This is a genomic window from Nocardia sp. NPDC023852, assembly GCF_040639505.1.
Lineage (GTDB): Bacteria > Actinomycetota > Actinomycetes > Mycobacteriales > Mycobacteriaceae > Nocardia.
In genome coordinates this window covers 56,812-112,722 of record NZ_JBFAAB010000008.1, presented here as the reverse complement: position 1 = coordinate 112,722, position 55,911 = coordinate 56,812, and the positions used below count along the sequence as shown (strand labels likewise).

General features: G+C 67.7%; 50 protein-coding genes, 1 tRNA gene and 3 pseudogenes (2 of these 54 cut by a window edge). 26 read left to right on the top strand and 28 right to left on the bottom strand.

Annotation, left to right across the window (positions count from 1 at the left end; genetic code table 11):
• From AB0H00_RS14925 to AB0H00_RS14915, 3 genes and pseudogenes are all read right to left on the bottom strand, one after another.
• Positions 1 to 602 carry the 5' portion of a DNA-formamidopyrimidine glycosylase family protein gene (locus AB0H00_RS14925; protein WP_357265938.1) on the bottom strand. The gene continues 211 nt to the left of window position 1, outside the view, so the window shows 602 of its 813 coding nt (coding positions 1-602); the start codon lies at positions 600 to 602; its stop codon lies off the left edge, out of view.
• 54 nt (positions 603 to 656) lie between these two features.
• Positions 657 to 1,586: pseudogene (locus AB0H00_RS14920) on the bottom strand (ATP-dependent helicase); the annotation flags it as partial.
• 387 nt (positions 1,587 to 1,973) lie between these two features.
• Positions 1,974 to 5,726 (bottom strand): annotated as a pseudogene (locus tag AB0H00_RS14915) (ATP-dependent helicase); the annotation flags it as partial.
• Between the two features lie 137 nt (positions 5,727 to 5,863).
• Here AB0H00_RS14915 and AB0H00_RS14910 point away from each other — a divergent pair.
• Positions 5,864 to 6,409: a histidine phosphatase family protein gene (locus AB0H00_RS14910; RefSeq protein ID WP_357265936.1), complete on the top strand. Its 546-nt coding sequence runs from the start codon at positions 5,864 to 5,866 to the stop codon at positions 6,407 to 6,409.
• Positions 6,410 to 6,568: 159 nt separating this feature from the next.
• Here the strand turns inward: AB0H00_RS14910 and AB0H00_RS14905 are convergent, their stop codons facing one another.
• Positions 6,569 to 7,756 (bottom strand): lipase family protein, encoded by a 1,188-nt coding sequence (locus tag AB0H00_RS14905; RefSeq protein ID WP_357265934.1) that lies wholly within the window; start codon positions 7,754 to 7,756, stop codon positions 6,569 to 6,571.
• A gap of 267 nt (positions 7,757 to 8,023) precedes the next feature.
• A complete protein-coding gene (locus AB0H00_RS14900; protein ID WP_357265932.1) occupies positions 8,024 to 8,512 on the bottom strand; it encodes a hypothetical protein in 489 nt (162 codons plus the stop codon).
• A 395-nt stretch (positions 8,513 to 8,907) separates the two neighbouring features.
• Here AB0H00_RS14900 and AB0H00_RS14895 point away from each other — a divergent pair, with 395 nt between their 5' ends.
• Positions 8,908 to 12,381 (top strand): indolepyruvate ferredoxin oxidoreductase family protein, encoded by a 3,474-nt coding sequence (locus AB0H00_RS14895; RefSeq protein ID WP_357265930.1) that lies wholly within the window; start codon positions 8,908 to 8,910, stop codon positions 12,379 to 12,381.
• Positions 12,382 to 12,567: 186 nt separating this feature from the next.
• Here AB0H00_RS14895 and AB0H00_RS14890 read toward each other — a convergent pair whose 3' ends face one another.
• The 5 genes from AB0H00_RS14890 to AB0H00_RS14870 form a co-directional block, all read right to left on the bottom strand.
• Positions 12,568 to 12,834: a Txe/YoeB family addiction module toxin gene (locus AB0H00_RS14890; RefSeq protein ID WP_357265928.1), complete on the bottom strand. Its 267-nt coding sequence runs from the start codon at positions 12,832 to 12,834 to the stop codon at positions 12,568 to 12,570.
• On the bottom strand, positions 12,831 to 13,112 hold the full coding sequence (locus tag AB0H00_RS14885) for a type II toxin-antitoxin system prevent-host-death family antitoxin (protein ID WP_357265926.1): 282 nt from the start codon (positions 13,110 to 13,112) through the stop codon (positions 12,831 to 12,833). Before AB0H00_RS14885 ends, AB0H00_RS14890 begins: the two co-directional genes overlap by 4 nt.
• 187 nt (positions 13,113 to 13,299) lie before the next feature.
• Positions 13,300 to 13,899 (bottom strand): Uma2 family endonuclease, encoded by a 600-nt coding sequence (locus tag AB0H00_RS14880; protein ID WP_357265924.1) that lies wholly within the window; start codon positions 13,897 to 13,899, stop codon positions 13,300 to 13,302.
• A 131-nt stretch (positions 13,900 to 14,030) separates the two neighbouring features.
• Positions 14,031 to 14,104, bottom strand: a tRNA-Met gene (locus tag AB0H00_RS14875).
• A 75-nt stretch (positions 14,105 to 14,179) separates the two neighbouring features.
• Positions 14,180 to 15,709 (bottom strand): aldehyde dehydrogenase family protein, encoded by a 1,530-nt coding sequence (locus AB0H00_RS14870; protein WP_357265922.1) that lies wholly within the window; start codon positions 15,707 to 15,709, stop codon positions 14,180 to 14,182.
• A 112-nt stretch (positions 15,710 to 15,821) separates the two neighbouring features.
• Here AB0H00_RS14870 and AB0H00_RS14865 point away from each other — a divergent pair, with 112 nt between their 5' ends.
• The 3 genes from AB0H00_RS14865 to AB0H00_RS14855 all read left to right on the top strand — a co-directional run bounded on the left by AB0H00_RS14865 (position 15,822) and on the right by AB0H00_RS14855 (position 19,011).
• On the top strand, positions 15,822 to 16,274 hold the full coding sequence (locus AB0H00_RS14865; RefSeq protein WP_357265920.1) for an Lrp/AsnC family transcriptional regulator: 453 nt from the start codon (positions 15,822 to 15,824) through the stop codon (positions 16,272 to 16,274).
• 65 nt (positions 16,275 to 16,339) lie between these two features.
• Entirely contained in the window at positions 16,340 to 17,683 is a 1,344-nt protein-coding gene (gene lat / locus AB0H00_RS14860; protein ID WP_357265918.1) for an L-lysine 6-transaminase, read from the top strand.
• A 77-nt stretch (positions 17,684 to 17,760) separates the two neighbouring features.
• Complete coding sequence (locus AB0H00_RS14855; protein ID WP_357265916.1) at positions 17,761 to 19,011, top strand: hypothetical protein; 1,251 nt, start codon at positions 17,761 to 17,763, stop codon at positions 19,009 to 19,011.
• Positions 19,012 to 19,144: 133 nt separating this feature from the next.
• Here the strand turns inward: AB0H00_RS14855 and AB0H00_RS14850 are convergent, their stop codons facing one another.
• Both AB0H00_RS14850 and AB0H00_RS14845 read right to left on the bottom strand, forming a co-directional pair.
• Complete coding sequence (locus AB0H00_RS14850; protein WP_357265914.1) at positions 19,145 to 19,489, bottom strand: hypothetical protein; 345 nt, start codon at positions 19,487 to 19,489, stop codon at positions 19,145 to 19,147.
• Positions 19,489 to 19,875: a DUF1707 domain-containing protein gene (locus tag AB0H00_RS14845; protein ID WP_357265912.1), complete on the bottom strand. Its 387-nt coding sequence runs from the start codon at positions 19,873 to 19,875 to the stop codon at positions 19,489 to 19,491. The genes AB0H00_RS14850 and AB0H00_RS14845 overlap by 1 nt, the downstream gene beginning before the upstream one ends.
• A 31-nt stretch (positions 19,876 to 19,906) precedes the next feature.
• On the opposite strand from AB0H00_RS14845, the gene AB0H00_RS14840 reads away from it, so the two are divergent.
• Both AB0H00_RS14840 and AB0H00_RS14835 read left to right on the top strand, forming a co-directional pair.
• Entirely contained in the window at positions 19,907 to 21,310 is a 1,404-nt protein-coding gene (locus tag AB0H00_RS14840) for a protein kinase (protein ID WP_357265910.1), read from the top strand.
• 176 nt (positions 21,311 to 21,486) lie between these two features.
• Positions 21,487 to 23,553, top strand: coding sequence for a protein kinase (locus tag AB0H00_RS14835; protein ID WP_357265908.1), 2,067 nt, complete (start codon positions 21,487 to 21,489; stop codon positions 23,551 to 23,553).
• 92 nt (positions 23,554 to 23,645) lie between these two features.
• On the opposite strand, the gene AB0H00_RS14830 is transcribed toward AB0H00_RS14835, so the two are convergent.
• Positions 23,646 to 25,451, bottom strand: coding sequence for an acetyl/propionyl/methylcrotonyl-CoA carboxylase subunit alpha (locus AB0H00_RS14830; RefSeq protein ID WP_357265906.1), 1,806 nt, complete (start codon positions 25,449 to 25,451; stop codon positions 23,646 to 23,648).
• Between the two features lie 198 nt (positions 25,452 to 25,649).
• The gene (locus AB0H00_RS14825; RefSeq protein ID WP_357266123.1) at positions 25,650 to 26,558 is read right to left on the bottom strand and encodes a sulfurtransferase; all 909 of its coding nucleotides are present in this window, start codon (positions 26,556 to 26,558) and stop codon (positions 25,650 to 25,652) included.
• A gap of 165 nt (positions 26,559 to 26,723) precedes the next feature.
• On the opposite strand from AB0H00_RS14825, the gene AB0H00_RS14820 reads away from it, so the two are divergent.
• Positions 26,724 to 27,509: a transcriptional regulator gene (locus AB0H00_RS14820; RefSeq protein WP_357265904.1), complete on the top strand. Its 786-nt coding sequence runs from the start codon at positions 26,724 to 26,726 to the stop codon at positions 27,507 to 27,509.
• On the opposite strand, the gene AB0H00_RS14815 is transcribed toward AB0H00_RS14820, so the two are convergent.
• The 3 genes from AB0H00_RS14815 to AB0H00_RS14805 all read right to left on the bottom strand — a co-directional run bounded on the left by AB0H00_RS14815 (position 27,438) and on the right by AB0H00_RS14805 (position 30,189).
• Entirely contained in the window at positions 27,438 to 28,070 is a 633-nt protein-coding gene (locus AB0H00_RS14815) for a nucleoside triphosphate pyrophosphatase (protein WP_357265902.1), read from the bottom strand. The genes AB0H00_RS14820 and AB0H00_RS14815 overlap by 72 nt on opposite strands.
• Positions 28,067 to 28,405 (bottom strand): acyl-CoA carboxylase subunit epsilon, encoded by a 339-nt coding sequence (locus AB0H00_RS14810; protein ID WP_357265900.1) that lies wholly within the window; start codon positions 28,403 to 28,405, stop codon positions 28,067 to 28,069. The genes AB0H00_RS14815 and AB0H00_RS14810 overlap by 4 nt, the downstream gene beginning before the upstream one ends.
• Positions 28,406 to 28,548: 143 nt before the next feature.
• Entirely contained in the window at positions 28,549 to 30,189 is a 1,641-nt protein-coding gene (locus tag AB0H00_RS14805; protein WP_357265898.1) for an acyl-CoA carboxylase subunit beta, read from the bottom strand.
• A 204-nt stretch (positions 30,190 to 30,393) separates the two neighbouring features.
• On the opposite strand from AB0H00_RS14805, the gene AB0H00_RS14800 reads away from it, so the two are divergent.
• The 5 genes from AB0H00_RS14800 to AB0H00_RS14780 all read left to right on the top strand — a co-directional run bounded on the left by AB0H00_RS14800 (position 30,394) and on the right by AB0H00_RS14780 (position 34,147).
• Positions 30,394 to 30,588: a hypothetical protein gene (locus tag AB0H00_RS14800; RefSeq protein WP_357265896.1), complete on the top strand. Its 195-nt coding sequence runs from the start codon at positions 30,394 to 30,396 to the stop codon at positions 30,586 to 30,588.
• A 22-nt stretch (positions 30,589 to 30,610) separates the two neighbouring features.
• A complete protein-coding gene (locus tag AB0H00_RS14795) occupies positions 30,611 to 31,411 on the top strand; it encodes a biotin--[acetyl-CoA-carboxylase] ligase (RefSeq protein WP_357265894.1) in 801 nt (266 codons plus the stop codon).
• Positions 31,412 to 31,604: 193 nt separating this feature from the next.
• Entirely contained in the window at positions 31,605 to 32,144 is a 540-nt protein-coding gene (locus tag AB0H00_RS14790; protein WP_357265892.1) for a PH domain-containing protein, read from the top strand.
• A gap of 16 nt (positions 32,145 to 32,160) precedes the next feature.
• Entirely contained in the window at positions 32,161 to 32,838 is a 678-nt protein-coding gene (locus AB0H00_RS14785) for a response regulator transcription factor (protein ID WP_357265890.1), read from the top strand.
• Between the two features lies 1 nt (position 32,839).
• Entirely contained in the window at positions 32,840 to 34,147 is a 1,308-nt protein-coding gene (locus AB0H00_RS14780; protein WP_357265889.1) for a HAMP domain-containing sensor histidine kinase, read from the top strand.
• Positions 34,148 to 34,208: 61 nt separating this feature from the next.
• Here the strand turns inward: AB0H00_RS14780 and AB0H00_RS14775 are convergent.
• A pseudogene (locus tag AB0H00_RS14775) lies at positions 34,209 to 34,688 on the bottom strand (GtrA family protein); the annotation flags it as partial.
• Positions 34,689 to 34,727: 39 nt separating this feature from the next.
• Here AB0H00_RS14775 and AB0H00_RS14770 point away from each other — a divergent pair.
• The 4 genes from AB0H00_RS14770 to AB0H00_RS14755 all read left to right on the top strand — a co-directional run bounded on the left by AB0H00_RS14770 (position 34,728) and on the right by AB0H00_RS14755 (position 38,464).
• A complete protein-coding gene (locus tag AB0H00_RS14770; protein ID WP_357265887.1) occupies positions 34,728 to 35,948 on the top strand; it encodes a 5-(carboxyamino)imidazole ribonucleotide synthase in 1,221 nt (406 codons plus the stop codon).
• The gene (purE, locus tag AB0H00_RS14765) at positions 35,941 to 36,456 is read left to right on the top strand and encodes a 5-(carboxyamino)imidazole ribonucleotide mutase (protein ID WP_357265885.1); all 516 of its coding nucleotides are present in this window, start codon (positions 35,941 to 35,943) and stop codon (positions 36,454 to 36,456) included. The genes AB0H00_RS14770 and purE overlap by 8 nt, the downstream gene beginning before the upstream one ends.
• A gap of 4 nt (positions 36,457 to 36,460) precedes the next feature.
• Complete coding sequence (locus AB0H00_RS14760) at positions 36,461 to 37,144, top strand: TetR family transcriptional regulator (protein ID WP_357265883.1); 684 nt, start codon at positions 36,461 to 36,463, stop codon at positions 37,142 to 37,144.
• Positions 37,145 to 37,303: 159 nt separating this feature from the next.
• Complete coding sequence (locus AB0H00_RS14755; RefSeq protein WP_357265881.1) at positions 37,304 to 38,464, top strand: acyl-CoA dehydrogenase; 1,161 nt, start codon at positions 37,304 to 37,306, stop codon at positions 38,462 to 38,464.
• Positions 38,465 to 38,506: 42 nt separating this feature from the next.
• On the opposite strand, the gene AB0H00_RS14750 is transcribed toward AB0H00_RS14755, so the two are convergent.
• The 5 genes from AB0H00_RS14750 to AB0H00_RS14730 all read right to left on the bottom strand — a co-directional run bounded on the left by AB0H00_RS14750 (position 38,507) and on the right by AB0H00_RS14730 (position 42,232).
• Positions 38,507 to 38,791: a GNAT family N-acetyltransferase gene (locus AB0H00_RS14750; RefSeq protein WP_357265879.1), complete on the bottom strand. Its 285-nt coding sequence runs from the start codon at positions 38,789 to 38,791 to the stop codon at positions 38,507 to 38,509.
• A gap of 46 nt (positions 38,792 to 38,837) precedes the next feature.
• Entirely contained in the window at positions 38,838 to 40,196 is a 1,359-nt protein-coding gene (locus tag AB0H00_RS14745) for an FAD-linked oxidase C-terminal domain-containing protein (protein ID WP_357265877.1), read from the bottom strand.
• An 82-nt stretch (positions 40,197 to 40,278) separates the two neighbouring features.
• Positions 40,279 to 40,932, bottom strand: a complete 654-nt coding sequence (locus tag AB0H00_RS14740) for a Type 1 glutamine amidotransferase-like domain-containing protein (RefSeq protein ID WP_357265875.1) — start codon at positions 40,930 to 40,932, stop codon at positions 40,279 to 40,281.
• Positions 40,933 to 40,937: 5 nt separating this feature from the next.
• Positions 40,938 to 41,774 (bottom strand): maleylpyruvate isomerase family mycothiol-dependent enzyme, encoded by an 837-nt coding sequence (locus tag AB0H00_RS14735; protein WP_357265873.1) that lies wholly within the window; start codon positions 41,772 to 41,774, stop codon positions 40,938 to 40,940.
• A complete protein-coding gene (locus tag AB0H00_RS14730) occupies positions 41,771 to 42,232 on the bottom strand; it encodes an HIT family protein (RefSeq protein WP_357265871.1) in 462 nt (153 codons plus the stop codon). The genes AB0H00_RS14735 and AB0H00_RS14730 overlap by 4 nt, the downstream gene beginning before the upstream one ends.
• Before the next feature lie 404 nt (positions 42,233 to 42,636).
• Here AB0H00_RS14730 and AB0H00_RS14725 point away from each other — a divergent pair, with 404 nt between their 5' ends.
• The 5 genes from AB0H00_RS14725 (at position 42,637) to AB0H00_RS14705 (ending at position 47,242) form a co-directional block, all read left to right on the top strand.
• Complete coding sequence (locus tag AB0H00_RS14725; protein WP_357265869.1) at positions 42,637 to 43,782, top strand: Re/Si-specific NAD(P)(+) transhydrogenase subunit alpha; 1,146 nt, start codon at positions 42,637 to 42,639, stop codon at positions 43,780 to 43,782.
• The gene (locus AB0H00_RS14720) at positions 43,782 to 44,099 is read left to right on the top strand and encodes an NAD(P) transhydrogenase subunit alpha (protein ID WP_357265867.1); all 318 of its coding nucleotides are present in this window, start codon (positions 43,782 to 43,784) and stop codon (positions 44,097 to 44,099) included. Before AB0H00_RS14725 ends, AB0H00_RS14720 begins: the two co-directional genes overlap by 1 nt.
• A complete protein-coding gene (locus AB0H00_RS14715; protein ID WP_357266121.1) occupies positions 44,099 to 45,529 on the top strand; it encodes an NAD(P)(+) transhydrogenase (Re/Si-specific) subunit beta in 1,431 nt (476 codons plus the stop codon). Before AB0H00_RS14720 ends, AB0H00_RS14715 begins: the two co-directional genes overlap by 1 nt.
• Positions 45,530 to 45,998: 469 nt before the next feature.
• Positions 45,999 to 46,760 (top strand): hypothetical protein, encoded by a 762-nt coding sequence (locus AB0H00_RS14710; RefSeq protein WP_357265865.1) that lies wholly within the window; start codon positions 45,999 to 46,001, stop codon positions 46,758 to 46,760.
• Between the two features lie 32 nt (positions 46,761 to 46,792).
• Positions 46,793 to 47,242, top strand: a complete 450-nt coding sequence (locus AB0H00_RS14705) for a nitroreductase family deazaflavin-dependent oxidoreductase (RefSeq protein ID WP_357265863.1) — start codon at positions 46,793 to 46,795, stop codon at positions 47,240 to 47,242.
• Between the two features lie 4 nt (positions 47,243 to 47,246).
• Here the strand turns inward: AB0H00_RS14705 and AB0H00_RS14700 are convergent, their stop codons facing one another.
• Positions 47,247 to 48,617 carry an MFS transporter gene (locus AB0H00_RS14700; protein WP_357265861.1) on the bottom strand — a complete coding sequence of 457 codons (1,371 nt, stop codon included), beginning with the start codon at positions 48,615 to 48,617 and terminating at the stop codon, positions 47,247 to 47,249.
• Positions 48,618 to 49,055: 438 nt separating this feature from the next.
• Between AB0H00_RS14700 and AB0H00_RS14695 the strand changes: the two genes are divergently transcribed.
• Positions 49,056 to 50,021: an AraC family transcriptional regulator gene (locus AB0H00_RS14695; RefSeq protein ID WP_357265859.1), complete on the top strand. Its 966-nt coding sequence runs from the start codon at positions 49,056 to 49,058 to the stop codon at positions 50,019 to 50,021.
• A gap of 57 nt (positions 50,022 to 50,078) precedes the next feature.
• Positions 50,079 to 50,501 (top strand): thioesterase family protein, encoded by a 423-nt coding sequence (locus AB0H00_RS14690; RefSeq protein ID WP_357265857.1) that lies wholly within the window; start codon positions 50,079 to 50,081, stop codon positions 50,499 to 50,501.
• A gap of 35 nt (positions 50,502 to 50,536) precedes the next feature.
• On the opposite strand, the gene AB0H00_RS14685 is transcribed toward AB0H00_RS14690, so the two are convergent.
• Genes AB0H00_RS14685 through pdhA form a run of 3 tightly spaced genes read right to left on the bottom strand, consistent with a single transcriptional unit; the run spans position 50,537 to position 54,051 of the window.
• Positions 50,537 to 51,934, bottom strand: a complete 1,398-nt coding sequence (locus tag AB0H00_RS14685) for a dihydrolipoamide acetyltransferase family protein (RefSeq protein WP_357265855.1) — start codon at positions 51,932 to 51,934, stop codon at positions 50,537 to 50,539.
• Positions 51,935 to 51,964: 30 nt separating this feature from the next.
• Positions 51,965 to 52,942, bottom strand: a complete 978-nt coding sequence (locus tag AB0H00_RS14680) for an alpha-ketoacid dehydrogenase subunit beta (protein WP_357265853.1) — start codon at positions 52,940 to 52,942, stop codon at positions 51,965 to 51,967.
• Positions 52,939 to 54,051 carry a pyruvate dehydrogenase (acetyl-transferring) E1 component subunit alpha gene (pdhA, locus tag AB0H00_RS14675; RefSeq protein ID WP_357265850.1) on the bottom strand — a complete coding sequence of 371 codons (1,113 nt, stop codon included), beginning with the start codon at positions 54,049 to 54,051 and terminating at the stop codon, positions 52,939 to 52,941. Before pdhA ends, AB0H00_RS14680 begins: the two co-directional genes overlap by 4 nt.
• Before the next feature lie 148 nt (positions 54,052 to 54,199).
• Between pdhA and AB0H00_RS14670 the strand changes: the two genes are divergently transcribed.
• Entirely contained in the window at positions 54,200 to 54,691 is a 492-nt protein-coding gene (locus tag AB0H00_RS14670; protein WP_357265848.1) for an Lrp/AsnC family transcriptional regulator, read from the top strand.
• 122 nt (positions 54,692 to 54,813) lie between these two features.
• A complete protein-coding gene (locus AB0H00_RS14665) occupies positions 54,814 to 55,620 on the top strand; it encodes an SDR family oxidoreductase (protein WP_357265847.1) in 807 nt (268 codons plus the stop codon).
• A 14-nt stretch (positions 55,621 to 55,634) separates the two neighbouring features.
• On the opposite strand, the gene AB0H00_RS14660 is transcribed toward AB0H00_RS14665, so the two are convergent.
• Positions 55,635 to 55,911: the end of a benzoate/H(+) symporter BenE family transporter gene (locus AB0H00_RS14660; protein WP_357265845.1), read on the bottom strand. 935 nt of this gene lie beyond the right edge of the window; only the last 277 of its 1,212 coding nucleotides appear in the window; its start codon lies off the right edge, out of view; its stop codon occupies positions 55,635 to 55,637.

Sequence of the window (55,911 nt, the reverse complement as noted above, 5' to 3'; positions counted from 1 at the left end):
GCCTCGGTCAGCACCCGGTGCGCCTCGTTGGCCAGCGCGAACAGGTCAGGGATGTCGCCGACCCTGGTGGCCGGGTGGATTCGGCGCAGAAAGCACACTTCGCTGCGGAAGATATTGCCGATGCCGGCAAGATTGCGCTGGTCGAGCAGCGCTACGCCGATAGCTTGATTCGGATACCGCTTCAGCCGCCGGACGGCTTCGGCCGCGTCCCAATTCGACCCGAGCAGGTCCGGCCCGAGGTGGTCGACGATCCGGTGCTCCTCGCTCACCCGCACCACCTCGACAGTGCCCAGCGAGAACCCGACGGCCTCCACCTCGTCGGTGCCCAGCACGACCCGCGCGGCAACTCGGGGGCCGGTCCACCGCTGCCCGCAGTGGAAGACGCGCCAGCTGCCCTCCATCTTGAGGTGGCTATGGATGCTCCAGGTCGGCGTTCGGATGAATAGATGCTTCCCATAGCTGCCGACGCTCTCGACCACCTGTCCGCGCAGGTCGACCGTCGCGAACCGCGGCACGCGGAAATCGCTGCGGGTCAGTTCTTTGCCGGCCAGCGCGGCACGGAGACGTCCGGCGGTCAGGTAGACCGTGTCGCCCTCAGGCATACGGCGGCTCCGGCTCCGCGGCGTCGGCTCCGCGGCTCACCCAAGTGTGCGGGTTCACGGGCGGCTCCGCAGGCGCAGCCCGCGTGGGGTGGCGGAGAAGCCCGCCTCGGTGAGGAAACCGGCGAAGGTGTTTCCGTGCACGGAGTCGCCGTTGACGCGGTCGATCACCAGCGAGTCCACCCGGCGGCGATGCACCAGGTCGGCCAGCGCCTGCGCGGCACGGCGGCGAGCCTCCGGGGCCTCGGTGAAGGTCAGCAGGGTCTTGCCGCCCCGTTCCAGGTACAGGACCAGTTCACCGTCGACGAGCACGACGAGGGCCCCGGCTTTGCGTCCCGGCCGATGTCCGCCCTCGACGTCGCCCTTCGGCCAGGCCAGCGCGGCGCCGTACGGGTTCGCGGGATCCGACGCCGCCAGTGCCAGCGCCGTGCCGGTCGGCTGCCTGGACTCGGGACGAGTGCGTTCGGTGTCGAAGGAGCGCAGCCGGTCGACCACGTCAGTGGTGGAGAACTGGGCGCCGCCCAGCGAGTCGACGAAATAGCCTCGGCGGCAGCGCCCACGATCTTCGAACTCGGTGAGCACCCGATACATCAGCGCGAACCCGCCGGGCACACCCTCGTTCTGCACCGAGCCTCTGGTCAGCACCCCGTATCGCTCCAGCAGCAGGTCCGCGGTCGCGTGCGCGCGCACGGTGTTGTCCGATATCCGCTCCGGCAGCAGCGACCACCGCCCGGCGACCGCGGGCGGGCCGGATCGGGTCGGCATGCTCGGTCGGGGCAGGTAGGCCCGGCCGCGCGGCGCGCGGCGCGGTGTCCGGTGCGCGGTGGTGGTCCGCGTCGTGCCGGACAGCAGCGCACGCACAGGCGCAAACGTGTCGCCGGAAACTATGCCCGCCCAGACCAATTCCCATAGCGCAGCGGCTACCGCACTGTCGTCGAGCAGGCCGGTCGCATCGGAGAGCTGCCGGAAGAAGAACGCGCCGCCGGCCTGCGGTACCGGAACGAGTTGGGGGGCGCCGGAGGCGGAAGCGTCCGACCACACTGCCGCGGAGTGTTCGGAGGGTGATCGTCGTCCGGCGGCGCCCCGATTCGCGCTCGTGGAGCCGGGCCCGCTCCCGTCGGGTGCCTGCGCATGGTTCGCCGAGTCACGAGCATTCTGCGGCGTTCGGCGCGCCGAGCGTTGGTCGGTCGAATCCGTGGGCATCCCGAAGTCTTCCCCGGTTTCGCCGCGCGAATGCGGTTCATCGAGCGACACCGGTGCTCGGCCGAGCGGGTCCTCGGCGGGAGGAAGCGGAGTCCTCGGCACCAGGGACGCGCCAAGCGCGGTGAGCAGTCGCAGTTGAATCTCGGAGAGGTCGATGTCGTCCGGTGGCGTCAAGGTGAACGGGGCTTGATCGGCCAGGTGCAGGGCGATCCAGCCGTCCTTGGCGGTGATGGCGCCGTGGCCGGACCAGATCACCTCGCCGGTCGCCATGAGTTCGTCGAGCATGGCGGGGGAGTAGTCGCGCACCCGCGCGGGCAGGACGAGCGATTCCCAGGCTGACGCCGGAATCGGGACGCCCGCGAGCTGTTCCACGACGGTCGCCACGCCGTCGACGCCGCGCAGCTCGCCCGTGTCGATGTGCTGCCATGAGGCAAGGAAGCAGCCGAGCGCGGCGGTCGAGACCGGCTCGACATCGTGCCGTGCCGCGGCGAGTGACCGGCGGCGCAGGCGGCGCAGCACCTGTGCGTCGCACCATTCCGAGCCGGTGGCGGCGGGCGTGAATTCGCCCTCCACCAGCCTCTTTTCGGCGGCGAGCCGACGCAGCGCGGTGGCGGCGACGGCGGTTCCGAGACCGAACCGCGCCGCGACCGCTTCGACGCCGAACGGGCCGTGTGTGCGGGCGTAGCGGCCGACAAGGTCACCGAGCGGGTCGGCCACCGGTTCGATGAAAGCCGACGGCGTGCCGATCGGCAACGGCACTCCCAGCGCGTCGCGCAGCCGCGCCGCATCCTCCACCGCCACCCACCAGCTCCGGCCCGCGAACGAAACCTCCAGTGCTCGACGCGAAGACGCGAGCCCGGCGAACCAGGGGGCAGGGTCCTCATCGCAGCGCTCGGCGGCCTCGGCGGTGGTGAGCGGACCGAGCAGCCGCAGCAGATCCGCCAAGCCCTCGGCGTCTCTGGCGCGGCGTTCCGGTGTCAGCCGCTGCAATTCCCGTTCGGTCTGCTCGATGACCGTGGCGTCCAGCAGCTCGCGCAGCTTGACCCGGCCGAGTAGTTCGGCGAGCAGCCCGGAGTCGAGTGAGAGGGCGGCGGCGCGGCGCTCGGCCAGCGGGCTGTCCCCGTCGTACATGAACTGCCCGATGTAGTCGAACAGTAGGGCGTTCGCGAACGGTGACGGCGTCGCTGTCGCCACCTCGACCAGCCGCAACTGGCGTCGCGCCACCCGTCCGAGCAGGTCGCGCAGCGACGGCAGGTCGTAGACGTCACGCAGGCATTCGCGCACCGTCTCCAGCAGGATCGGGAACTCGGGAAACTTGCGTGCGACGTCGAGCAGTTGGGCCGAGCGCTGACGCTGCTGCCACAGTGGTGCGCGCTTGCCCGGGTCGCGGCGGGGCAGCAGCAGTGCGCGCGCCGCGCACTCGCGGAATCGGGAGGCGAACAATGCCGAGCCGCCGACCTGCTCGGTGACGATGTCATCGATCTCGTCGGGCTCGAAGACGAACAGCTCGGCGCCGGGCGGATCGTCCGTGGTGTCGGGCAGCCGCAGGACAATGCCGTCATCGGAGGCGTTCGGCGTGGCGTCCACGCCGAACCGCTCGCGCAGCCGCGCCCCGATGGCCAGCGCCCACGGCGCGTGCACCGGCAGGCCGTACGGCGAATGCAGGACCAGCCGCCAGTCGCCGAGCTCGTCGCGGAACCGCTCGACCACCAGGGTGCGATCGGTGGGCAGCTGTCCGGTCGCGGTGCGCTGTTCGTCCAGCAACGTGATCAGGTTCGCCGTCGCGTTGTCGTCGAGTCCGGCCGAGCCCATGAGTTGTGTGATGCCGTCGTGCGCCCGTCCCGTGACGGGATCGGCGGACTTTCGCCGCGATGGCCGCTGAGCGGACGTGTCGGCCGGGCGGCCGGGTTCTGCGTGCTCAGCTTGCGCGTAAGAAGTCACCGAACCAACGGCTACCGAGCCCGGCGCGACCGAACCGGGTGCAGGCACATCCGACGCCGCCGCGTCAGGGGACCTCGACTCCTCTGGCGCGGCAATGCCCTTGCGTCGCATCGGTTTTCGCGTATCCCCCGCGGGGATCGACTCGGAGGCGCGCTGCTGTCCGACCATGCGTACGAACTCGCCGAGCGCCGCACCGAGTTCCGCGGGCCGCCCGAGCCCGTCGCCGTGCCAGAACGGCAACCGGCCCGGCTGTCCGAACGCGGGTGTCACAAGCACCCGGTCGAATGTGATCTCTTCGATCCGCCAACTTGTCGCGCCGAGCGCGAACACGTCGCCGACCCGCGACTCGTAGACCATCTCCTCGTCGAGTTCGCCAACCCGTGACGCCTTCTCACCGACCATGTACACCGCGAACATGCCGCGGTCCGGAATCGCTCCTCCCGAGGTCACCGCCAGGCGTTGCGCGCCGGGCCGCCCCGTCAGCGTTCCCGCGTCGCGGTCCCAGACCAGCCGGGGCCTCAGCTCGGCGAACTCGTCCGAGGGATACCGGCCCGACAGCAGATCCAGCACCGACTCGTAGGCCGAACGCGGCAGTGACGCATAACTTCCCGTGCCGCGAACGACCTCGAACCACGCGTCGACGTCGATCGGGTCGAGAGCGCACGCGGCGACCGTCTGCTGGGCGAGGATGTCCAGCGGGTGCGCGGGAATCTGGATCGCCTCGATCCGCCCCGCGGCCATCCGCTGGGCGGCCACCGCGCAATGGATGACGTCGGTGCGATGCTTCGGGAAGATCACCCCTCGCGAGATCTCGCCGACCTGGTGTCCGGCCCGTCCGATCCGCTGCAACCCACTCGCCACCGAAGGCGGCGCCTCCACCTGCACCACGAGATCGACCGCGCCCATGTCGATGCCGAGCTCCAGGCTGCTGGTCGCGACGACGCAGCGCAGCCGTCCGCTCTTCAAATCGTCTTCGATCAGCGCGCGCTGCTCCTTGCTCACCGAACCGTGGTGGGCCCGCGTCAGCAGTGCTCCAGCGCCGTGGGTCACCTCGGTGGACGGCCCGAGCTGGGCGGGCGGCTTGTGACCGGCGCGCGCCGTATCGGGCATGGTCTCCACCGGCTGCTCGTCGAGCCTCGCCGCATAGGCCTCGTTCAGCCTGGCCGTGAGACGCTCGGCCAGCCTGCGGGAGTTCGCGAACACGATCGAGGACCGATGTTCCAGAACGAGGTCCACGATCGCTTCGTCCACATGCGGCCAAATCGATCCCGGCTGGTCGGAGTCGCCCGGCTCGGTCATGTCCGGCACCGGCACGCGCACCGACAGGTCGAACGTCTTCGGTGCGGGCGGCGCGACCAGCGTGATCGGCGCGTTGCCGACCAGGAACCGACCGACCTCCTCCGGGGGGCGGACGGTGGCGGACAGGCCGATCCGCTGCGCGGGCCGCTCGGTCAGCAGGTCGAGCCGGGCCAGCGACAACGCCAGATGTGCGCCGCGCTTGGAACCGGCGATCGCGTGCACCTCGTCCACGATCACCGTGCTCACATCCCGCAGCGTCTCTCGTGCCGCCGAGGTGAGCATCAGGAACAGCGATTCCGGCGTCGTGATCAGGATATCCGGCGGGGTGCGCTGCAGAGACCGGCGCTCCGCGGCGCTGGTGTCGCCCGAGCGGACTCCAACGGTGATCCGCGGTGAATCGAGTCCGAGCCGCATGGCGGTCTGCGTGACGCCGACCAGCGGCGCACGCAGATTGCGCTCCACGTCCACCGCGAGCGCCTTCAAGGGGGAGACGTAGAGCACCGAGGTCCCGGTCTTCTCGGCGGGCCGTTCCCGCGTCGCCAGCCGATCGATCGCCCAAAGGAACGCCGAGAGCGTCTTCCCTGACCCCGTCGGCGCGATGACCAGCGTGTGGTCGCCCGCCGCGATGGCATCCCACGCCCCGAGCTGAGCGGATGTCGGCCCAGGGAACGCGCCGTCGAACCACTCCTTGGTCGCACGGGAGAACTGGGCCATGGCATCAGTGTGCACCCAGACACCGACAAGCACGTCCGCACCGTTCCACGAGCGAAGCGGGAGCAATCGAGGTACGGCCGTCGGCGTCGCGCCGTACGCTTCGATCCGTGCAAAAGGTGCTCAGAGTCGACCTGGTCAGCCATGGTATGACCGAGGCGATGCGAAAGGCACGTTTTCCGGTCGACGAATCGCTGACCGAGGCAGGCCGCCGGGCTATCGCCGAGTGTGGACCGCTCGCGGCCGCGCGGGTGCTCACGGGCCCCGAGCGCAGGACCGTGGAAACCGCTGCCCTGCTGGGGTTGCCCGGCGACGAGGACACCCGGCTGCGCGATCTGGACGCGGGCGCGTGGCGCGGCGGGGAACTGATGTCGGTGCCACAGGACGAGCTGTACGCCTGGCTCACCGACCCCGCGTTCCGCGGGCACGGTGGCGAGTCCGTGGTGGATGTGATCGAGCGAACCAGGAACTGGATGGCGGAGGTCGCCGCGGCGGGGAAGTCCACCATCGCGGTCACCCATCCAGCCGTCATTCGGGCGGCGCTGTTGGTGACCCTGGACGCCCCGCCGAAATCGTTCTGGCGAATCGACATCCCGCCGGGCAGCGTCACCCGTCTGCACTATCGCGGCGAATGGACGCTGCACTTCACGGCTTGACGCGCTGGTTCCCGCCGATCACGATTGCCGGCCGTCGGTTCGTCGACGCCGTCGCGGGCTCGACCGCCTCGGGCAGACGTCGGCAGGCCCACCGCCGCGTCCACCTGCGAACCCAAGCGGCCTCGGAGTATGTCTCCGGGGCCGCTTGGTCCGGTGTGGCTAGCAGCTGACCGGTGCGGGTTCGCCGCGGAACCTGGCGTCGATGTAGTTCCATGCCTCGGCGAATCCGGCGATGGCCGTGGTCATGTGCTCGGCGATCTCGTAGGGGCGGAACTGTACCCGAGCCCCTGCCCTGCAATACCGGTTGGCGACCTCGGCGACGGGGCCGAAGGCGGTGAGCTGGTCGAAGCGGCCCTGCCAGATGAAAGTCGGAACGGTCGGCACGCCCTCGAAGTAGCGCAGGCTGTTCTCCCGCAGCACAGAGAGCGCTTCCGGGACGTCCATCAGATTCTTGGACGCCGCCATCTGTTCCGCGCTGTGGAAGGCGCCCTCGTGGAGCAGGAACCGGCGGCAGGCATCGTGCGTGAGATCCCGGAACCACAGCCCGGTTTCGTTGAGCTGATCAGAGATCGGCAACCGGTCCGGGTATTCGCGTTCCAGCCCCATGGCCGCGGCGAAGGCCAGGCCGAACCCGGGGTGCGGGTTGAAGCCGAGCGCGTGTGCCATCTCCCCGAGGTCGGCGGGGATGCCGCCCGCGACGGCGGCGGTGAGGTGCAGGTCCGGCGCGTAGGTGGGTTGCATCGCGGCCGCCCACGCGGTGGCCAAACCGCCGCCCGAGTAGCCGGCGAGGGCGACCGGCGAGTCGGCCAGGCCGAGCTCGGCGACCTTGCGCACGGCCCTGACGCTGTCGAGGGTCATCATTCCGCCCAGCCGCGCCGCGCCGTAGGCGGAGGTGGGGCCGAAATAGTCCGGGACCGAGACCGCCCAGCCGCGTCTGATGGGCAGCATCATGCCGGCCGCGTCGTCCAATTCGCCGTTGAACAGCGAGCGCGACGGGCTGCACCGGGTGCCGAGGGAATTGATCAACGCCTGGTAGGAGACCAGCGGCGGGTTCTGCACCCCGGGGGGCAGCAGGACGGTTGTGACTCCCATGACGGGATTGCCTTGCGAGTTGGTGGAGCGGAACGCCACCTGCCAGCTGTCGGTCCCCGCGAAAGGACCGCTGTCGATCCTGCGGGCGCGCACCACGTCACCCGGCTGAAGTGCGCCAAGGTTCGGCGGCGCGGCGTAGAAGGGATCGGGATCCGGGGTGGGATACAGTGGCTGTGCTGTCGCGGGTGGGCCGAGCAGGCCGACCGAGAAGATGCTCAACAGTAGGATCGCGATCCGGAACACGACTCTGGTCACGGTTTTTCCTTCGAAGGTCAGCCGCCACCGATACACCGACCGACGGGGCTCATTCCCTAGGTCGGCATCTCGGATGGATCGGCACGGCATGGGAAGTCGCAGCGAACCACCTTGTTCACTGCGTGGATCGAAAGAAGGCAACGGCAGCCGGAGCGAACGCAAAATGTTTGCTGAAGATTAGCACGCTCTTCGGCTTTGGGGTAGGCGATAGCCGAAGAGGGGACCCCGTCCGTTGCGGCAGATACCGCAGAGCTGGATATTGGCTGCTCAGGCGAGGCTCAATACCGCCCGGTTGCCCAGTGGGTGCCGCAGGCCGACCACGACCACGCCGTACTCACGCTTTTGCTCCGAATTAGCGCCCTGGCACGGCGGCATGCCACGGTGCAGGCCACGGATGAGCTTCACGCTCACCAGCTCGGCCGATTCCTCGACCTGCGCTGTGAAGCCGATGCTCGGGCAGCCGACCGGTCCCGGGATGTGGATCGCGAGCCTGTCCGTGCCGTCTTCGATGTCATACGCCGAGAAGGCCATCACCGAACTGGTCTCGAGATCCGCCGAATGCGGGACGACGACCATCGCTCCGCCCGCGAAGTGCCGGGGGCCGGGGTCGGCCGGCATCCCCGTCGGCGCACCCGCGGTTGCGTCTGCCGAGGGCGTGACGCCCGAGTCTGCCGGAGGGGCCTGCTGCCCACCGCACGCGGTCAACCCCGCGACCGCGGTCATCGCGACGATTCCGGACGCGACCCTCCTCCGCATACCCATTCCTCCACCTTCACATAGCTCCCCCTCGACATTGCGGAGGCAGTGTTCTTCGGCCGTGGCGAAGAGGGAACGGTCGATATCGCTGCGCTCGGAAGCGGGAGTAGGGCCTCTGTGGTCGCGTTCGCGTGCGGGTATCGCGGCGGGATCGGTCGTGGCTCGCCTGCTTGCCCGGGCGACATCCTCGCCGCCGCGATAGCGTCCGTGTACGCCGGTACATCGACCTCACACCCTGCATAGGTGATGCTCAACTTGATCTCTGGAAATTGGGCAGAATGCTTAATTTTTGGACAGACTATTGTGCGTTCAGTTCTTTCAGGGCCAGGATGGCGGCAACAAGTGCTCAATGGTGCGAGGTGCCCGATCGGTGCCGAGCGGACGGGTGGATTTGGATGACCGAGCTCGCTGACCGCGATCTGATCGCAGCCCCCTATGACCTTGCCGACCGTTACCGCGTCGGCGCGGGGACCGTTGTCCTCACCGGCGTCCAGGCGATCGCCCGGCAGTTGGTCGAGCAGCACGTGCGTGACCTGCGTGCCGGTCGCCGGGTAGGCACGTTCGTGTCGGGGTATCAGGGCAGTCCGCTCGGCGGCGTCGACAAGATGCTGGCCGGGATGCCCGATGTCCTCGCCGAGCACGATATCTCTTTCGTCCCAGGGTTGAACGAGGAACTGGCCGCCACCTCGGTGTGGGGCAGTCAGGCGGACCTGCCCGCCGGCGACGCCACCCACGACGGCGTCGTCGGGGTCTGGTACGGCAAGGGTCCCGGGCTCGACCGTGCGACCGACGCCCTGCGGCATGCCAATATGTACGGCGCGAACGCCCGTGGCGGCGTTCTGCTTCTGGTCGGTGACGATCCGGCGTCGAAATCCTCCACCGTGCCGGCGGCGAGCGAGCGTTCGCTGGCGGCCATGAACATCCCGGTGCTGTTCCCGCGCAACGCCCGCGAGATCATCACCATGGGCCTGCACGGTGTCGCGCTGTCGCGCGCCTCGGGATGCCTCGTGGCGCTGAAAATCGTCGCCGACGTCGCGGACGGCGCGTGGACCGTCGAGGGTTCGGTCGGCGACATCGACATCGTCATGCCCGAGCTCGACTGGGACGGTGCCCCATTCACCTATCGCCAGCGTCCGATGGCCGCGCCGACCGACAGCGTGCTCGCCGAAGCCGACCTCTACGGTCCGCGTTGGGAGCTGGTGCAGGCCTACAGCACGCGCAACGGCCTGGACGTGATCGAGGTGAACCCGGTCCGCGCCACGGTCGGGATCGCCGCGACCGGAACGACCTTCGATGCCGTCCGCCAGGCGCTGATCGACCTGGGCGTGGACGATGACGCGCTGCACCGCGCAGGAGTGCGGCTACTGCGCATCGGCATGCCGTACCCCATCGCACCCGAGCGGGTCCTGGAGTTCGCCGACGGGCTCGCGCGACTGATCGTCGTCGAGGACAAGACCGCTTTCGTCGAAACCCAGATCCGGGACATCCTGTACGGCACTCCGGGCGCGCCCGAGATCGTCGGCAAACGCGACGCCGAGCGTCGTCCGCTGTTCGCGACCGACGGCGAACTCACCACCGGACGCATCACTCCGCCGCTTCGCCGCGCACTCGACGGCTATATCGACATGAAACGAACTCTGCCACAACCGATTTCGCTGTCTGTCCTGCCTGTCAAGCGCGCTGCCTACTTCTGCAGTGGTTGCCCGCACAACCGCTCCACCGCGGTGCCGGCCGGCTCGTTGGCAGGCGGCGGGATCGGCTGTCACACCATGGTGACCATGTCGGGCCGCGCCGACAGCAAGGTCACCGGGTTGACTCAGATGGGTGGCGAGGGCGCGCAGTGGATCGGTCAGGCCCCGTTCACCGACGTGCCGCACCTGTTCCAGAACATCGGCGACGGAACGTATTTCCACTCCGGCCAGCTCGCAGTGCAGGCGTGCGTCGCCGCCGGCGTGAATATCACCTTCAAGCTTCTGCACAACGACGTCGTCGCGATGACCGGTGCGCAGCACGCCGAAGGCGCGCTCACGGTGCCGATGCTCACGCACAAGCTCTCCACCGAGGGTGTCCGGCAGGTCATCATCTGCGCCGACGAACCCAAGCGTTACCGGAAGCGCGATCTCGCGGCCGGAACCCTACTGTGGCACCGGGATCGCCTCGACGAGGCCCAGCGCACCCTTCGTGAAATCCCCGGTGTCACGGTGCTCATCTACGACCAGCACTGCGCCGCCGACGCGCGGCGGCAGCGCAAGCGTGGTGCACTCCCGGTGCGCCGCACCCGGGTGATCATCAATGAGGCGGTGTGTGAGGGCTGCGGCGACTGCGGGGTCAAGAGCAACTGCCTCTCGGTCCAGCCGGTGGACACCGAATTCGGCAGGAAGACCAGGATCGACCAGACTTCTTGTAACACCGACTACAGCTGCCTGGACGGCGACTGTCCATCGTTCGTCACGGTCGAGCTGCCGGATCCGGCGAAGGCGAAGCGGCGCATCAGGATTCGGCACGCCCAGCCGCCGCGACTGCCCGAACTCCCCTTCGTCACGCCGACGTCGACGTCGAACGTTCTTCTCGCGGGGATCGGCGGCACCGGCATCGTCACCGTGAACCAGGTGCTGGCAACCGCGGCGGTGCGTGCCGGTTACGAGGTGGCGAGCCTGGACCAGATCGGAATGAGCCAGAAAGCCGGCCCGGTCGTCTCGCACTTGCGGTTCGCGCTCGGCGAACTGGAACCGGCCAACCGGCTGACGCCCGCCTCGGCAGACTGCATCGTGGCCTTCGACCTGCTCGCCGCCACCGACAACAAGAATCTCGCCTACGGCTCGAAGGCGGTCACCAGCTCCGTCGCGTCGACCAGCAAGACGCCGACCGGCGACATGGTCTATGACAAGTCGGTCGCCTACCCGGACGAGAGTCTGCTGTTGTCCCGGCTGGAACAGGTGTCGCGCTCGGTGTGGTCGTTCGATGCGCTGGCCGCGGCCGACGTGCTGTTCGGCAACACCGCCGCTGCCAACTTCCTCCTGGTGGGCGCCGCCTACCAGATCGGCGGCCTGCGGCTGCCCGCCCCGGCGATCGAGGAGGCCATCGCGATCAACGGTGTCGCGGTCGAGGCGAATATCGCTGCCTTCCGTTGGGGACGAGTGGCGGTGGCCCGGCCCGACGAGTTCGCCGCGGCCACCAGCCGGCACCGGCGGTCGAAGTCCGAGATCGCCATTCCGGCGGACCTTTTCGAGGGGCTCACCGCGGCGGGGGAGACCCGGCGGCTGGTCGAGTCGCGGGCCGCCGAGCTGGTCGGATTCCACAGCGCGAAGGTTGCTTGCGAGTACGTGCGAACTGTGCAACAGATCTGGGAGGCACAGACCCAGCTGGGTGACCGCACCGAGTTCAGCGAGCAGGTGGCGCGCGGCCTGTACAAGTTCACCGCCTACAAGGACGAGTACGAGGTGGCGCGGCGGCTCACCGATCCGGACTTCCTGGACGACGTGGCCGCGCAGCTGCCCGACGGTGCGAACTTGACCTACCGGCTGCACCCGCCGATCCTCCGCGCGATGGGGCGCGAGAAAAAGATCGGCATCGGGCCCAGGAGCCACTTCGCACTGCGTCTACTGGCCAAGGGAAAGAGGCTGCGCGGCACCAAGCTCGACCCGTTCGGCTACGCGCACGTGCGCCGGGTCGAGCGCGCCCTGCTCGAGCACTACATCGAGATGGTGACCACCCTCGCCGACACCCTGGACGCCTCGAACTACGACCGTGCCGTCGAGGCCGCGAGCCTGCCCGACCTGGTACGCGGCTACGAGGACATCAAGCTCGCCAACGTCGAGCGCTACTGCGACCGCCTGTCCGAACTCGGCATCGAGCCGCCGCGCGTCTGAGGGCGCCGATGCGCTCCTCAGGCGTTCCGGTCGACCATCGGTAGGAGCCCGTGAACAGGCACCACAACGTCGACGACTCCATTCATGGCGGAGCCCGCGGATGCCAGCCGGCGCGGCCAGACTGCCCACTGCGGCAACCCCGCCGGAGTCCGCGCGACCGTTGGTACCAGCGACAGGGCGGGCGGCTCAATCGCCATAGTGGCCACGGCAGGCGATGACGACCACGCCGTCCTCGTCGGCACGGTAGACGATGCGGTGTTCGTGGTCGATGCGCCGCGACCACCAGCCGGTCAGATTCTGCCGCAACGGCTCAGGCTTGCCGATGCCTTCGGCGTTGCCGTTGCGGCGAATCTCCTCGATCAGCCGGTTGAGCTTCTTCAGCGTCGGCCGGTCTTGCTGCCAGCTCAGATAGTCGATCCCACCGGTGTCGGTGAAGGTGAGTTTCCGGCTCACGCGTCAGTGCCCTCGGCGTCGTCCACATCGATGAGTTCACGAGCGTGCACCTGCCCGGCGTCGGCCTGGGCGATACCCTTGGCGAGCCACGCGGCGTTGGCGGCGTTGGACAGGAGGTAGGTGGTTTCCTTCATCGCCTCCCACTCCCGCAGGCTGATGACGACAGCAGCTTCTTTGCCCCCACTGCGCGTGATGACGACCTCGTCGTTGTCTTCGGTGGCGGCGTCGAGAACTGCGGCGAAGTTGGCACGAGCTTCACTGGCATGCATAGCACGCATGGCGACTCTCCGAGTTTCGATAGCAATAGTTGGATCAACAGCCAATATGCCTCATTGCGTACATAATCGTGTACAACGATTGGCGGTGCCGCGATCATCAGTTCACCGACCTGCGCCCCGGCGGGGCGCACCTGACGGACTCTGTTGAATCACCGACCGGCAGCGACCACTCCGCTCAGGCAGGTATCTAGGGCTGTTCCAGCATGTCGAACGGGATGGTCGCCTCGACAGGGTCATCCAGCAACAGCACACGCCGATGGACGGTGTGAACTCGATAGCGACGACCGGACCAGTCGAGGCGATATTCTTCGATCTCCTCGATCCGTTCTTCCTTCTGGTCCAGCCGGACGATCAGGTAATGAGGAATGCCCGCAGTGGCGTACTGAATTCGCTTGTCGGTGATATCGACGTCGATGGTCGATTCGGAGGTAACCTCGACCATCAGCAGAATGTGCTCACACACGGAATTGACGTCATACAGCTCGCAGTCTCGGATCCAGATATCGGGATAGCGGATGTTCAATCGACGATCCGCTGCCGACGACTCCGCATCTGCGAATCGTGCGGCAACGTCGGAATCCACCACCATGCACGGCCCACCATCACGTCGCGCAGTCTCCAGCATCCCAGCCAGCCGCCGGACAACCCGGCTGTGCAGGGGACTCTGTGCCAGCAGCCGGACCACGCGCCCGTTCACGATCTCGATGTCACCGAGCCCAGCCGCCTTCCCCTCGATGAACTCCTCAGCAGTCAGACGCAGTTCGTGTTGCTGATCGGGAGCGCTCATACCGGAGATCATCGCAGACCGGGTCACACCTGACGGACTATCCCCGACACGAGACGTGCCCCCCGAGGCGGGGCGCTGGATCGCACAATGCGAAGTGGCCCGGAGATATCTCTCCGGGCCACTTCGCGTAGTAGCGGGGACAGGATTTGAACCTGCGACCTCTGGGTTATGAGCCCAGCGAGCTACCGAGCTGCTCCACCCCGCGTCGGGTATGCACAACACTACACAGGTGTGCGCGTAACACCGAATCGTGCAGGTGGAGGGGGGTGTGGAGGGTTGCTCAGCCGAACTTTATGCCCTGCGCGAGGGGTAGTTCGGTGGAGTAGTTGACGGTGTTGGTGGCCCGGCGCATGTAGGCTTTCCAGGCGTCGGAACCGGATTCACGGCCACCGCCGGTTTGCTTCTCCCCGCCGAAGGCGCCGCCGATCTCGGCGCCGGAGGTGCCGATGTTGACGTTGGCGATACCGCAGTCGGAGCCGTCGGCGGCGAGGAAGCGCTCGGCCTCGCGCTGGTCGGTGGTGAAGATCGACGACGAAAGGCCCTGTGGCACTTGGTTGTGCAAGGTAATCGCGCGGTCGAAGTCGTCGTAGGTGAGCACGTACAGAATCGGTGCGAAGGTCTCCTCGCGCACCACGGCGGTCTGCGCGGGCATGCGCACGATGGCGGGCCGCACGTAGTAGGCGTCGTCGCCGAATCCCTCCACTCGCTCGCCGCCGCAGACCAGTTCGCCGCCGTCCGCGAGCGCCTTGTCCAGCGCGGCACGCATCCCGGCGTAGGCCCTGCCGTCGATCAGCGGACCGACGAGAACCCCGTCGTCGAGCGGATTGCCAACGGGCAGTTGTCGATACGCGCGCTCGAGTCGGTCGACCAGCGGGCCGATCACGTCGCGGTGCGCGATCAGCCGCCGCAGCGTGGTGCACCGCTGCCCGGCCGTGCCCGCCGCCGCGAACACGACCGCCCGTGCCGCCAGCTCCAGATCTGCCGACTGTGTGACGATGGCGCCGTTGTTGCCACCCAGTTCCAACAGGCAGCGCCCCAACCGATCGGCGACCCGTGGTGCGACGAGCCGGCCCATCCGCACCGAGCCGGTCGCGCTGACCAGCGCTACCCGCTCGTCCTCCACCAGCCGGGACCCGACTTCGCTCGCGCCCTGAATCAGTTGGTGCACTTCAGGATCCGCGCCGACATCGACGGCGGCGCGCCGCAGCAGGGCGTGACAGGCCACCGCCGTCAGCGGTGTGGTCTCCGACGGCTTCCACACCACGGTGTCGCCGCAGACGAGCGCGACCGCCGTATTCCACGCCCATACCGCGACCGGGAAGTTGAACGCCGAGATCACCCCGACCACGCCGAGTGGGTGCCAGGTCTCCATCAATCGGTGCCCCGGCCGCTCCGACGGCATGGTATGTCCGTACAGCTGCCGGGAGAGTCCGATGGTGAACTCGCAGATGTCGATCATCTCCTGCACCTCGCCCGCGGCCTCGGCGGGGATCTTGCCCGCCTCCAGCGTCACCAGCTCGGCCAGCTCACTCTTGTGCGCGGTGAGCAGCTCCGCCAGTCTGCGTACCACCGCGGCCCGGACGGGGGCCGGATCGCGGCGCCACGCCTGGAATGCGCTGGCGGCCCGGCCGATCGCGGCGTCGACCTCGTCGAGCGAGCTCGGGCGCAGGGTCAGCAGCTGTCCTCCGGTGATCGGAGTGCGCGCGGGCAGCTCGCCGGGCTCGGGCGGGCGCGCGCCGAGTCCGTGCAATACCGCGGCCGCGCGAGCAGCGAGTTCCTGGGTGGTCTTGGCGCCGAGTACTTCAGTCATGTGTTGTTCCGCCGTACCTTTCAGCCGCGTCGCGGCGTATCTATCCCACATAGCGGGAGGGTGGGGGTCAGGTTTCGGACACGGGGCGGGCCGCCTGGGTTAGCCTTCGCTGATGGCGGATACACCGGCTCGACCCGTACTCGATGACATCGATCGCCTGCTGATTCGTGAACTGATGGCCGATGGACGGGCCACGCTGTCGAATCTGGCCGAAAAGGCAAGTCTGTCGGTGTCCGCCGTACAATCACGGGTCCGTCGACTGGAGGCACGCGGCGTGATTCGCGGATACACCGCGCACGTCGATCCCGAATCTCTCGGCCAGCTCTTGTCGGCATTCGTCGCGATCACTCCTCTCGACCCGTCTCAACCCGATGACGCCCCCGCGGTGTTGCAGCACATCCCCGGTATCGAGGCATGCCACTCGGTCGCGGGCGACGAGAGCTACGTCCTGCTGGTGCGCGTCGCGTCCCCGAGACACCTCGAGCAGCTGCTGCAGGAGATCAGAGCGACCGCCAATGTCAGAACCCGAAGCACCATCATCTTGCAGACATTCTATGACAGGTAGCCATAGCACGTAATTAATCCTCTGTTCTGTAGAGATTCCGTAAATATTTACGTACCCTCGGGGGCGTGACCATCGAACTGGAACGCACCCGCCCGGCGGTCACCCCCGCCGCCCGGGTACATGAGATCTTGTCGGCCAGCATCCTTGCCGATGGCTTCGATTTGGTGCTGGATCTACGGCAGTCCCGCGGCTGCCGTCTCGTCGACGAACGTGACGGCAGCTCCTACCTCGATATGTTCGGCTTCTTCGCGTCCAACGCGCTGGGCATGAACCATCCCGACCTCGCCGACGATGAGGAGTTCCGCGCCGAGCTCGTCACCGCGGCGCTCAACAAGCCGAGCAACTCCGACATCTACACCGTCGAGATGGCCCGCTTCGTCGAAACCTTCGTGCGGGTGCTCGGCGATCCACGGCTACCGCACCTGTTCTTCATCGACAGTGGCGGCCTGGCGGTGGAGAACGCGCTCAAGATCGCGTTCGACTGGAAGTCCAGGCATAACGAATCCCACGGCCGCGCACCGGAACTCGGCACCAAAGTGCTACATCTGACCGGCGCGTTCCACGGCCGCACCGGCTACACCATGTCGCTCACCAATACCGACCCGGTGAAGACCGCGCGCTTCCCCAAGTTCGACTGGCCCCGCATCAAGGCGCCGTACCACACCGAAGCATTCGATATCGAGGACGCCGAGGCGAGTGCTCTGGACCAGGCGCGGCGCGCGTTCACGGAATACCCGCACGACATCGCATGTTTCATCGCCGAGCCGATTCAAGGCGAAGGCGGCGACCGGCATTTGCGTCCGGAGTTTCTTCAGGCCGTGCAGCGGCTGTGTCACGAGAACGACGCGCTGTTCGTGCTCGACGAGGTGCAGACCGGTGTCGGCATGACCGGAACCACCTGGGCCTACCAGCAACTCGGACTCGAGCCCGACGTGGTCGCCTTCGGCAAGAAGACTCAGGTGTGTGGCGTGATGGCGGGCGGGCGCTTGGACGAGGTGCCCGACAACGTATTCGCGGTCAGCTCCCGGCTCAACTCGACCTGGGGTGGCAACCTCACCGATATGGTGCGCACCCGGCGCATCCTCGAGGTGCTCGAGCGCGACGAGCTGATCGAACGGTCTCGTCTGCTCGGCGCGCACCTGCTCGATCGGCTGGAATCGCTGGCCGTCGATCACACCGACGTCAGTGAGCCGCGCGGGCGCGGACTGATGTGCGCGATCACCCTGTCCTCGGTCCGGCTGCGGGACGAGGTGCTCACCTCGTTGCGCGAGCGCGAGCACGTGCTGATCCTCGGAACCGGCGAGCGGGGCATCCGCTTCCGCCCGCCGTTGACGGTCACCGCCGCCGAACTGGACGAGGCGGTCGACGCGCTGGACAGGGTGCTGACCGGTCTCGAATCACTCGCGTAACGGGATGGTCCGGGCATTCCGGTGTCCTCGGCGCGGATGCGCCGGAATCCCGGATTCACCCCCTAGGCTTCGCAGGCATGTCCTCTCGTCTTCACCGCCCGGTGCAGCGCGTGAACCGACAGCGCACAGACCGCAGCCGCGCACCCCACGACTTCGTGGTTTGCCTCGCAGCGCTGGCCGCCGTGGCAGGCTGCGCCACCAGCGACGCGGGCACGGCGACCGGCCCGACGGCCGAGACCACCATCGCCCCCGGGACCACCACGGCGTTTCCGCCGCATCTGACCGATCTGCTTCCTGGAATGCCCCCGCCGCTCTCGCCGACCGACGTGTATGCGGCCAACCGTGAGCTGCTCCCGAGCGTGGCCGACCACCGCCCGCTCGTCTATGTGCCCAACAGCGAGTCGAACACGGTTTCGGTGATCGATCCGAACTCCTTTCAGGTAATCGACACCTTCCCCGCCGGTGGACTGGAACCTCAGCACGTCGTGCCGTCCTACGACATGCAGACGCTGTTCGTCACCAACGACATGCCGCTGGGCGGGGGCAGCCTGTTGCCGATCGATCCGCGCACCGGCAAGCCGGGGCAGCCGGTTCCGGTGCGTGATCCCTACAACATGTACTTCACGCCGGACGGCCGATATGCGCTGGTCGTCGCGGAGGCGGACAAGTCGCTGGACTTCTACGATCCACGGACCTGGCAGAAAGTGCACGCCCTCGCGGTGCCCGACTGCGCCGGCGTCGACCACATGGACTTCACAGCCGACGGCCGGTTCGCCCTGGCCTCGTGCGAATTCGTGGGCCGGATGCTCGTTTTCGACGTCGCCGAGCACAGGGTCGTCAAGATGATCGACCTGCCGGGCGGTCGCTCCGGAAAGCCGCAGGATGTGAAGCTGTCGCCGGACGGCCACACGTTCTTCGTCGCCGACATGGTCGCGAACGGTATCTACACGGTCGACGCGCACACCTTCGACAGCATCGGGTTCGTACCGACCGGCAAGGGGACACACGGGCTCTACGTCACCCGCGACTCCAGGCAGATGCTCATCACCAACCGGCACGAAGGCAGCATCTCGGTCTGGGATTTCGCGGCGCACGCGCTGGTGCACAAGTGGTTCGTGCCCGGGGGCGGCAGTCCGGACATGGGCAACCTGTCCGCGGACGGCCGCGTCTTCTGGGCCACCGGTCGCCACCACGGGGAGGTGTACGCCATCGACATCGTCGGCTGGAACCTCTTGGCGCGCATCCGCGTCGGCAGGGGACCGCATGGTCTCACCATCTGGCCCCAGCCCGGCCGCTATTCCACCGGGCACACCGGTGTCATGCGCTGAGCCCCACACACCTCGCCGAACCGCGTGTGCGGTACAGAAAGCACACCAGCGCCAAAAGTCAGCATCGCAGGGCTGTTTAGGTACCGGCGGATGAGGAATCCGAAGGAGGGTCGCCCTCGTACTCGGAGACAGATCAGGAGGCAACCGGGCACAGGCCCAATCCACCCTCGACAAAACGACGGACGGTAGTCAGCCCGGCGTCCAGCGCGGGCTCGTAGCCAGGGCGCGCCCACCCGGTGAGCCTCGCGGTGCCGTCGCTAGCAGGAGTCACGCCGATCTCGGCCACCAGCTCGGCGGTGGTCGGCTCGCAGACGGCCCAGGAGAAGTGGGTCTCCTCGTCCCAGCCCGCACTGCGCCTGGCTACGTAATCCGGGTCGGTGATCCCCCCGGCCGCCAGCGCGGGGCGGTCATCGATGCGGTCGTCCGCGCGGAGAGAGCGCAGATACCAAGTGCCCGCGTTGATCTCGATCGGTTCCATCAGTCCTTGTCCTCCTCGTCGCGCTGGTGCCGCCGGGTGCCGAACAGTGCCCCCGCGAGCGGGATGGCCAGGAACCAGAGCCAACTGCCGGTGGTGAAGAATAGAATGACCGCGATGATCGGGATGGCGGCGACCACCCGAGCGCGCCAGTCGGCGAGGAATCCGCCGGTGCGATCGGCGGGCGGCGCCGCCGCCGTCACGGGCTCGGCGGGCAGATCCGTGAACACCTCGTCCAGATCACCATGGGTGAGCGCCGCAGCGACTGAGCCGCTGCGCTCGTCGAATTCCGCGACGCTGAGCCGCCCCGATGCGAAATGATCGGACAGTCGCCGCATCGCCTGCTCGCGTTCCGCGGTGCCGATCCGAATTTCGGGTAACTCCTCCATGAGGAAAAGGCTAGCGGGAGGATATTTCGCGATGGGCGAGATGTGGTTCGGCCACTACCGCCTCGATCGGTTGCTGGGTAGCGGCGGCACCGGGGAGGTCTGGTTGGCGTACGACACTGTCGCCAACCGATCCGTCGCATTGAAGGTGCTGTCCGCGGGGCACGCGGTTGATCCCGCATTCCGGCAGCGGTTCACCAGGGAAGCGCGGCTGGCGGCTCAGGTGCGTGGGCCGCACCTGGTGCCGGTCCATTCCTTCGGTGAACTGGACGGGCGACTGTACATCGCCATGGGCTTCGTCGAGGGTGCTGATGTAGCCGCGCTGCTGCGGCGGGACGGGCCGATGGCACCGGCTGCCGCGGTCGAGATCGTGGCCCAGACCGCGGCAGCGCTCGACACCGTTCATCGCGCGGGCCTGGTGCACCGTGACGTCAAGCCGTCCAATCTCATGGTGACGCCCAGCGGCACGGTGTACCTGATCGACTTCGGCACCGCGCACCGGACCGACCAACCCGCGATCACGGTCACCGGCACTGTGGTCGGCACGCTGGCATACATGGCGCCGGAACGGTTCGACGGCTCGGCGAGTGCCCGGTCCGACCAGTACTCGCTGGCCTGCGTGCTCTACGAATGCCTTACCGGGCAACGGCCATTCGGCAACGGCGACTCGGTCCGGCAGTTGCGTGCCCACGTGATGGACGCCCCGCCGCTCGCTTCCGAGGTCGATCCGGCCGTGCCCGCCGCGTTGGACGCGGTGATCGCCCGCGGCATGGCGAAGGACCCGGACCAGCGGTGGTCCAGCGCGGGTGAACTCGCGTCGGCGGGCTACGCGGCGGTGACCGGACGGGACGCGACGACGGTCGAGATCACGCCGGCGGTGGTGCGAACGCGCATCCCGCCGTCACCACGCTGGGTGCCGAAGGCAGCCCGCTCGAGCAGGGTGGTGGCGCGGACGGCTGTGGAGCCGCGGCTGGCGGTCGCGGCCATCACCGCCCTCGTCGCGATGATCGCCGGCGCGCTCTGGATCGGGCGACCAGAGACAGCCGACGCGGGCCCGGTCACTCCCTCGGCCCCGTCGTCGGAGGCCGGGCACGCGCCGCGACCGGACTTGACGTCGCAGGGGCCAGCCGCGCCGCCGCCGGTGCCGATTTCGGCGCCGACCCGTGTGGTGTCCGCAGCCGGCCAGCCGTGTGATCCCGCCGTCGACGCGCAGGCGGTCGCCGTCGACGGCATCCCGCTGACCTGCGTGGCGGTGGCGCCGGGTAGCGCGAGCTGGACTCCGTCGTTGGGCAAGCCAGGCGATGAGGTGGCAGCGGGGAAGGCTGATAAAGGTGGCGCCGAATCCGGGATCGACGAACCGCGCAAGGACAAGCCGGGCAAGGACCAGCCGGGCCACTCGAACCAAGGCAACGGCAAGCCGGAAAAGCCACGCAGGTAGGTGGGCGTGCTCGGGACTGTCGTCCAGCCCACAGTGGTGCGTACGGCCGGGTGCGGTTAGGCTCCGAAAGAGGATGGATTATTCGGTATTCGTATGGTGAGCTGCTGATTTCCGTTGTCGGCTCGTTCAGGTGAAGGCCGGGTCCGCCAGACGTCAATGGTGACTGGAGGTTCGCGATGGGGGAGGTGCGATTCGGGGGTTACCGGCTGGAGCGGCTACTCGGCAAGGGCGGCATGGGGCAGGTCTGGTTGGCGTACGACCTGGCTGCGACGCGATGGGTGGCGCTGAAACTCCTGCCCGCCGAACTCGCGGCCGTCGGGGGATATCGCAAGCGATTCGAGCGCGAAGCCGAGGCCGTTGCCGCGTTGCGCGATCCGCACGTGCCGCGGATTCACCACTTCGGCGAGATCGACGGTCGGTTCTATATCGACATGCAGTTCGTCGAGGGCGCTGACCTGGCGGGCAGGCTCGCGGCCGAGGGGCCGCTGGCACCGGACATCGCGGTCGGTATCGTCGGTCACGTGGCGGTGGCGCTCGATGTGGCGCATCGGGCCGGGCTGGTACACCGCGACGTCAAACCGTCGAACATCATCGTCCACCCCACCGGCTTTACCTACCTGATCGACTTCGGCATCGCACATGGGCTTGGCCAGACGGCCGTGACCACCACCGGCATGGCGATCGGCACCCTGGCGTACATGGCTCCGGAGCGGTTCACCGGCAAGGTGGACGGTCGCGCGGACGTCTATTCACTGGCCTGTGTGCTCTACGAATGCCTCACCGGCTCCCGGCCCTACGGCGACACCGATCCCGCCCAGCAGATGCACGCCCACCTGATGTCGGCACCGCCGCACGCCAGCTCGGCTCGCGTCGACGTCCCGGTCGAACTCGACGCCGTCATCGACCGGGGTCTGGCCAAAGACCCAGCCGAACGATTCTCCACCGCAGGAGAATTCGCCGCCGCCGCACGCGCGGCGATCGGTGCGCCCGCCCTGCGTGCGCAGATTGCACCGGTTGCCGCAGCCGACTCGATGCCGCCGACCACGCACCTCCCCGAACCCAGCCGTCCGGCAACGAAACTCCTGGCCGACGAACCCGCTGCGGAACATCCGCCGCGATCCGGGCAGGCTCCCGCGGCGGTCGCCGCGGGATGCGGGCCGACGCCGACGAAGGTGCTGCCGGAACCGGGGCCGCCGCCGACCTTGGTAGCGACGAGGCTGGATATATCCCCGATCGCGTTACAAGCAAATCCCGTTGTGGGACAGCATGATTTCTCGTCCCCCGACGCAGCGGAGAGTAATCGGCAGGCCTATTTCGATGCGCGCCGACCACAGGTGAGTGTGGGTCCGATGTATCCAGTTGCTGGGCAGTCGCATGCAGGCGCGCAGCAGTGGCACCCGAACGCGCCGTATCCGGCGGTTCCCGCTCGACGTGGCCAGGCGGGCACCGGGCCCAACCCAGGCGGATGGCAGGCGCGGCTGCTCGCACTCCAGGCGCGGGTGCTGGCACCGAGGCCCGCCGCCCCGTTGCCCGTGCCGTATCCGCGGACAGGCACACCCGCGCGCAGGGTCTTCCCCACTCCGGTCAATCGTCCTGGCTACCGACCTCGTCAGGCGCGCCCGCTCGTCCCGGTGCCGCGGCGACGGCAGCGGCGGAGCTTGATGTCGAAGGTGATCGGTTCCCTGATCGTGATCTTCCTGGCGCCGTTCGCCCTCGCCGCGGGATGTTTCGCGCTGATCGCCGTCGGGAGCAAGGCAAGTGATTCGGGCGGCGGTGCACCCGCCTCCCCACCCTCGGTGCGTGCGGACGAGCATCCCGGACCGCAGGATCGGTCGCTGCCGGAGCCCGTCGTACCGGCGTCGGTGGACACCCCGGTCCGCGACGGCAAATTCGAGTTCGTCGTGACGAAGGTCGATGCGGACGTGACGCGGGTCGGATTGCAAACGACCGCAGGATCGTTCCTGATCGTCACCCTGGCCGTCCGCAACATCTCCGACGAGGTGAAGTGGTTTCTGCCACTGGGCCAGCGCCTGTTCGACGCCCAGGGCACCCCTTTCGAGCACAATGCCACCGCCACCATGTGGCAGAACACCCAACAGCGCCTCGGCTATTCGTTCGAGCTGCGCCCTGGCCAGTCCGCCACCACCCAACTGGTCTTCGATCTACCGCCGCAGGTCAGCCCCGACCGTCTCGAACTCCACGACTTCGTCCTCTCCAACGGCGTCCAGGTGCACCTCAACTGACGCGAGGGCCGAGAACGCCGCCGCCGATCGAAACCGAGCGGGCGCGGACCCTGTTGTCCAGCGCCCGCTCGGAGACGGTCTTAGCCCGGTGTCTACTTGATTTCCGCGAGAACCGTACCCTGGGTGATCGCCGCGCCCGCCTCGACGGACAGGCCGGTGACCACGCCCGCCTTGTGCGCGTTGACCGGGTTCTCCATCTTCATCGCCTCGAGTACCAGGATCAGGTCACCCGCTTCGACGGACTGGCCTTCCTCGACGGCGACCTTGACGACCGTGCCCTGCATCGGCGCGGTGACCGCGTCACCGGAGGTCGCACCGCCGCCCACGCCGCCACGCTTGCGGGGCTTCGGCTTCTTGCGGATCACACCGGCGCCGTTGCTCGCCGCTCCAGCTGCTCCGGCGCCCACGGTGAAGTTTCCGGGCAGCGACACCTCGACCCGGCGACCGCCGACCTCGACGACAACCTTCTGTCGCGGCAGATCCTCGTCCTCGTCGGCCGCGGCGGCACTCACGCTGAACGGCTCGACAGTGTTGACCCACTCGGTTTCGATCCACTTGGTGTAGACCTCGAACCTCTCGCCGTCTCCGACGAACGCCGGGTCCTCGACGATCGCCCGGTGGAACGGGATGACGGTGGCAAGGCCGTCGACCTCGAACTCGGCCAGGGCGCGTCGTGCCCGCTCCAGCGCCTGCGTGCGGTTCTCGCCGGTGACGATCAGCTTGGCCAGCATCGAGTCGAACTGTCCGCCGATCACGCTGCCCTGCACCACGCCGGAGTCCACGCGGACGCCGGGGCCGGTCGGCTCCTTGTACACCGCGACCGGGCCGGGGGCGGGCAGGAAGCCGCGGCCGGCGTCCTCGCCGTTGATGCGGAACTCGAAGGAGTGGCCGCGCGGCTTCGGGTCCTCCTTGATCTCCAGCTCTTCGCCGTTGGCGATGCGGAACTGCTGGCGCACCAGGTCGATGCCCGCGGTCTCCTCGGTGACCGGATGCTCGACCTGGAGGCGGGTGTTCACCTCGAGGAACGAGACGGTGTCGCCCTGCACGAGGTATTCGACGGTGCCCGCGCCGTAGTAGTGGGCTTCCTTGCAGATCGCTTTGGCCGAGGCGTGGATCTTCGCACGCACCTCATCGGTCAGGAACGGCGCGGGTGCCTCCTCGACAAGCTTCTGGAAGCGCCGCTGCAGCGAGCAGTCGCGGGTGCCTGCGACCACGACATTGCCGTGCTTGTCGGCGATGACCTGCGCCTCGACGTGGCGGGCCTTGTCCAGATACTGCTCGACGAAGCACTCGCCGCGGCCGAAGGCGGCGGTCGCCTCACGGGTAGCCGACTCGAACAGCTCGGGGATTTCCTCGATGGAGTGCGCGACCTTCATGCCACGACCGCCGCCGCCGAACGCGGCCTTGATAGCGACCGGAACGCCGTACTTCTTCGCGAATTCCACCACCTCGTCGGCGTTCTTGACCGGGTCCTTGGTGCCGGCGGCCATCGGCGCGTTCGCGCGTTCGGCGATGTGGCGGGCGGTGACCTTGTCACCCAGGTCGCGAATCGATTGCGGCGAGGGGCCGATCCAGATCAGCCCGGCGTCGATGACGGCCTGGGCGAAATCGGCGTTCTCCGACAGGAAGCCGTAGCCGGGGTGGATGGCATCGGCGCCGGATCTGGCGGCGGCGTCGAGGATCTTGTCGAACACGAGATACGACTCGGCCGAGGTCTGCCCACCCAGGGCGAAAGCCTCGTCGGCAAGCTTCACGAACGGGGCATCGGCGTCCGGCTCGGCGTACACCGCGACGCTGCCGATGCCGGCGTCCTTGGCTGCCCGGATTACGCGCACCGCGATTTCGCCTCGGTTAGCTACGAGTACCTTCGTGATCCGTGCGCTGGCATGGCTGGGCACTGAGCCTCCTGTGTGCAATCTTTGGTCGCTTCGCGGGGGGTGGGGTCGCTGCGCAGGGCTCCGCTCCCGTGGTCGACAAACTTACGTCTCGGGCGAGTGTAGGCAGTCTGCCAACAGACACAGAACTCGGCTAGCCCTACTCAACGGTAGGTCGTAGATCACAACCTACGCGGGCAGTTTTCGGGACCGCAGTCCGCCCTACCTGCTGCGGGCGCGCCGTGCGGCGCCCGTAGGGACCTCGCCGGAATCATCACCCTTGGTGATCGGCATCCGCACCGTGTTCCCCCATTCGGTCCAGGAACCGTCGTAGTTGCGGACGGTGTCATAGCCGAGCAGATAGGTGAGGACGAACCAGGTGTGGCTGGACCGTACACCGACCCGGCTGTAGACCACCAGGTCGTCCCGGCCGGCCAGCGGGCGGTAGATCTCGTCGAGTTCCGCGCGCGGGCGGAACCGTCCGTCCGGGGCGAGCGACTCGGTCCACGGGATGTTGAGCGCGGTCGGAATGTGGCCGTCGCGCAGCGCGGCGTACTGGGGGTTGTCCGGCTTCGGCGCACCGGAATACTCCTCGGGTGAGCGCACGTCGATCAGCGGCTTGCCCAGGTGGGCGAGCACGTCCCCGCGGAAGGCACGAGCGGTGCCGTCGTCGCGGCGCACGGTCGGGTACTCGCTGCCGACACCGTAGGCCGGCTCGAAGGTCGCGTCGCGTCCTTCGGAGATCCATGCCGCCCGCCCACCGTCGAGCAACCGCACGTCCTCGTGCCCGAACAAAGTGAACACCCATGCCGTGTGCGCCGCCTGGGCATTGCCTCGATCGCCGTAGACCACCACCGTGTCGTCGACTTCGATTCCTTTGGCGCGCATCAGTTCGGTGAAGCGGGTTCCGTCGATATAGTCGCGCGTGACCGAATCGTTCAGATCGCCTCGCCAATCCAGCTTGGTGGCGCCCGGAACGTGCCCGATGTCATAGAGCAATATGTCCTCGTTGGACTCGATGATCGCGAGTCCCTTCGTGCCGATGTTTGCCGACAGCCATTCGGTGGTTACTAGTCGGTGAGGATGTGCGTAGGAACCGAATGAGGAATGAGGATCCGGGGCAACGGGCACGATGGGGTCCTTCACGCGTGAGTAGGCGGTGGTGACAACGGCTTCGGGTCTCACAGCGATGCTAGGTGTGGGGCGATAGTGACTCTCGTTTCAGATCACAAATCGGCTGAGGGCGAATTAATCGCACCTACATCCGATAAAGTCTCCCGAGAGGAGGGGTGAGCTATGTCCGATTCTTGGCCGCGGCGGCGACTGCTCGCGATCCTACGTGGCGCCAGCGAACCTCTCGACGCCCAAGAACTGGCCAGAATCACCGGACAGCACGTCACCACGGTTCGGTTTCATCTGGACGTTCTCACCAGGGAATCCCTTGTCCGGCAATTCCAGCAGCCACCTCGCGGCCGCGGGCGCCCGCGCATCGGATACAGCGCGGTCCAGCGATCGGTCGGCTACCAGGATTTGGCGCAGGTGCTCGCCGATCAGTTGGGGCCCGATCCGCGGCGTCGGTCGGAGGCTGCCGTCGCGGCAGGCCGGGCCTGGGGCGCCAAGCTCGATGTCGGCGACCATCGGATCGAATCGCTGGAGGACGCCAAAGACGTCACCATGACGCTGATGTCGGAGCTCGGCTTCGCGCCGGAACGCGATCCTTCTTCGGAGACCGACGAGCGGGTGTTGATCCGGCTGACGGCTTGCCCGCTGCGCGAACTCGCGCGGACGCACTCCGAGGTGGTGTGCGGTGTGCATCTCGGCCTGATCGAAGAGGTGCTCGATCGCAACGGTGCGCGCGGCGAGGTCGATGTCCAGATGCATCCGTTCGTCGAGCCGGAGCTCTGCGTGGCGCGACTGGAACTCATTGCCGCGCGGCACGCTGAAACCCACGAGGCGGCAACGGTGCCCGCCGGTGGTGATGTGGAGATTCCCGAGCCGCTGAGCGCGCCGTCAGGCCGTGTGGCCCCACAACTGCGTAACTCCGACCCCAACGTCATCAAGCAATCGGCGCAGCAGTGGTAGCCCGATTCCGATGACGCTGGAGGGGTCGCCGTCGATGCGATCGACGAACCAGCCGCCCAGCCCATCGAGGGTGAACGCGCCCGCTACCTGCAACGGCTCGCCGGTCGCGATGTAGGCGTCCAGCTCGTCCGGTTCCGGCTTGGCGAAATGCACCGTGGTGGAACTGTGGTCTATCGCCTCGGTGGTGACCTGCCCGTTTAGCAGCCGTAGCACGCAGTGGCCGGTCACCAGGTCCGCGCTGCGCCCCGCCATGGCGCCCCAGCGGGCGCGGGCGACCTCGGGGGTGTGCGGCTTGCCCTGCAGCTCGCCATCGATGAGCAGCATCGAATCACAGGCCACCACCACACAATCGGTGGCGAACTCGGATATGTCGGCGGCGACGGCTGCCGCCTTGGCGCGGGCCAGTTCGACCACGACCAGCTGGGGCGCGGTGCCCTGGGGGAGGGCACGGGCCACCGCGTCCTCGTCCACGTCGGATACTCGGACGATCGGGTCGATGCCCGCCGAACGGAGTACTTCCCTGCGGGCAGGGGATGCGGAAGCGAGAACCAGGCGCGTCACTCGCGCAGGTGGGACAGTTGGGGGAAGGCGTACGGGGAGAACGGCGAACTGCCGCGGTGCATCAGCGTCGGGCGGCCCCACAGGTCCGGCGGACCGGACCGGCCCGCCGGTGCGGCACCGTTCGCGGCGGCGGACAGGACACACACCAGCGCGGCGAGTTCCTCGTCGGTGGGTGCGCCCTTCACTATCCGGAAGAAGGGCTCCGCGGTGGCTTCGGCCGGTAGCGCGGCGGTCGCGTTCGCGTCGGTGGCCACTCGGACCTGATCCATGACCGGGTCGGCCGCGAGTTCCAGTTCGACGGCGCTCAACACATCTTCTTCTGCCACGGTCGTCACAGTGCCAGATCCTCTCTTTGCCTCGATCGCGTTGATTTGATCAGGCGTTCCCATATTTCGAAATACCCGAACAAAGCAGATCATCCTCGGATCAACTCATTGCGTCTCCGCAAGTGTGCGCGGCTTACGAGGATATCGCTTGATCACAGCGGGATGTTGCCGTGTTTCTTCGGCGGAAGGGTAACCATTTTGCGTTCGAGCAATCGCAGCGCCGATACGATTTGACCGCGCGTGTGCGACGGCGGGATGACCGCGTCCACGTAGCCGCGCTCGGCGGCGATGTACGGGTTCACGAGCGTGTCTTCGTACTCGTTCTGCAGCTCGAGCCGCAGCGCATCGACGTCTCCGCCCTCTCTGGCGGCCTGCTGCAGTTGCTTGCGGTAGACGAATCCGACCGCGCCCGATGCGCCCATCACGGCGATCTGAGCGGACGGCCAGGCGAGGTTCACGTCCGCACCCATGTGCTTGGAACCCATAACGTCGTAGGCGCCACCGTAGGCCTTGCGGGTGATGATCGTGATTTTGCCCACAGTGGCCTCGCCGTAGGCGTAGAGCAGCTTCGCGCCACGCCGGATGATGCCGTTGTACTCCTGGCCGGTGCCGGGCAGGAAGCCGGGAACGTCGACCAGGGTGATGATCGGGATGTTGAACGCGTCGCAGGTGCGCACGAATCGAGCCGCCTTCTCGGAGGCATCGATGTCCAGGCAGCCTGCGAACTGGGTGGGCTGATTGGCCACGATACCGACGCTGCGGCCGTCGATTCGGCCGAAGCCGACGATGATGTTCATCGCGCGCTCGGCCTGCACCTCGAGGAACTCGTCGTCGTCCAGCAGGCGACGGATCACCTCGTGCATGTCGTAGGGCTGGTTCGGGGAGTCCGGGATGATCGTGTCCAGCTCGAGGTCCTCGTCGGTGAGCGAGTCCTCGATCGCGCCCGAGACCGGGTCGGTGGCCGGGAACCGCGGCGCCTCGGCGCGGTTGTTGCTCGGCAGGTAGGACAGCAGGTCCTTGACGTAGTCCAGCGCGTCCTGCTCGCCGGAGGCGACGTAGTGCGCGACCCCGGACTTGGTCATGTGCGTGTGCGCACCGCCCAGATCCTCCATGGTGACGTCCTCGCCGGTCACCGTCTTGATGACGTCCGGCCCGGTGACGAACATCTGGCTGGTGCCGTCGACCATCACCACGAAGTCGGTCAGCGCGGGCGAGTACACGTGACCACCGGCGGCCGGGCCCATGATCAGCGAAATCTGCGGGATCACGCCAGAGGCCTGGATGTTGCGGTGGAAGATCTCGCCGTAGAGGCCGAGCGAGACCACGCCCTCCTGGATGCGCGCGCCCGCGCCCTCGTTGATGCCGATCAGCGGACGGCCGGTCTTCAGGGCCAGGTCCATCACCTTGACGATCTTCTCGCCGTAGACCTCGCCGAGGCTGCCGCCGAACACGGTGACGTCCTGGCTGAAGATGCACACGTCACGGCCGTCGATGGTGCCGTAACCGGTCACCACGCCGTCGCCGAGCGGGCGGTTGTTCTCCAGGCCGAAGTTCACGCTGCGGTGGCGTGCCAGCGCGTCGAGTTCGACGAAGGAACCCTCGTCCAGCAGGGCAAGGATGCGCTCACGGGCAGTCATCTTGCCCTTCGCGTGCACTTTGTCGACTGCGGCCTCACCCATCGGGTGCTTGGCCTCTTCCAGCCGATTCCGCAGGTCAGCCAGCTTCCCGGCGGTGGTGTGGATATCGGGGGAACCCGCCGGACCTGAGGCGGGCTGCTGCTGGACACTCGTCATGGCTCCGGAGTGTAACGAGTGCCAATGCTTCTTTCTATCCGACTCCGGGCTACCGGCGAGTAAAAACCGCAGCTAGATCAGGTTGCGGAACGCAAAATCCCTGGTCGATCGACGGGCGCGATCGGCGGAAAACGAGTGTCGCCGCCGGGGGGTGTCCAGATAGCTTGATACGACCGATTCTCGAGCTCAGGGGAGGAGCCCGCCATGTGGGAATGGAGCAGGACGGTCACCGAATACGCCGCCGCTGCGGCGTGGACGAGCACACGGAGCGAGGAGACCGAGCCGAAGTACCGCGACGCCGAGTATCGGGCCGAGATCGAACGGGACGAGTCCGCGGAAGGCGACAGGGTGGGCATGGCGGCACGCGACCCGATCGGCGGGTACGACCTCGTCGGATAGCGCTGCGAGTAGCCTGCCCGGTGTGCAGAGGCCACCGTTGGATGCAGAGCAATTGCGGCGCAGTGTCATCGAGTCGCCCGAGCTGTCGTTCTTCTCCCAGATCGAGGTGGTGGAGACGACCGGGTCCACGAACGCGGACCTGGTAGCGCGGGCAGGCGAGCCGGACACCGATCGTGTGGTGCTCCTGGCGGAGACGCAGGAGCACGGCCGCGGTCGACACGCGCGGACCTGGGTGAGCCCGCCGCGGGCGCAGATCGCGATGTCGCTGCTGGTGCGGTTGCGCGGGATCGACTCGGCCTCGCTCGGCTGGCTGTCGCTGCTGACCGGCGTCAGCGTGGTAGACGCGCTACGCGAAACGGCGGGGGTCGCCGCGGACCTCAAGTGGCCCAACGACGTGCTGATCGACGGACGCAAGGTCGCGGGCATCCTCGCCGAGGTCGCGACAAGCGGCGGCGAGCCGGCCGTGGTGATCGGAGTCGGACTGAACGTGAGCCTCACCGAGGCGGAACTGCCGGTGCCGCATGCGACCTCGCTCACCCTCGCGGGCGCGGAGGAGACCGACCGGACTGTGCTGGTGCGGTCGCTGCTGACCGAATTCGCCCGCCGCTTCACCGCATGGCGCGATGGGAACTGGGCGAACGGCGAGCTGGCTGCCGCCTACCGTGAACGGTGCGCCACGATCGGTGCCCAGGTCCGGGCCGAGCTGCCCGGTGGTCAGGTGCTGACCGGCATGGCCGACGGCGTCGACGACGCGGGCCGCCTGCTCATCGGCGGCGAGGCGGTATCCGCGGCCGACGTCACTCATCTGCGCGCGGAGAACTGACCACCCGGAGTGCGCACTTCCGATCGCTCGGGAACCGGAAGATGCGGTGGCTGCATGCGTTGGACAGGCTGAAAGCGGCGCGGGCGGCCGTCCAGGCGAATATTGCGGAATCGCCACGCCGGCAGGCGATTGTGTAGCACGACGCGCTTCTGCGTCGGCTATTCCGGCATCCGCACGCGGTAGGGTGCCTGGCATGGGTTATCCGGAGGACGTGCTGGCGCCCGATGAGCAGCTGATACTCCATCGTCATCCGCATTGGAAAATGCTGTTCTGGCCCATCGTGACACTCATCGTCGCTACCGCACTCGCCGGTTTCGCGGGCGGGCTCATCTCACGCAAGGCCGAGGGGACCACGCGATCCGCGCTGTTGATCGCGGTGCTGGCGGTGTACCTGTTCATCCTCGGATGGCGTTGTGTCGCAGCGTTTCTCAGTTGGAAGTCGACTCATTTCATCATCACCGACCGTAGGGTGCTCGTGCGCCAGGGCGTGCTCACGCACATCGGCATCGACATTCCGATGAGCCGGATCTCCAGTGTCCAGTTCCGGCACGGGCTGTTCGATCGGATGCTCGGAACCGGGACGCTGATCATCGAGTCGTCCTCCTCCGAACCGCTCGAGTACGATGACATCCCGGCCGTCCAGCAGGTGCACGCGCTGCTCTACCACCAGGTGTTCGATGTCGAGCGCCACAGCGGTCATGGCGGCTGGGACGACCGTGGCGGCTACCGATAAGCCGTAACCTGGGCAGATGACCGCTGTACTGCTGGCCGAGGACGACGAGGCCATCGCCGCTCCGCTGTCGCGCGCGCTCGGGCGCGAGGGCTATTCGGTGACCGTCGAGCGTTTCGGGCCCGCCGTGCTGAAGCGGGCACTGGAGGGTGACCACGATCTGCTCATCCTCGACCTCGGCCTGCCCGGCATGGACGGGCTGGAGGTGTGTCGGCAGGTGCGCGCCCGCGGCGCGGATCTGGCCGTGCTGATGCTCACCGCGCGCACCGACGAGGTGGACTTCGTGGTCGGGCTGGACGCGGGCGCCGACGACTACGTCGGCAAGCCCTTCCGGCTCGCCGAGCTGTTGGCCCGGGTGCGAGCCTTGTTGCGCCGCAGCGGCATCGGTGACGATACGGTGGAAGTCGGCGGTATCCGTTTGGAACCGGCGGCGCGACGGGTGCTGGTGAACGGCGTCGAAATCGGTTTGGCCAACAAGGAGTACGAGTTGCTCAAGGTGCTGATCGACCGGGCCGGGCAGGTGGTGCCACGCGAGACCATCCTGCGCGAGGTGTGGGGTGACGCCGAGCTGCGCGGCTCCAAGACCTTGGATATGCACATGTCCTGGTTGCGCCGCAAGATCGGCGACGAAGGGCCGATGGCCGAGCGGCGCATCGTCACCGTTCGCGGTGTGGGCTTCCGACTGAACACCGACTGACGTGCGCCGCCGGATTCTGCGTTCGATGCTCACCGTGCTGACCCTGACCACGGTCGTGCTCGGTGTGCCGCTGATCTATACGGCTTGGCTGTGGGTCGAGGACATCACCCGCAACGACCTGCAGAACCGACTGGAACGGATAGCCTCGGAGATCATTGCGCAGGAGCACGGCGACGGAACGGTGCTCGGCGAGCTGGACACGCGGTCGGTGGCGCCATTGGTGCCCGAGAACGGCAAGCTCACCATCGTCTACCCGTCGCCGCAGGACAACGCCTCCCGGCGCGATGTCGGGGCGGACATTGTGTCCGACCCGTTGGTGGAGTCGCTGTCGATGGGCACATCGGGGTCGCTGCGCCTGGAGGTGCCCTCGGCGCCGATGCACGCCATGCAGCGTCAGGCGGTCGCGGTGGTGGGACTCGCCGTGCTCGTCTCGCTGGGAGCGGCGGTTGCGGTCGCGGTGGTCACCGCCCGTCGGGTGGCGGATCCGCTGCGCGACGTCGCGGCGCGTGCCGCGCGGCTGGCGATGGGCGATTTCCGGCCCGATCCACGTAGACACGGTATCTCGGAACTGGACCGCGTCTCGGACGTGCTCGATTCGGCGACCGTGGAGATCGCCGGGCGGCTGCAGCGGGAGCACGCCTTGGTCGCCGATGTGTCGCACCAGCTGCGCAGCAGGCTCACCGCCGTGCGGCTGCGCTTGGACGAGCTCTCCGCGCACTCCGATCCGGAGGTGGTGCACGAGGCGGAGGAGGCGATGGCCCAGGTGGACCGGCTCACCGAAGCGATCGACGATCTGGTGCGGGCCTCGCGGGACGAGGACGCGACGGACCGCGATCCGGTGCCGGTCATGGACGAGCTGCGCGGTGTGGTCGCCGAATGGACGCACCCGTTCGCCGAGGCGGGCCGGACGTTGACGCTGATCGGGGATGAGTCGCTGCGCGCGCCGCTCACCGGATCGCGGCTGCGCGAGGCGGTGGCAGTGCTGGTGGACAACGCGCTGATGCATGGCGGCGGACCCTGCACGGTATCGGTGCGTACGGTACGACCGGGCGGCGATCGCGAGCCGCTGGTGTGTGTCGAGGTCGCCGACGAGGGCGACGGGGTGCGCGACGAGCTGGCGCCGCACATTTTCGATCGGGGGTTCTCGGCGGGCGGTTCCACTGGCGTGGGACTGGCGCTGGCGCGGGCGCTGATCGAGGCCGACGGTGGGCGCCTGGAACTGCAGCGACGGAGGCCGGCGCTGTTCGCGGTCTTCCTCGGGTCGTCGGCGTACCGGGCACCCAACTCGGTGGTGGCCGAGCCGAGGTGACTCAGCTGTGGCCGAATTCCTCTTCCACGAGCTCCTCGAATTCCGCGACGATCTCGTTCATTTCGTCGGGGAAGACCCAGCGGCGCATCGCCCAGAACCGGAAGGCCATCTGCAGTAGGTTGCCGATGACGAAGGCGCTGATGAAGTCGGCGACATTCTCGGCAGTGAAGCTCACATTGGGCTGGCGCAGGTCGAAAACGTAGCTGGAAATCCACAGCGGCGTGAAGGAGAGCACAACGCCGACGCCGCTGACGCCGAAGAAGAGCGCTGCCTCATGATGGCGTTCGCGTCCGCCCCGGTTCTTGAACGACCATTCCCGGTTGAGGATGTAGGACGCGATCACGGCGATGACGCCGGAAATGATCTTGGCGGTGACTGGCTTCTCCGCGAGCACCGTCCACTTCAACATGTAGAAGATGCCGCTGTCGATCACGAAGGTGGTCGCGCCGACGATCGCGAACTTGATCAATTCCCGCTGCCGGTAGGCGATGTCTTGCAGCGGCTTGGGGAGGACGCTGACCACGTCGTCGACGAATGTCACAAGACCGGAGTGTACCGGTACGGTTCGTTCGCACCGGACGTGACAATATTGTCCGACGTGAGCACACGTTCTTTCGATCCTTCAACTATGCCCACCGTCACCATGGTCGGTGGCGGACAGCTGTCGCGTATGACCCACCAGGCGGCGATCGCGCTGGGCCAGCGGCTACGCGTGCTCGCCGAGAACCCTGACGACCCGGCCGCGCAGGTGAGCCCCGAGGTGGTGCTCGGCAGCCACACCGATCTGACGGCGCTGCGCAAGGCCGCGGTCGGCTCGCACGCGCTGACCTTCGACCACGAGCACGTGCTGACCGAGCACCTGGAGGCGCTGGTCGCCGAGGGCGTGAATGTCCAGCCGCCGCCGCAGGCCCTGGTCTACGCGCAGGACAAGTTGGCCATGCGCACCAAGCTCACCGAACTCGGGCTGCCCGTGCCCGCGTTCACGCCGGTGACTTCGGTGGCCGACGCGGTGCGGTTCGGGGCGGAACACGATTGGCGGATCGTGCTGAAGGCGGTGCGCGGCGGCTACGACGGGCGCGGCGTCTGGATGCCCGATTCTCCCGCCGCCGCCGAGACGATCGTCACCGACCAGCTCGCGTACGGCGTGGGACTGCTCGCGGAGGTAAAGGTCGACTTGAAGCGGGAGCTGTCGGCGATGGTGGCGCGTTCGCCGTTCGGCCAGGCGGCGACCTGGCCGGTGGTGGAGACCGTGCAGCGCAACGGTCAGTGCGTCGTGGTGATCGCGCCCGCGCCCGGCCTGCCGGAGTCCCGGGCCGCCGAGGCGGAGACCATGGCGCTGAACCTCGCCGAGGAACTGGGTGTTGTCGGGGCCATGGCGGTGGAGTTGTTCGAGACCGACGACGGCGTGCTGCTGGTGAACGAGCTGGCGATGCGGCCGCACAATTCCGGGCACTGGGGGATGGACGGCGCGCGCACCGGTCAATTCGAGCAGCATCTGCGCGCCGTGCTCGACTACCCGCTCGGCGACACCAGCCTGCTGGCGCCGGTGACGGTGATGGTCAACATCCTCGGCGCGCCCGAGTCTCCGGCCATGTCGATGGACGAGCGACTGCACCACCTGTTCGCCAGGATGCCCGATGCCAAGGTGCACCTGTACGGCAAGGACGAGCGGCCCGACCGCAAGATCGGGCACGTCAACATCCTCGGCGACGATGCCGCCGAGGTTCGGGAGAAAGCTGAGCGTGCGGCGCACTGGATGTCGCACGCTGTTTGGACCGACGGATGGGATCCGCATGAGTGAAGCAGGGGCAGTGACTCCGGCGGTCGGCCTGATCATGGGCAGCGACTCCGACTGGCCGACCATGGAGGCCGCCGCGGAAGCATTGGCAGAGTTCGGCATTCGCTTCGAGGTGGGCGTCGTCTCGGCGCACCGCACCCCGCAACGCATGCTCGACTACGCGCGGGACGCCGCGGGCCGCGGACTGAAGGTCATCATCGCGGGTGCGGGCGGTGCCGCCCATCTGCCCGGCATGGTCGCCTCGGCCACACCGCTGCCGGTCATCGGGGTGCCTGTCCCGCTGAAGTACCTCGACGGCATGGATTCGCTGCTGTCTATCGTCCAGATGCCGGCGGGCGTGCCCGTAGCCACGGTCTCCATCGGCGGCGCCCGCAACGCGGGCTTGCTCGCCGCCCGCATCCTCGCCACCCACGACCCGGCGCTGCGCACTCGAATGGAACAGTTTCAGGCCGGACTCGAACTGATGGTCCTGGAAAAGGACGAAGCCCTCCGCACAAGACTCCTGGGCTGAGTCCGTGACTACTGGCGACATCGCCCGACCGCGAGGCAGCGACCCTGCGCAGTTCCGGCTCACAGTTGTGGATCAGGCATTGCGGTTGTTTGCCGAGAAGGGGTACGAAGCGACGACGGTGGACGAGATCGCGGAGGCGGCGGGAATTTCCCGGCGGACATTCTTCCGGCAGTTCCGGTCGAAAGAAGACGTGATCTTCGCCGATCATGAGTCGCAGCTGGCGCAGGCGGCCGAGTTCCTCGCCGCGTCGCGCACGGATCCGTGGGAAGCGGTGTGCGACGCGGTGGTGCAGGTATTCGAGCGGTTCACCCACTGGCGGGAGATCGCGGTGCGCCGCTATCGGGTGGTGCGCCAGGTGCCCGCGCTGCGCGAACGGGAGATCGTCACCGTCTTCCGCTATGAGCGGCTGTTCACCGACTACCTGCGCGAGCGGCTGCCCGAGGTGCCGGATCTGGCGCGGGTACAGTTCGCCGCGGCCGTCACAGCGACGCACAACTACCTGCTGCGCCGGATGGTGCGCGGTGAATCAGCCGCGGGTGCCGCCGATCTGCGACTGGAGCTGGCTGCGATTCCGCGCGGCGCACGGCGTGAATCTAACGCCGACGAGCTGGTCGTCGCCGTGTTCCCCCGCGACATCGCCCCCCGACAGGTCGCCGAACTGCTCGCCCGCAAGCTGGGAACGTTGTGACGCCCAAGTGCGACCAATCTGACACTGAGTGCCATGATTTCTGCATGGCGAATGGCGCGTGCTCGCGTACACTGGCTGTGAGCATGGCACTGAGTGCCGAATAGCTGAGCCCGTTCCGCGGAGTCAGCGATCACGACCGACGACCAGGAGTGAGCCCACATGGCGGGAAACCCCGATTTCGACCTGTTCAAGCTCGAGGACTTCCACGATGAGCTGCGTGCCGCGATCCGCGGTCTCGGGGAGAAAGAAATCGCTCCGCATGCCAAGGACGTCGATGGCAACTCCCGCTTCCCCGAGGAGGCGTTGACCGCACTCAACGCCTCCGGCTTCAATGCCGTGCACGTTCCAGAGGCATACGGCGGCCAGGGCGCGGACTCGGTCGCGACCTGCATCGTGATCGAAGAGGTCGCCCGGGTCTGCGGTTCTTCCTCGCTGATCCCAGCGGTCAACAAGCTCGGCACCATGGGCCTGATTTTGAACGGTTCCGAGGAGCTGAAGCAGAAGGTCCTGCCCGACATCGTCAACGGCGAGCTGGCTTCCTACGCGCTGTCCGAGCGAGAGGCCGGTTCCGACGCGGCGGGTATGCGCACCCGGGCCAAGCGAGAGGGTGACGACTGGATCATCAACGGCTCCAAGTGCTGGATCACCAACGGCGGCAAGTCCTCCTGGTACACCGTCATGGCGGTAACCGACGCGGACAAGGGCGCCAACGGCATTTCGGCCTTCCTGGTGCACAAGGACGACGAGGGCTTCGTAGTCGGCCCGCTGGAGCACAAGCTCGGCATCAAGGGTTCGCCCACGGCGGAGCTGTACTTCGAGAACTGCCGAGTGCCGGGTGACCGCATCGTCGGCGAGCCGGGCACCGGTTTCAAGACCGCGCTGCAGACCCTCGACCACACCCGCCCGACCATCGGCGCGCAGGCCGTCGGCCTGGCCCAGGGCGCGCTGGACGCGGCCATCGCCTACACCAAGGACCGCAAGCAATTCGGCAAGTCGATCGCCGACTTCCAGAACACTCAGTTCATGCTCGCCGACATGGCGATGAAGATCGAAGCGGCCCGCCTCATGGTCTACACGTCGGCCGCCCGCGCCGAGCGCGGCGAGAAGAACCTCGGCTTCATCTCCGCCGCCGCCAAGTGCTTCGCCTCCGACGTCGCCATGGAGGTCACCACCAACGCCGTCCAGCTGTTCGGCGGCGCCGGCTACACCACCGATTTCCCGGTGGAGCGCATGATGCGCGACGCGAAGATCACCCAGATCTACGAAGGCACCAACCAGATCCAGCGTCTGGTGATGAGCCGCGCGTTGCTCGAGGACTGATGCCCCGTTTACGTCGGCGGGAAGCGTTCGAGGCGGGCGACGCTAGACGACCAGGTCGGCGAACTCCTGGTGTTCGGTGATGTACTTCTCGACGTACCAGCAGGTGGGGATGATGGAGAAGCCCGCGTCGCGGGAGTCTTTCAGGGCGAACTCGACCACCTGGGCGGCGATGCCGTGGCCACGGAACTCGGGGAAGGTCATGGTGTGGTGCAGGTCGCGGACCTTGGTGTCGCCGCGTTCGGCGTAGTCGGCGTACCCGGCTAGGGTGTCGTCGACGTAGATCTCGAAACGGGTGTCGGCGACGTTGTGCTCGAGCCTGGTCGTCATGATCGGGTAGAACTCCTTGTCGGATGGGAATGTTCCGTGGCGGCGGTCACAGGACCGCCCCCGGGTTCAGGATGCCGTTCGGGTCGAGCGCGTCCTTGATCCGCTGAGTCAAGGCCATGACGTCCGGGCCGAGCTGATCGGGCAGCCACGCCTTCTTCAATCGCCCCACGCCGTGCTCACCGGTGATGGTGCCGCCGAGCACGATGGCCAAGTCCATGATCTCGCCGAAGGCGCGGTGCGCCCGCGCGGTCAGGTCCGCGTCGGCCGGGTCGTGCACGATCAGTGGATGGGTGTTGCCGTCTCCGGCGTGCGCGATCACCGAGACCGTGACCGCGTTGCGTTCGGCGATCGCGGCGACGCCGGTCACCAAATCGCCGAGCCGTGGCAGTGGCACGCCGACGTCTTCCAGCAGCAGTGCGCCCAGCTTCTCCACGGCGGGAATCGCGAAACGCCGTGCCGCGGTGAACGCTTCGCCCTCTTCGAGGTCCTCGGTGTGGAAAACTTCGGTCGCACCGGCCTTTTCGCACGCGGCCACCATGGCCTCGGCCTCGCGTCGCGCGAATTCGCCTGGCGCGTCCGACCGCGCGACCAGTAGGGCCGCGGCGGCGCGGTCCAAGCCCATCCGCATCTCGTCCTCGACGGCATTGATCGACACCGAGTCCATGAACTCGAGCATCGAGGGCCGCAGTTCCCCGGTGATCGCCAGGATCGCCTCGGTGGCCGCGGTGAGTGTGCCGAATGTCGCGACGACCGTGCTCTGCGGCGGCTGCGCGGGCAGCAGCCGCAGGGTCAGTTCGGTGATCACGCCGAGCGTGCCCTCGCTACCGACGAACAGCTTGGTCAGCGCCAGCCCCGCCGAGTCCTTCAGTCGGGGCCCGCCCAGTCGCACGACGGTCCCGTCGGCCAGCACCACCTCCATGCCGAGCACGTAGTCCGTGGTCACGCCGTACTTCACGCAACACAGGCCGCCCGCATTGGTCGCGGCATTGCCGCCGATGGAGCAGATCTCGAACGATGACGGGTCCGGTGGATACCACAGTCCGTGTTCGGCGACCGCGCGCTTCACCTCCCCGTTGAGAAGGCCCGGCTGCACTACGGCGGTCCGGGTGACCGGATCCACCGTGATCGCGCGCATCCGCTCGGTGCTGAGCACAAGGCCGCCGTCGACCGCGGTCGCCCCGCCGGACAGCCCGGAGCCGGCACCTCGCGGGATCACGGGGATGCGGTTCGACGCGGCCCATCGCACGGTGGTGGCGACATCATCGGTGCTGGTAGGACGCACCACCGCGAGCGCAGTGCCCGCGCGGGGATCGCGCGCCCAGTCCTGTCGGTAGCCCGCGAGCAGGTCGGGGTCGGTGAGCACCGCGCCCTCGGGCAGCCTCGTGATCAGCTCATGCAGGTCCACGCCATTCACGCTAGCCGCCCGCGCCGGATATGTGCCGGTAGGCCGCCGGACATGCGCCGACCGGTCGTCCAACTGTGGATGCTCACGTCCCCGCCGGACGGATCAGCTCCTCGATGCGTGGTCCGTCGACGACGATCGCGTCGTCATCGGTGAGCGCCCAGTGCGCCACGCCGTCGGCCCGGTACTCGGCGGCCAGCCGGTTGCATCCACCGCCCGGATCGGTAGCCGAGTCGATGTGCGGCACGATCCGGCGATCGACGAAACCCAGCCCGTCCCAGCGGGGCTCGATACCACAGGCGGGTTCGACCTCGGCGGGGTCGTCGAGTGTGTCCAGGCCGTGCAGGTCGGGGGTGAGCACGCAGGCGCCCGCGCTGTACCCCGCGTAGACCAGCGCGTCGTCGGCGAGTAGCCGGGAAAGCGCGAGATCCGCTCCGCTGCGGGCGAATTGGGCGCGCAGCACGAAGGTGTTCCCGCCGCGCACCCACACCAGCGGGTAGTCGGCAAGCTTGCGCTCGAGATCCGCCGCGTTCCCGACGTAGTCGCGCAGGTCGAGCTCCTCGGGGGCATAGCCGAGCTTGCCGAGCGGCACCAGGTCGCTGGTTACGGCCGACGCCCGCATCGACGGCCACGCGTCACAGGCGTTGCCGATCACCGCGACGCGGCCCGGCGGGCCGGCGAGCGCCACCAGCCGGTCGAAGTGCGCCCCGAAGCGATAGCTGGACAGGAAGAGCCGCATGGTTTTCAGAGCGTGAACGCGAGGTGGCGCACCAGCCGCTGCCCGAGCTCGGTATCGCCGTCGAAGGTTATCTCGTCGAGGTGCTTCTCGGCGGTCGTGCGCCCGCCGCCCAACCGGACGAACAACCCGGAGTCCATGCCGATCTCGACGCCGGCGGGTTCGTCGAAAGCGTCGACGTAGCTCGCCCGGCCCGCCACCTGGATGTGCAGCGTTCTGGCCAGCGGGCCGGTCAGAGCGAAGGTGATCCGCGAGCCGTCCGGTGCCCCGCCCTTCTTGGCCACCACACGCGGAATGCCGCCCGCGAACTCGGCGAAGGCCAGCTCGCCGCGCGGCCCACCTTCCTCCACCCGGACGCCGAGCGCGTCGGCGATATCGAGTTCGTGCATCCAGCAGTCGAACAGTCGCACTCGCATGAACCGGCCGTAGCTCACCTGACCGATCGGCGACACGGTTTCCTTCTCCCATTCGGCGTCGTCCATCGCCGCGAGCGCCTGATGTCTGCGGTCGACAACGTCACGGTATAAATCGACCAGTCGGGCGCCGGGCAGTGGGCGAAGCCGGTCCACCCAGATCTCGTTGAGCACCGCGATCTCGTTGCGGACGTAGGGAAGCATGCGCACATCGGTCTTGACCCTGCTCGGGTCGTGTGCGGGCGGGCGCTCGCCGAGCAGCCAAGACTCGGTGCCGACGACGTGGGCGACGACATCGAACACAGTCCAGCCGGGCAGTGGCGCCGGGATGCGCCAGCGGTCCTCGTCGAGTGCGGCGACGAGCGTCTCGATCGCTTCCCATTGCCGCGACAGCAGGGCGATCTGCTCGGTCCGATTCGGTGTCTCGGTCATCCGTCGGCTCCTTTTTCCGGGCCTGCGCCCTCGTTGTCCAGTGCCGCGATCCCACCCCGGATGGCAGCGGCGGTGGCGACCGGGTCGTGCGGACGCCGCAGGAGGAAGCCCTTGGCGAAACTCAGTCTGTCGCCGTGTCTGCGGGGGATCACGTGCAGGTGGACGTGCGAAACGGTCTGGAAAGCGGCGGTGCCGTCGTTGAGCACTAGGTTGGCGCCGTCCGCGGCGAGACTGCTGCGCCGGATGGCTAGTGCGAGCCGATGCCCAGCCCGAAAGACGTGTGCGCCGAGTTCGGCGTCCAAGTCCTCCAGTTCGGCGGCGTGCCGCTTGGGGATCACCAGCGTGTGCCCGCGGGTGATCGGCCGGGTATCGAGGAACGCACACAGTGTGTCGTCCTCGTACACTGTGGTCGCGGGCGCCTCGCCTGCGACGATGCGGCAGAAGACGCAGTCGTTCACATGCTGGACCATACGGCGTAGGTGCGGAGCGGAACACCCCGGTGGGCGATCCGGCAGGACGCGTCTCTGCTCCGCGACGCGCCGACGGCCTGATCAGTTCTCGAACCCGGGGGTAAGCAAGGACTTCGACGTACGGTCTTGCCGTGGTCGCCTGCGGCGGGCACCGTCGACTGCGGCGGCGACCGAACAAAGCGCAGCTCAGGAGGCTGCGGTAAGGTCCGCGTAGACCGCAGGGCAACTCAGCGAACCGGCGGAATCCGGCCGACACGTGTGACGGACATCTCGGCTAGGCTCACGGCGAGCCGGGTACAGTGGCGAGGATTTGGGCGAACTTACTCTGAAGTAGCATCGTCCGGCCGTCTACCCGTTGCCTGGAAGCTCAGCACGAGAAGGAAGTCTGACAAGTGGAGACAACGCAGAGCGTAGGCGATCCGTCGCTACGTGCCGCGCGTGTCGGAGTCGTTCGCGAGTCCAACGCGGGCGAGCGACGTGTCGCATTGGTGCCGAAGATCATTCCGAGCCTGCTGAAGCGGGGCGTCGAGGTCGTCGTCGAGTCCGGAGCAGGGAGCGGCGCGCTCATCCCCGACAGTGCCTATGAAGAAGTGGGCGCGACGATCGGCGATCCCTGGTCGGCCGAGGTTGTTGTGAAGGTGGCCCCACCCAGTGACGCCGAGGTGGGGAAGCTGTCGTCGGGGCAGACACTGATCGGGTTTCTTGCCCCGCGTAACGCCGAGAATCAGATCGGTGCGCTGAAATCGTCTGGGGTGCAGGCGTTCGCGGTGGAAGCGATTCCGCGGATTTCGCGTGCGCAGGTGATGGATGCGTTGTCTTCGCAGGCGAATGTGGCCGGGTACAAGGCGGTGCTGTTGGCCGCGTCGGAGTCGACTCGGTTCTTCCCGATGCTGACTACCGCGGCGGGCACGGTGAAGCCGGCGACGGTGCTGGTGTTGGGTGTGGGTGTCGCCGGTTTGCAGGCGTTGGCCACGGCGAAGCGGCTCGGTGGGCGGACCACCGGGTACGACGTGCGGCCGGAGGTGGCTGATCAGGTGCGTTCGGTGGGTGCGCAGTGGCTGGATCTGGGGATCGATGCCGCCGGTGAGGGTGGATACGCCCGCGAACTCACCGACGAGGAGAAGGCCACCCAGCAGCAGGCTTTGGAGGACGCGATCAAGGGTTTCGACGTGGTGATCACCACCGCGCTGGTGCCGGGTCGTCCCGCGCCGCGACTGGTGACCGCCGCGGCGGTGCAGGGCATGAAGCCCGGCAGCGTGATCGTCGACCTGGCGGGCGAGACCGGAGGCAACTGCGAGCTCACCGAGCCTGGCCACACCGTTGTCAAGCATGAGGTGACCATCGCGTCGCCGCTGAATCTGCCCGCCACCATGCCCGAGCACGCCAGCGAGCTGTACTCCAGGAATGTCGCGGCACTGCTGGAGTTGATGCTGGTCGACGGCAAACTCACGCCCGACTTCGGCGATCAGGTGCTCGCCGACTCCTGCGTGACCCGTGCGGTCGGGGACATCGAAACCGCGGGGAAGGAAGCCTCCTGATGTATACCGAACTGCTGGCGAATATCGCGATCCTGGTGCTGTCAGGGTTCGTCGGATTCGCCGTCATCTCCAAGGTGCCCAACACCTTGCACACCCCGCTGATGTCGGGCACCAACGCCATCCACGGCATCGTCGTGCTCGGCGCACTGGTCACGCTCGGGAACGTGCAGGATCCGTCGGTCCTGACCCAGATCATCCTGTTCGTCGCCGTCGTGTTCGGAACCCTCAACGTCATCGGTGGTTTCGTGGTCACCGACCGCATGCTGGGCATGTTCAAAACCAAGAAGACGGCCACGCCGGTGAAGGCGGATCAGTGATGCATCCCTTCGACAATGTGACCTATCTGGTCAACGGCCTCTACATCGTCGCGTTCGGCATGTTCATCTATGGTCTGATGGGTTTGACCGGTCCGAAGACCGCGGTGCGCGGTAACCTCATCGCGGCGGCGGGCATGGTGCTCGCGGTGGTGGCCACTATGATCTCGATTCGCCACACCAGCAACTGGATTCTGATCGTCGCCGGCTTGGTGGTGGGTGTCGCGCTGGGTGTTCCGCCGGCCAAGTTCACCAAGATGACCGCGATGCCGCAGCTGGTGGCCGCGTTCAACGGCGTCGGTGGTGGCACGGTGGCTTTGATCGCGTGGTCGGAGTTCCTCAACTCCCAGGGCTTCTCGCACTTCGACGAAGAACCCACCGTGCACATCGTGATCGGCTCGCTGTTCGCGGCGATCATCGGTTCGGTGTCGTTCTGGGGCTCGTTGATCGCGTTCGGCAAACTGCAGGAGATCCTGCCCGGCCGCCCGATCGGGATGGGCAAGCTGCAGCAACCGTTGAACCTGTTGCTGCTCGTCGGCGCCATCGCCGCGGCCGTGGTAATCGGTATCGGGGCAACCAGCGACGGTGTGCCGCAGGTGTGGATGATCGCGGTGCTCGTGTTCGCGGGTGTGCTCGGCCTGATGGTCGTGCTGCCCATCGGCGGCGCCGACATGCCGGTGGTTATCTCCTTGCTGAATGCTCTGACCGGATTGTCCGCCGCGGCGGCCGGTCTCGCCTTGAACAACACCGCGATGATCGTGGCGGGCATGATCGTCGGCGCGTCCGGCACCATCCTCACCAATTTGATGGCCAAGGCGATGAACCGCTCCATCCCCGCTATCGTCGCGGGTGGATTCGGCGGCGGCGGTACCGCGCCGGGCGCCGGTGGCGGTGAGCAGAAGCAGGCCAAGGCCACGTCCGCCGCGGACGCCGCGATCCAGATGGCGTATGCCAACCAGGTGATCGTGGTGCCCGGCTACGGCATGGCCGTCGCGCAGGCTCAGCACGCGGTCAAGGAAATGGCGTCGCTGTTGGAGGCCAAGGGTGTCGAGGTCAAATACGCCATCCACCCGGTCGCGGGCCGTATGCCCGGCCATATGAACGTGCTGTTGGCCGAGGCCGAAGTCTCCTACGACGCGCTCAAGGAAATGGACGACATCAACGGCGAGTTCAGCCGTACCGATGTCGCCTTGGTGATCGGCGCCAACGACGTCACCAACCCCTCCGCCCGCGAGGATGCCGCCAGCCCGATCTATGGCATGCCCGTCCTCAACGTCGACCAGGCACGATCCGTGATCGTGCTGAAGCGTTCGATGAACTCCGGCTTCGCCGGCATCGATAACCCCCTCTTCTATGCCGACCACACCTCCATGCTCTTCGGCGACGCCAAAAAGTCCGTCGGTTCGGTCACCGAAGAACTGAAAGCCTTGTAGAGGCCAGTACGTTTCGCGGCAAGCGCCCTCCGCCGAGGCCTTCGACGGAGGGCGCTGTCATGTCGCCTGCGCACGGCGTAAAACGGTCCAGACGCAGCCTGCCCACGATCGAGGAGCCGAGCCGGCCGGGCCGTCGCGGTCCGCGGTGTTGCCGAGTCGGCGGCTGGCTCGCCAGGAAGCGCGGGCCGCTATCCCGGCGGCTGCCGCGTTCCCCAACGGTGCGACCCTGGCGGAACTCGTCGCACTGCGGGACGGTGATGCCCGGATCACTAGTGTCGCGCAGGATCCGGTGAATCTTGGGGCTCTCTCTGTGGACGGTCGGCCGGGAGCGAGGATTCGGCGATCTGGCGGCCGCTGAACAGACCGGACGGTCTTCCGGGCGGCGAGTCGCGCGTCCATCGGCTAGATTCCATGAGTTCGCCGCCACCCCTGTGCGGACGTAATTGCGCGAGACCCGGGGAGGGGATCCATGACCACACCACCGAACAACCCGTATCCAGGCCAGCCCGCCGGTCCAGGCTATGGCGGCCAGCCGGGATACCCGCAGGCGCCCGCCGCTGTGCCGCAGGGCTACCCGGGGCAACCCCAGGGCTATCCTCCGCCGGGGTACCCGGCGCAGCCACAACCCGGTTATCCGCCGCAGGGCGGTTTCCCGGCGCCCCAGCAGCCGGGCTACCCCGTCGGCGGTTTCCCGCCGCCCGGGCAACCGCCGCGGCGCAGTGGCGGCGGCAGCGGGATCGGGAAGGTCTTCCTCGCGCTCGGCGCCCTGCTGGTGATCGGTCTCCTGGTCTTCGGCGCCCGCACCGTGCTGCGCTCGGATGGCGAGAAGATCGAGATCGGCCAGTGCGCGAGGCTGTCGGGCAGCACCGTCAAGGCCGAGTTCGCCACGAAGGAATGCTCCGATCCGGACGCCAACTATGTGGTGGCGCAACGGATCGACGGGGCGAACAAGGACTGCCCGACCAAGGACTACGCCAGCTATTACCAGACCGGCAGAAACGACTACACCCTCTGCCTGCGACTCAACGCCAAAGAGGGCGACTGCATCAAATCCGGTTTCCTCGGCGCGAGCACCAAGGTGGCCTGCGGCTCGACGGCGGACTTCAAGATCGGCCGGGTGGTGCGCGGTACCGCGGACAAGTCCGCATGCGGGTCGCGAGCGACCGAGAACGAAACGATCGTCTATCCCAAGCCGGATCCGATCACACTGTGCCTGGTGCCGCCCAAGTAGGGCTTAACGTATGGGGTTGCTAACGTTCAAGCATGGCGGGCGTTAGTGTGCGATTACTGCGGACCAGGTCATTCGTGCGAGCGCCGATCGGTGTGTTCCGTGCCCGGCTGGGCTTCCTGTTCGGCGGGCGGCTCTTGCTGCTGGAACACACCGGGCGCAGCTCCGGCCGACCGCGCTACGTCGTGCTGGAGACCGTCGCGCGACCGAGTCGAGATCGCGTGGTCATCGCGTCCGGATTCGGCAAGCAGGCCCAGTGGTTCCGTAATCTTGTAGCCGATGCCCGCTGTTGGGTCAGCATCGGTTCGCGCCATCGGGTTTCGGCTGTTGCCAGGGTCCTAACCCTCGACGAGTCCGCCACGGTGCTCGACGGCTATCGCCGCGAACACCCCAAGGCGTACCGAAAGCTGGGCGGGCTCATCGAGGAGGCCACGGGCTCGGACATCGACCAGGTGTCGTTGGTCGAGCTGACCTTGCGGTCTTGACCGGTTACCTCGCCGGGGCGACTACGCCCGCGTAGCGGCAGCACAGCAGCATCGCGATCAGCGGTACCACCATGGCCGTGGTCAGCGGTACCACCGCTGTGAGCCAGCCGATTACCGTGGGGCCGGCGAGCAGCCCCAGATAGCCGACGCTGAACACCCGGGACATGTCGGTCGCGGCAGTGGCGGAGCCCAGATTTCCCGCGGCGGTGAAAATCTGGGGGACGCCGCCGGAGAGCCCGAGGCCGGCCATGGCCCAGCCGAGCAGTGACAGCGCAATCCACGGAGACACCATGATCAGAGCAAGTCCGATCGCGGCGATCAGCGCGCCGTAACGGACCACCGCGACCGGGCCGAACGCGCCGCTGACCCGGTCGGTAGCCAGACGTCCGACGGTCATCGTCGTGGAGAAGGCACCGAAGGCGAGCGCCGCTGTCGCGGCGTCCGCCCCGAGATGCTCGCGCATCTGCAGCGCGCTCCAATCCGCGGCTACGCCTTCGGCCAGCAGCAGCGCGAACGCGATCGCGGCCAGCGCCAGCACCGTTCGGCTGCGATCACCGACCTCGGGACGCGCGATCGTGGCGTGTGTCGCCGCGTCCCGCTCGGGCTCGTCGAGCGACTGTGCGTTCGGCGCGGCGTCGTACTCGATCGGTGCCGTGGCGTGCTGGGGCGAACCGGCGTCGTGCTGGGGCAGATCCGCATCGAGTGGTGCCGGCTCGCGCCGAGGCGGTGTGGTGTCGTGCTCGGTCGCATGTACGGCCTGGACGCCGGGTGTCGCCGCGTCCGCCGTCCCCTCCTCGGGCGTAGCGTCGCGCAGCAGCCGAGGTACCAGCGCGAGGGTCAGTGCGACGCCGCCGATCGCGGCCAGTGTCGAAGTCAGCCGCACATCCCAGCCCACGCGTAGCGTCGCGGCCCCCAGTAGCGAACCAAGCAGGCCACCGCCGGAGAACAGGGCGTGGAACGCGGCCAGGATCGGGCGGCGATACGCCCGTTCCACATGTACCGCTTGGGTATTCATCGACACGTCCAGCGCACCGTTGCCGAAGCCGAAGCAGGCGAGTGCCAACGCGAGCGTGACCGGTCCGGTCGCGAAGCCGGGTCCGAGCACAGCCACCGAGGTGGTGCACGCGGCCGCGCCGACCAGGGTCCTGCTGCCGAACCGGTCGGCGAGCGGACCCGCCAGACGCATGCCGAACACGCCGGCACCGGCCATCAGCAGGAGGAACATTCCTAGCGTCGACTTCGCGACGCCTGTGCGGTCGGTGATGACGGGGATGTGCACCACCCACATAGCGAGTAGGAAACCGCTCAACGCGAACACCGTGAACACCGCGGCACGCGCGACGCGGGTCGAACGGTCGACTGTGGGGCTCGACACCACTTCGACGGTAGCGAGCAATGGTCCGGTATGTCCCCGGAACGGTATGCCCAGCCCACCCGCGGAGCCGGTCCAGGGCAACGCCGACCTGGTTACCCGGCTGTGAAACGCGCGTCGTTGAGCGTCGTGCCCGCGGATAGGGCTGTTTTTTCTTGTCTAGTGTCAACGCGTCACTGCCCCGAGACATTCCGGATTCCGGTAGGCGCCGTCCGTGGCATAGTCGGCGAAATCTTCGGGTTCCCGGTCGAACACCCGGCGGACCTCGTCGGCGGGCTCCAGCGTGGCCGTAGAGCACGGTGCCGAACGGGCCGGCGGGTTTTCACTACGTCGGAGGTGCTGGTCAGCGGTGGTGTGTCATTGTTCTGGTACATCTGCGCTGGACGAGACGGCGCATGGTTCGGCGGCTTATGATCATGCGTGATCGTCTACTGTTGATGCGTGGATGCGCTCGCCAGTCTGCTCGAAGGTCCACGCGCCAGGGGTGCGTTCCTGATGTGTTCGCTGCTGGATCCGCCGTGGTCGTTGCGCATTCAGGACGAGGCCCCGCTGACCGTGTTATCGATGATTCGCGGCGGTGCGTGGATTCGCACCGAGAAGGATGCGCCGCGACAGCTGAACGCAGGCGATGTCGCTATCTTCCGCGGGCCCGATCCGTACACCGTGGCCGACGATCCGGCGACCGAACCGCAGATCGTCATCCATCCCGGCCAGGTGACGAAGACGCCGGACGGTGAAATCCTTTGCGAGACACTAAGTATCGGAGTTCGGCAGTGGGGGACCGATCCGCACGGCGCCACGATGATGGTCACCGGGACCTACGAGTCCGCGGGCGCGGCCAGCCAGCGTGTGTTGCGCGCGCTCCCGCCTGTCATCGTGTTGCGGCGCGGCGACTTCGACAGCAGGGTACTCGACATCCTCGTCGATGAGGCGACCAAGGATGAACCCGCGCAGGGAGCGGTGCTCGACCGGCTGCTCGATCTGGTGCTGATCGCCGCGCTGCGCGCCTGGTTCGCCCGCAATGACGCGCCCGCCTGGTACCACGCGTACGGTGACCCGCTGGTCGGCAAGGCGTTGCGGCTGTTGCAGCACAATCCGGGGCACGGGTGGACGGTCGCAGGCTTGGCCGAGGCGGTGGGTGTGTCGCGGGCCGCGCTGGCCCGCCGGTTCACTGACTTGGTCGGCGAGCCACCGATGGCGTTCCTCACCGAATGGCGGCTCGCGCTGGCCGCCGACCTGCTACAGGAGTCCGACGCCACGATCGAGGCGATTGCCCGTCAGGTCGGGTACGGCAGCGCCTTCGCACTGAGTACCGCGTTCAAACGCCACTTCGGTGTCTCCCCGCGCGACCACCGCCACAGCCGCGTGCGGTCAGGCCTGGAGGAGGGAGTTCGCGTGGCCACGTAGGGCCCCGCGCGCGGCGCATAGATACAGCGCGCCCCCGGCTGAGCTATCGTCGGCCGGGTGACGCAGCAGTATCCGGTGCTCTGGCCGGTACCCACTCGATGGGCGGATAACGATCACTACGGGCACGTGAACAACGTGACGTACTACTCGTACTTCGATACCGCGGTCAACGCATGGTTGATGCACGCAACGGGCACCGACATCCGCACGCTGCCGGCGCTCGGGGTTGTAGCACAGACCTCGTGCCAGTACCTCGGCTCGATCAGCTTCCCGGACCAGCTGCAGGTCGGCCTGCGTATCGCGCGGCTCGGTCGCTCCAGCATCACCTATGACCTGGCCATCTTCCGCGAGGCCGACAGCGCACCGGAACTGGTTGCCACTGGCACCTTCGTCCACGTCTACGTGGACGCGGAGTCCCGCAAGCCGGTCGAGATCCCGGAGGTCATCCGCACCGTCGCGGCGGCGCTGGTCACCGAGTAGTACCCACGTACCGCCGGCGAGCGAAACCCTGTGATTCACACGCGACTGAGCAGGGTGAGTGGGTCCTCCATGAGCCCGGCAGTGGTGGTGAGGAACCGGGCGGCCAGTTCGCCATCGATCATCCGGTGGTCGAAGCTCACACCGAGGGTGGTCACCCAGCGGACGGCGAGTTCGTCACGGAATACCCACGGCCGCTTGCGGATCGAGCCGAGACACAGGATCGCGGCCTCGCCGGGATTGACCAGGGGCATCCCGGCGTCGACGCCGAACACCCCGACGTTGGTGATGGTGAACGTGCCGCCGCGCAGGTCGGTAGGCGTGGCGGCACCCGAACGGGCGGTGTCCGCCAGCCAGCCGATTTCGCGGGTCAGATCCCGCAGGCTCAGTGTCTGCGCCTCTTTGATGTTCGGCACCAGCAGCCCGCGGCCGGTGGCCACCGCGATGCCCAGATTCACGTAGTGCTTGGTGACGATCTCTTGGTTGGCCTCATCCCAGCAGCTGTTCATGCCGGGGAATTCCGTGAGCGCGGCCAGCACCGCCTTGGCCACCAGCGCGAGCGGCGTGAGGGTCAGGCCGGCAAAGGATGTGGTGCTGCGCAGGTGGTCGAGCAGCTCCATCGACGCGGTGCAGTCGAGGGTGACGAACGTGCCGGCCTGCGGGATGGTGTGTGCGCTGGTCAGCATCGCCGCGGCGGTGCGCTTGCGGATGCCGCTGATCGGGGTGCGGGCCTCGCGGGTGGTCGGACGGACAACGCCCGCGTCCGGCTCGGTGATGGTGGGCGGCGCGGCCTCGGCCTGCTCGGCCGGGCGCGACTGGGAGACCGGCACCGCACCGCGCACGTCGTCGACAGTAACCGCGCCGCCCGGCCCGGACCCCGCGACGAACCACAGATCGATGCCGAGTTCGCGAGCCAGTTTTCGCGCGCCCGGCGTGGCCGCCGCCCGCGTCACGCCGATCTTCGGGCGCATATGTTCGGGCTCCTGGATCGTGTCGTCGAACGGCCCCGAGACCGGCTCAGGTGCGGCGGTTTCCGCAGCGCCGTCGCCGCCGGGGTGCGAAACGTCTCGCGGAGCAACGGCTGGCCTGCGTCGCCGGGATACCGCCTCCCCCTCTGGGCCGTAGCCGACAAGAACCGAGGTGTGCCCGGCGGCGTCCGGCCCGGACGCCTGCTCGTGCTCCACCCGAATCAGCGGCGCGCCGACCGGAATGGTGTCGCCCGGCTGTGCCAGCAACTCGACCACCCGCCCCGTGAACGGGCACGGCAGCGATACCACTGCTTTCGCCGTCTCGACCTCCGCGATGGTCTGATTCAGCCGCACCGTGTCGCCGACGGCCACCGCCCAGGACACCAGCTCGGCGTCGGTGAGGCCTTCTCCGAGGTCGGGGAGCCGAAATTCCAGCACGGCACCTGGAGCATCCTGGCGATTTTCCACGTGGGCACCTCTCACTACGGCGAACCCGCGTCAGGCGGCGAGTGAACGGTCGACCGCGGCGAGAATGCGGTCGGGGTCGGGCAGGTGGTGCTTCTCGAGCTTAGCCGGGGGATAGGGGATGTCGAAGCCGCCGACGCGCAGGACGGGGGCCTCGAGGTGGTAGAAGCAGCGCTCGGTGATCCGGGCGGCGATCTCGGCGCCGAGGCCGGCGAATACCGGCGCCTCGTGCGTGACGATCAGCCGTCCGGTTTTGGCGACCGACTCCTCGATGGTGTCGAAGTCGATCGGCGAAAGGCTGCGCAGGTCGATCACCTCGAGCGAATGCCCCTCTTCCGCGGCGATTTTCGCCGCCGACAGCGCGGTGGCCACGGTGCCGCCGTAGGCGACGACGGTCGCGTCGGTGCCGGTTGTGCACACCCTGGCGCGGTCCAGCGGCAGCACGGCGTCACAGGCGTCGAAGTCGACGTCGGCCTTGTCCCAGTACCGGCGCTTGGGCTCGAAGAAGATCACCGGGTCGTCCAGCGCGATCGCCTGGCGGATCATCGAATACGCGTCCGCGGGATTGCTCGGGGTGACGACGCGCAAGCCAGCGGTGTGCGCGAAATAGGCCTCGGGTGATTCGGAGTGGTGCTCCACCGAGCCGATGCCGCCGCCGAACGGGATACGAATCGTGAGGGGGGCGCGCACCTTCCCCTGTGTGCGGAAGTTGATCTTGGCCACGTGGGACACGATCTGATCGAATGCCGGATAGACGAAGCCGTCGAATTGGATCTCGCACACCGGCCGATAGCCGCGCAGCGCCATGCCGAAGGCCGTTCCGACAATGCCCGACTCGGCCAGCGGAGTATCGATGACGCGATTGTCCCCGAAGTCCTTCTGCAGTGTGTCAGTCACCCGGAACACCCCGCCCAGACGCCCGATGTCCTCGCCCATCAGCAAAACCTTCGAGTCGTCCTCCAGCGCGCGGCGCAACCCGATGTTGAGCGCGGCGGCGAACGTGGTGATCATTGCGGGACTCCTTCCGGTCGCGCGGAGGACTCGTCGGGATCGCCGGTCAAGTACTCCGTGTACTCCCGCCGCTGTTCGGTGATCAGCGGGTGCGGGGTGGCGTAGACGTGGTCGAACAGCTCCGTCGGTGCGGGATCGGGCAGGTCGATGGTGGCCGTGCGCACCTGGCGCGCGACCTCGTCGGCGTGCTCGGCGACCAAGAGCTCGAATGCTTGGTCCCAGTGGCCTTCGCGCTCCAGCAGCCTGCGTACCCGGTCGATCGGATCGCGGCGCGCCCACTGTTCGGTCTCGGCGGCCGAGCGGTAGCGGGTGGGATCGTCCGCGGTGGTGTGCGGCCCCATCCGGTAGGTGAGTGCCTCGATGAAGGAAGGTCCGCCACCGGATCGTGCCCTCGCTACTGCCTGCCTGGTCACCGCGAGCACGGCGAGCACGTCGTTGCCGTCGACCTGCACGCCGGGCATGCCGTAGCCGTAGGCGCGGCGCGCGATCGGGGTCGCGCTCTGCACGCGGACCGGTTCACTGATCGCCCAATGGTTGTTCTGGCAGAAAAACACCACAGGGGCGCTCCAGCTCGCGGCGAAGCCGAACGCCTCGGCGATGTCACCCTGGCTGCTGGCCCCGTCGCCGAAGTAGGCGATGGTGGCGATCTCGGCGCCGTCCAGGTGCGCGGCGAAGGCGTAGCCCGTCGCGTGCAGGCCCTGGGAGCCGACAACGATGTTCGGATTGGTCATGTTCACCGCGTGCGGGTCCCAGCAGTGGTGCGCGACTCCGCGCCACAGCCGAGTGAGCTCGGTGGGAGGAACGCCGCGGCAGTAGGCGACGGCGCCCTCGCGGTAGCTACAGAACACGTAGTCGTCGGGGTGCAAGGCGTGCGCCGAACCGACCTGGGCTGCTTCCTGCCCGAGCAACGGCGCCCACAGGCCGAGCTGGCCCTGCCGTTGGAGCGCGGTGCCCTCGATGTCGATCCGCCGGGTGACCACCATGTCCTCGTACAGCGCGCGCAGCTGCTGCGGTCCGACGTCGGCGACCAGCGCCGCATGCTCGGGATCGAGGACGCGACGACCGTCGGGCTGCACCAACTGGACGGGATAGTCGGGCCTTTCTGGCATCGTGACCGCCTCCTCACCACGGGGCGCCGCGGATAACTGTGTGTTCTAACTCACAGCATCCACCGGAACGCGAACTGCGCAAGTGACCGTCATCCGAATGGGCAGAATGCTCAATTCCAACCGGCACTGTGATGTCATACTGCGTTGTATGCCCAGAGAAACCGCCGATGTGGCCCTGGACGCCACCGACGCCCGGTTGTTGCTGGAACTGGTCGCCAACCCCAGGGCGACGGGGGTCGAGCTGGCTGCGCGGCTCGGGCTGTCCCGCAACACTGTGCAGGCCCGGTTGTCCCGCTGGGAGGCGGGCGGCGTGCTGGGCAGCTTCGAACGCCGCGTGCAACCGCGCGCCCTCGGCTATCCACTGGCGGCGTTTGTCGCGGTCGTCGTCGACCAGCACCAATTGGATTCGGTGGTGGACGAACTCGCCGAGGTACCCGAGGTGACCGAGGTGTGCGGCATGACCGGACTCACCGACCTCACGGTGCGTGTGGTCGCGCGCGACGCCGACGACCTGTATCGCATCGCCGGGCAGATCCTCAAGATCCCCGGCGTGGAGCGGACCAATATGGCGCTGGTGATGCGTGAGCTGGTCGGGCCGCGCACGGCTCCGCTGCTGAATCGGCTGGCGAACTCGAGCTGAATACCGCCTTCCAACAGCGGCTTGCCGCCGCACCGGCCTAGGCGACCGGCGCACCCGCAGCCGTACGGAGTGGTCGCGGAGATCTGGGCGGCGGGACGCTGACATCCCGCTAGGGTGCGGGGATGGAGATTGTGGACAAGGTCGCGATTGTCACGGGGGCAGGTGCGGGGATCGGGGCGGCGCTGGCGCGTCGGCTCGTCGCAGGTGGCGCGCGGGTGGTGCTCGCCGACCTCGACGCGGAGGGCGTTGGGCGGGTTGCCGAGTCCCTCGGCGCCGGTGCGGTCGCGGTCGGTGGCGACGTGTCCGACGAACTGGTGATCCGCGGGCTGATCGAGCGCGCCGAGACCGTGTTCGGGCCGGTCGACCTGTATTTCGCGAATGCCGGCATCGGCGGTGGCGCCGGACTGGACAGCACCGACCAGCAGTGGGCAGCCGCGCTAGAGGTCAATGTCATGGCCCACGTCCGCGCCGCGCGGCTGCTGGTGCCGGGGTGGCGGGAGCGCGGCGGCGGCTACTTTGTGGCGACGGCGTCGGCGGCGGGTCTGCTCACCCAGCTCGGTTCGGCGCCCTACGCGGTGTCCAAGCACGCGGCCGTCGGGTTCGCCGAATGGCTGTCGGTCACTTACGGCGATCATGGGATTCGCGTGAGTTGCGTGTGCCCGATGGGTGTGGATACCCGGCTGCTGCACACCGGCCTGGTCCCGCCCGGACACGCCGCGGAGGCCGAACTCGCAGTGAAGGCGGTGACCACGGCGGGCGCGGTGCTGTCCCCGGACGAGGTTGCCGAGGTCGTCCTCGCCGGAGTCGCGGACGAGCATTTCCTGATACTCCCGCACCCCGAGGTACTGAAGATGTACCGCCACAAGGGCTCCGACTACGACCGCTGGCTCGACGGCATGCGCCGCTTCCAAGCCGCCTTGCAGGGATAGTCGGCCCAACGCTGTCAGCGCAGGACCTTGCGGACCACGAGACCGGCGAGCAGGGCCCAGAAGGCCGCGCCGATTCCCCCGAATCCGACGCCGGATGCCGCGATCAAGAAGGTGACAATGCCTGCCTCGCGGTGGTCGCCGGAGCGGAGCGCTCCGCTGAGGGCAGCGCCGAGCGCTGCCAGGAGAGCCAGGCCCGCAACGGTCTCCAAAGTGCCGGTCGGAGCGGTCGCGACCAGCGTCACGAGGGCCGCCGAGCCCAACGCGAGCAGCAGGTACATCCCGCCCGCCGTG

Excerpts from the sequence above, each read along its gene's own strand:
- AB0H00_RS14670 (WP_357265848.1), top strand. The coding sequence starts at position 54,200 with ATGCCCAGAGAAACCGCCGATGTGGCCCTGGACGCCACCGACGCCCGG.
- pdhA (WP_357265850.1), bottom strand. The coding sequence starts at position 54,051 with ATGCCAGAAAGGCCCGACTATCCCGTCCAGTTGGTGCAGCCCGACGGT.
- AB0H00_RS14845 (WP_357265912.1), bottom strand. The coding sequence starts at position 19,875 with ATGGAGGAGTTACCCGAAATTCGGATCGGCACCGCGGAACGCGAGCAG.
- AB0H00_RS14715 (WP_357266121.1), top strand. The coding sequence starts at position 44,099 with ATGCATCCCTTCGACAATGTGACCTATCTGGTCAACGGCCTCTACATC.
- AB0H00_RS14865 (WP_357265920.1), top strand. The coding sequence starts at position 15,822 with ATGGCGGATACACCGGCTCGACCCGTACTCGATGACATCGATCGCCTG.
- AB0H00_RS14710 (WP_357265865.1), top strand. The coding sequence starts at position 45,999 with ATGACCACACCACCGAACAACCCGTATCCAGGCCAGCCCGCCGGTCCA.
- AB0H00_RS14885 (WP_357265926.1), bottom strand. The coding sequence starts at position 13,112 with ATGCGTGCTATGCATGCCAGTGAAGCTCGTGCCAACTTCGCCGCAGTT.
- AB0H00_RS14680 (WP_357265853.1), bottom strand. The coding sequence starts at position 52,942 with ATGATCACCACGTTCGCCGCCGCGCTCAACATCGGGTTGCGCCGCGCG.
- AB0H00_RS14880 (WP_357265924.1), bottom strand. The coding sequence starts at position 13,899 with ATGAGCGCTCCCGATCAGCAACACGAACTGCGTCTGACTGCTGAGGAG.
- AB0H00_RS14850 (WP_357265914.1), bottom strand. The coding sequence starts at position 19,489 with ATGGAACCGATCGAGATCAACGCGGGCACTTGGTATCTGCGCTCTCTC.
- AB0H00_RS14800 (WP_357265896.1), top strand. The coding sequence starts at position 30,394 with ATGTGGGAATGGAGCAGGACGGTCACCGAATACGCCGCCGCTGCGGCG.
- AB0H00_RS14735 (WP_357265873.1), bottom strand. The coding sequence starts at position 41,774 with ATGACCGAGACACCGAATCGGACCGAGCAGATCGCCCTGCTGTCGCGG.
- AB0H00_RS14895 (WP_357265930.1), top strand. The coding sequence starts at position 8,908 with ATGACCGAGCTCGCTGACCGCGATCTGATCGCAGCCCCCTATGACCTT.
- AB0H00_RS14870 (WP_357265922.1), bottom strand. The coding sequence starts at position 15,709 with ATGACTGAAGTACTCGGCGCCAAGACCACCCAGGAACTCGCTGCTCGC.
- AB0H00_RS14785 (WP_357265890.1), top strand. The coding sequence starts at position 32,161 with ATGACCGCTGTACTGCTGGCCGAGGACGACGAGGCCATCGCCGCTCCG.
- AB0H00_RS14705 (WP_357265863.1), top strand. The coding sequence starts at position 46,793 with ATGGCGGGCGTTAGTGTGCGATTACTGCGGACCAGGTCATTCGTGCGA.
- AB0H00_RS14855 (WP_357265916.1), top strand. The coding sequence starts at position 17,761 with ATGTCCTCTCGTCTTCACCGCCCGGTGCAGCGCGTGAACCGACAGCGC.
- AB0H00_RS14835 (WP_357265908.1), top strand. The coding sequence starts at position 21,487 with ATGGGGGAGGTGCGATTCGGGGGTTACCGGCTGGAGCGGCTACTCGGC.
- AB0H00_RS14790 (WP_357265892.1), top strand. The coding sequence starts at position 31,605 with ATGGGTTATCCGGAGGACGTGCTGGCGCCCGATGAGCAGCTGATACTC.
- AB0H00_RS14665 (WP_357265847.1), top strand. The coding sequence starts at position 54,814 with ATGGAGATTGTGGACAAGGTCGCGATTGTCACGGGGGCAGGTGCGGGG.
- AB0H00_RS14840 (WP_357265910.1), top strand. The coding sequence starts at position 19,907 with ATGGGCGAGATGTGGTTCGGCCACTACCGCCTCGATCGGTTGCTGGGT.
- AB0H00_RS14740 (WP_357265875.1), bottom strand. The coding sequence starts at position 40,932 with ATGCGGCTCTTCCTGTCCAGCTATCGCTTCGGGGCGCACTTCGACCGG.
- AB0H00_RS14720 (WP_357265867.1), top strand. The coding sequence starts at position 43,782 with ATGTATACCGAACTGCTGGCGAATATCGCGATCCTGGTGCTGTCAGGG.
- AB0H00_RS14820 (WP_357265904.1), top strand. The coding sequence starts at position 26,724 with ATGTCCGATTCTTGGCCGCGGCGGCGACTGCTCGCGATCCTACGTGGC.
- AB0H00_RS14900 (WP_357265932.1), bottom strand. The coding sequence starts at position 8,512 with ATGCGGAGGAGGGTCGCGTCCGGAATCGTCGCGATGACCGCGGTCGCG.
- purE (WP_357265885.1), top strand. The coding sequence starts at position 35,941 with ATGAGTGAAGCAGGGGCAGTGACTCCGGCGGTCGGCCTGATCATGGGC.
- AB0H00_RS14805 (WP_357265898.1), bottom strand. The coding sequence starts at position 30,189 with ATGACGAGTGTCCAGCAGCAGCCCGCCTCAGGTCCGGCGGGTTCCCCC.
- AB0H00_RS14755 (WP_357265881.1), top strand. The coding sequence starts at position 37,304 with ATGGCGGGAAACCCCGATTTCGACCTGTTCAAGCTCGAGGACTTCCAC.
- AB0H00_RS14750 (WP_357265879.1), bottom strand. The coding sequence starts at position 38,791 with ATGACGACCAGGCTCGAGCACAACGTCGCCGACACCCGTTTCGAGATC.